Annotated in this window: 45 protein-coding genes (1 of these 45 cut by a window edge); 31 read left to right on the plus strand and 14 right to left on the minus strand. The window is 56.3% G+C overall.

Annotation, left to right across the window (positions count from 1 at the left end; all coding sequences use genetic code 11):
• Window positions 1-575: 575 nt before the first annotated feature.
• The 10 genes from J3348_RS04485 to J3348_RS04530 all read left to right on the plus strand — a co-directional run bounded on the left by J3348_RS04485 (window position 576) and on the right by J3348_RS04530 (window position 11526).
• Window positions 576-2042: an aminotransferase class I/II-fold pyridoxal phosphate-dependent enzyme gene (locus J3348_RS04485; RefSeq protein WP_097775018.1), complete on the plus strand. Its 1467-nt coding sequence runs from the start codon at window positions 576-578 to the stop codon at window positions 2040-2042.
• A gap of 13 nt (window positions 2043-2055) precedes the next feature.
• The gene (speE, locus tag J3348_RS04490; RefSeq protein WP_044953854.1) at window positions 2056-2913 is read left to right on the plus strand and encodes a polyamine aminopropyltransferase; all 858 of its coding nucleotides are present in this window, start codon (window positions 2056-2058) and stop codon (window positions 2911-2913) included.
• Complete coding sequence (speB, locus tag J3348_RS04495) at window positions 2913-3788, plus strand: agmatinase (RefSeq protein ID WP_005943304.1); 876 nt, start codon at window positions 2913-2915, stop codon at window positions 3786-3788. The genes speE and speB overlap by 1 nt, the downstream gene beginning before the upstream one ends.
• A 36-nt stretch (window positions 3789-3824) precedes the next feature.
• Entirely contained in the window at window positions 3825-5084 is a 1260-nt protein-coding gene (locus J3348_RS04500; protein WP_005943308.1) for a saccharopine dehydrogenase family protein, read from the plus strand.
• Complete coding sequence (locus J3348_RS04505; protein ID WP_207698412.1) at window positions 5084-6301, plus strand: carboxynorspermidine decarboxylase; 1218 nt, start codon at window positions 5084-5086, stop codon at window positions 6299-6301. Before J3348_RS04500 ends, J3348_RS04505 begins: the two co-directional genes overlap by 1 nt.
• A gap of 269 nt (window positions 6302-6570) precedes the next feature.
• Window positions 6571-7788, plus strand: coding sequence for an ABC transporter substrate-binding protein (locus tag J3348_RS04510; protein WP_207698413.1), 1218 nt, complete (start codon window positions 6571-6573; stop codon window positions 7786-7788).
• A 145-nt stretch (window positions 7789-7933) separates the two neighbouring features.
• Window positions 7934-8812 (plus strand): branched-chain amino acid ABC transporter permease, encoded by an 879-nt coding sequence (locus J3348_RS04515; protein ID WP_207698414.1) that lies wholly within the window; start codon window positions 7934-7936, stop codon window positions 8810-8812.
• Window positions 8813-8817: 5 nt separating this feature from the next.
• On the plus strand, window positions 8818-9972 hold the full coding sequence (locus J3348_RS04520) for a branched-chain amino acid ABC transporter permease (protein WP_242702876.1): 1155 nt from the start codon (window positions 8818-8820) through the stop codon (window positions 9970-9972).
• Window positions 9969-10811, plus strand: a complete 843-nt coding sequence (locus tag J3348_RS04525) for an ABC transporter ATP-binding protein (protein ID WP_207698416.1) — start codon at window positions 9969-9971, stop codon at window positions 10809-10811. Before J3348_RS04520 ends, J3348_RS04525 begins: the two co-directional genes overlap by 4 nt.
• Complete coding sequence (locus J3348_RS04530) at window positions 10804-11526, plus strand: ABC transporter ATP-binding protein (protein ID WP_097775012.1); 723 nt, start codon at window positions 10804-10806, stop codon at window positions 11524-11526. Before J3348_RS04525 ends, J3348_RS04530 begins: the two co-directional genes overlap by 8 nt.
• A 217-nt stretch (window positions 11527-11743) precedes the next feature.
• On the opposite strand, the gene J3348_RS04535 is transcribed toward J3348_RS04530, so the two are convergent.
• From J3348_RS04535 to J3348_RS04555, 5 genes are all read right to left on the minus strand, one after another.
• Complete coding sequence (locus tag J3348_RS04535; protein WP_005943328.1) at window positions 11744-12454, minus strand: response regulator transcription factor; 711 nt, start codon at window positions 12452-12454, stop codon at window positions 11744-11746.
• On the minus strand, window positions 12447-14330 hold the full coding sequence (locus tag J3348_RS04540) for a DUF4118 domain-containing protein (RefSeq protein ID WP_207698555.1): 1884 nt from the start codon (window positions 14328-14330) through the stop codon (window positions 12447-12449). Before J3348_RS04540 ends, J3348_RS04535 begins: the two co-directional genes overlap by 8 nt.
• 279 nt (window positions 14331-14609) lie before the next feature.
• Complete coding sequence (locus J3348_RS04545; protein WP_097779996.1) at window positions 14610-15257, minus strand: TrkA family potassium uptake protein; 648 nt, start codon at window positions 15255-15257, stop codon at window positions 14610-14612.
• 11 nt (window positions 15258-15268) lie between these two features.
• Window positions 15269-16606 (minus strand): potassium transporter TrkG, encoded by a 1338-nt coding sequence (locus J3348_RS04550; protein WP_207698417.1) that lies wholly within the window; start codon window positions 16604-16606, stop codon window positions 15269-15271.
• A 193-nt stretch (window positions 16607-16799) separates the two neighbouring features.
• On the minus strand, window positions 16800-17303 hold the full coding sequence (locus tag J3348_RS04555; RefSeq protein WP_207698418.1) for a CarD family transcriptional regulator: 504 nt from the start codon (window positions 17301-17303) through the stop codon (window positions 16800-16802).
• Between the two features lie 396 nt (window positions 17304-17699).
• Here J3348_RS04555 and J3348_RS04560 point away from each other — a divergent pair, with 396 nt between their 5' ends.
• Window positions 17700-19100 carry an MATE family efflux transporter gene (locus J3348_RS04560; RefSeq protein ID WP_207698419.1) on the plus strand — a complete coding sequence of 467 codons (1401 nt, stop codon included), beginning with the start codon at window positions 17700-17702 and terminating at the stop codon, window positions 19098-19100.
• Window positions 19101-19259: 159 nt separating this feature from the next.
• Here J3348_RS04560 and J3348_RS04565 read toward each other — a convergent pair whose 3' ends face one another.
• The 8 genes from J3348_RS04565 to J3348_RS04600 all read right to left on the minus strand — a co-directional run bounded on the left by J3348_RS04565 (window position 19260) and on the right by J3348_RS04600 (window position 32450).
• Window positions 19260-20921 (minus strand): recombinase family protein, encoded by a 1662-nt coding sequence (locus J3348_RS04565; protein ID WP_242702877.1) that lies wholly within the window; start codon window positions 20919-20921, stop codon window positions 19260-19262.
• Between the two features lie 395 nt (window positions 20922-21316).
• Window positions 21317-24331, minus strand: a complete 3015-nt coding sequence (locus tag J3348_RS04570) for a glycoside hydrolase family 2 TIM barrel-domain containing protein (RefSeq protein ID WP_207698420.1) — start codon at window positions 24329-24331, stop codon at window positions 21317-21319.
• A gap of 95 nt (window positions 24332-24426) precedes the next feature.
• Complete coding sequence (locus J3348_RS04575; protein WP_207698421.1) at window positions 24427-26115, minus strand: DUF2264 domain-containing protein; 1689 nt, start codon at window positions 26113-26115, stop codon at window positions 24427-24429.
• Window positions 26115-27275 (minus strand): glycoside hydrolase family 88 protein, encoded by a 1161-nt coding sequence (locus J3348_RS04580; protein ID WP_207698422.1) that lies wholly within the window; start codon window positions 27273-27275, stop codon window positions 26115-26117. Before J3348_RS04580 ends, J3348_RS04575 begins: the two co-directional genes overlap by 1 nt.
• 5 nt (window positions 27276-27280) lie before the next feature.
• Window positions 27281-29077, minus strand: a complete 1797-nt coding sequence (gene uidA / locus J3348_RS04585) for a beta-glucuronidase (protein ID WP_207698423.1) — start codon at window positions 29075-29077, stop codon at window positions 27281-27283.
• 73 nt (window positions 29078-29150) lie between these two features.
• Window positions 29151-30011 carry a carbohydrate ABC transporter permease gene (locus J3348_RS04590; RefSeq protein ID WP_015565856.1) on the minus strand — a complete coding sequence of 287 codons (861 nt, stop codon included), beginning with the start codon at window positions 30009-30011 and terminating at the stop codon, window positions 29151-29153.
• A gap of 16 nt (window positions 30012-30027) precedes the next feature.
• Window positions 30028-30954 carry a sugar ABC transporter permease gene (locus J3348_RS04595; protein ID WP_005943356.1) on the minus strand — a complete coding sequence of 309 codons (927 nt, stop codon included), beginning with the start codon at window positions 30952-30954 and terminating at the stop codon, window positions 30028-30030.
• Between the two features lie 176 nt (window positions 30955-31130).
• Window positions 31131-32450 carry a sugar ABC transporter substrate-binding protein gene (locus tag J3348_RS04600; RefSeq protein ID WP_044959464.1) on the minus strand — a complete coding sequence of 440 codons (1320 nt, stop codon included), beginning with the start codon at window positions 32448-32450 and terminating at the stop codon, window positions 31131-31133.
• A 344-nt stretch (window positions 32451-32794) separates the two neighbouring features.
• Here J3348_RS04600 and J3348_RS04605 point away from each other — a divergent pair, with 344 nt between their 5' ends.
• The 8 genes from J3348_RS04605 (at window position 32795) to J3348_RS04640 (ending at window position 43952) form a co-directional block, all read left to right on the plus strand.
• On the plus strand, window positions 32795-34612 hold the full coding sequence (locus J3348_RS04605; RefSeq protein ID WP_207698424.1) for a sensor histidine kinase: 1818 nt from the start codon (window positions 32795-32797) through the stop codon (window positions 34610-34612).
• Window positions 34587-35849: a response regulator gene (locus J3348_RS04610; RefSeq protein WP_015565852.1), complete on the plus strand. Its 1263-nt coding sequence runs from the start codon at window positions 34587-34589 to the stop codon at window positions 35847-35849. The genes J3348_RS04605 and J3348_RS04610 overlap by 26 nt, the downstream gene beginning before the upstream one ends.
• Before the next feature lie 14 nt (window positions 35850-35863).
• Window positions 35864-37660: a heparinase II/III family protein gene (locus J3348_RS04615; RefSeq protein ID WP_207698425.1), complete on the plus strand. Its 1797-nt coding sequence runs from the start codon at window positions 35864-35866 to the stop codon at window positions 37658-37660.
• An 11-nt stretch (window positions 37661-37671) separates the two neighbouring features.
• A complete protein-coding gene (locus J3348_RS04620) occupies window positions 37672-38466 on the plus strand; it encodes a hypothetical protein (RefSeq protein WP_015565850.1) in 795 nt (264 codons plus the stop codon).
• A gap of 1 nt (window position 38467) precedes the next feature.
• Window positions 38468-39871, plus strand: a complete 1404-nt coding sequence (locus J3348_RS04625) for a hypothetical protein (protein WP_015565849.1) — start codon at window positions 38468-38470, stop codon at window positions 39869-39871.
• Between the two features lie 1174 nt (window positions 39872-41045).
• The gene (locus J3348_RS04630) at window positions 41046-41480 is read left to right on the plus strand and encodes a plasmid mobilization relaxosome protein MobC (RefSeq protein ID WP_097779154.1); all 435 of its coding nucleotides are present in this window, start codon (window positions 41046-41048) and stop codon (window positions 41478-41480) included.
• On the plus strand, window positions 41452-43017 hold the full coding sequence (locus tag J3348_RS04635) for a relaxase/mobilization nuclease domain-containing protein (protein WP_207698426.1): 1566 nt from the start codon (window positions 41452-41454) through the stop codon (window positions 43015-43017). The genes J3348_RS04630 and J3348_RS04635 overlap by 29 nt, the downstream gene beginning before the upstream one ends.
• Complete coding sequence (locus J3348_RS04640; protein WP_005922692.1) at window positions 43014-43952, plus strand: hypothetical protein; 939 nt, start codon at window positions 43014-43016, stop codon at window positions 43950-43952. The genes J3348_RS04635 and J3348_RS04640 overlap by 4 nt, the downstream gene beginning before the upstream one ends.
• A 310-nt stretch (window positions 43953-44262) precedes the next feature.
• Here J3348_RS04640 and J3348_RS04645 read toward each other — a convergent pair whose 3' ends face one another.
• Window positions 44263-44514, minus strand: a complete 252-nt coding sequence (locus J3348_RS04645) for a DUF6061 family protein (RefSeq protein ID WP_005922694.1) — start codon at window positions 44512-44514, stop codon at window positions 44263-44265.
• Window positions 44515-44933: 419 nt separating this feature from the next.
• Between J3348_RS04645 and J3348_RS04650 the strand changes: the two genes are divergently transcribed.
• The 12 genes from J3348_RS04650 to J3348_RS04705 all read left to right on the plus strand — a co-directional run.
• Window positions 44934-45848 (plus strand): DUF6017 domain-containing protein, encoded by a 915-nt coding sequence (locus tag J3348_RS04650; protein ID WP_207698427.1) that lies wholly within the window; start codon window positions 44934-44936, stop codon window positions 45846-45848.
• A 100-nt stretch (window positions 45849-45948) separates the two neighbouring features.
• Window positions 45949-46419: a PcfB family protein gene (locus tag J3348_RS04655; protein WP_207698428.1), complete on the plus strand. Its 471-nt coding sequence runs from the start codon at window positions 45949-45951 to the stop codon at window positions 46417-46419.
• Window positions 46416-48224, plus strand: a complete 1809-nt coding sequence (locus tag J3348_RS04660) for a VirD4-like conjugal transfer protein, CD1115 family (protein ID WP_207698429.1) — start codon at window positions 46416-46418, stop codon at window positions 48222-48224. Before J3348_RS04655 ends, J3348_RS04660 begins: the two co-directional genes overlap by 4 nt.
• A gap of 62 nt (window positions 48225-48286) precedes the next feature.
• Entirely contained in the window at window positions 48287-48502 is a 216-nt protein-coding gene (locus J3348_RS04665; protein WP_005922889.1) for a Maff2 family mobile element protein, read from the plus strand.
• 103 nt (window positions 48503-48605) lie between these two features.
• Window positions 48606-49469, plus strand: coding sequence for a VirB6/TrbL-like conjugal transfer protein, CD1112 family (locus J3348_RS04670; protein WP_005927770.1), 864 nt, complete (start codon window positions 48606-48608; stop codon window positions 49467-49469).
• Window positions 49470-49484: 15 nt separating this feature from the next.
• Window positions 49485-49910 carry a PrgI family protein gene (locus J3348_RS04675; RefSeq protein WP_207698430.1) on the plus strand — a complete coding sequence of 142 codons (426 nt, stop codon included), beginning with the start codon at window positions 49485-49487 and terminating at the stop codon, window positions 49908-49910.
• On the plus strand, window positions 49837-52239 hold the full coding sequence (locus J3348_RS04680; RefSeq protein ID WP_207698431.1) for a VirB4-like conjugal transfer ATPase, CD1110 family: 2403 nt from the start codon (window positions 49837-49839) through the stop codon (window positions 52237-52239). Before J3348_RS04675 ends, J3348_RS04680 begins: the two co-directional genes overlap by 74 nt.
• A complete protein-coding gene (dcm, locus tag J3348_RS04685; RefSeq protein WP_207698432.1) occupies window positions 52236-53132 on the plus strand; it encodes a DNA (cytosine-5-)-methyltransferase in 897 nt (298 codons plus the stop codon). The genes J3348_RS04680 and dcm overlap by 4 nt, the downstream gene beginning before the upstream one ends.
• On the plus strand, window positions 53129-55114 hold the full coding sequence (locus J3348_RS04690; RefSeq protein WP_207698433.1) for a C40 family peptidase: 1986 nt from the start codon (window positions 53129-53131) through the stop codon (window positions 55112-55114). The genes dcm and J3348_RS04690 overlap by 4 nt, the downstream gene beginning before the upstream one ends.
• A gap of 18 nt (window positions 55115-55132) precedes the next feature.
• Window positions 55133-55384 carry a DUF4315 family protein gene (locus tag J3348_RS04695; protein WP_097769763.1) on the plus strand — a complete coding sequence of 84 codons (252 nt, stop codon included), beginning with the start codon at window positions 55133-55135 and terminating at the stop codon, window positions 55382-55384.
• Window positions 55374-56096: a DUF4366 domain-containing protein gene (locus J3348_RS04700; RefSeq protein WP_207698434.1), complete on the plus strand. Its 723-nt coding sequence runs from the start codon at window positions 55374-55376 to the stop codon at window positions 56094-56096. Before J3348_RS04695 ends, J3348_RS04700 begins: the two co-directional genes overlap by 11 nt.
• A protein-coding gene (locus J3348_RS04705) for a DNA topoisomerase 3 (RefSeq protein ID WP_207698435.1) crosses the window boundary here: on the plus strand, window positions 56093-57671 show its 5' portion. 500 nt of this gene lie beyond the right edge of the window; the window shows 1579 of its 2079 coding nt (coding positions 1-1579); it begins with the start codon at window positions 56093-56095; its stop codon lies beyond the right edge, outside the window. The genes J3348_RS04700 and J3348_RS04705 overlap by 4 nt, the downstream gene beginning before the upstream one ends.

Raw genomic sequence — 57671 nt, forward strand, 5'->3', positions numbered from 1 at the left:
ACAAGGATCAGCAGAACAATAAGAACCGTAGTAACCATCGTGTACTGTGCATCATAATATTTTGCAACGGTATTCAGGTTGGTACTCTGTGCATTGATTTTTTAAATTTTTCTTCAAAAAAATCATTGACAATGCTTTCTGTGCATGATAAAATCACATTTGATTTTGAGAGACAAAGCATGGCAGAGTCTTTTCAAAGCAATTTACCATGGACCGCCCAGCGGGGCTAAGGCCATACGGACAGCCGGGTCCACTGCCGACCGGCGGCACAGCCGCCATTATTGATTGAGTGTAGCAGCTCAAATTTTATAAGTTGGTTCCTTTACAACCATGAAATTGCGCAGTCAGTGTGCAGACTTGTGAAACGGTCAATAAAGAGCAGTAAAAGCAGAATTGCTATATAGACTCTCATAATCCCGTCTTTTTTGAATCATGCGAAGCGGCCTTTGTACTCTGGTGTTTCTTCCGGGGGTCTTTGGCGGCGCATTCAAATGCTTTTCAAAGCGCAAGTCTGCACTTTTTGTGCGGTACTTGCGCTTTTTTGTTTGCATCGGGATCAGGGACGGAGGAAAAACATGAGTGAGAACCGAACACGGTTCCGGCTGAACCAGAACCGTGCGCCCATCTATGAAGCGCTGGAACAGTTCCGCAAAATGCGGGTGGTGCCCTTTGATGTGCCCGGCCACAAGCGGGGCCGCGGCAACCCGGAGCTGACCGCCTTTCTGGGCCAGCAGTGCGTGGGTGTGGATGTGAACAGCATGAAGCCGCTGGATAATCTCTGCCACCCGGTATCGGTCATCCGGGAAGCAGAGGAGCTGGCCGCAGATGCCTTTGGCGCTGCCCACGCATTCCTCATGGTGGGCGGCACCACCAGCAGTGTGCAGAGCATGGTGCTTACCGCCTGCAAGCGCGGTGATGAGATCATTCTGCCCCGCAATGTGCACCGCAGTGTGCTGAACGCACTGGTACTGTGCGGCGCGGTGCCGGTGTATGTGAACCCCGAGGTGGATAAGCGCCTTGGCATCTCGCTGGGCATGAAGCGGGAACAGGTGGAAAAGGCCATTAAAGAGCATCCGAATGCTGTGGCTGTGCTGGTGAATAACCCCACCTACTACGGCATCTGCTCTGACCTGCGCGCCATCGTAAAAATGGCCCACGATGCCGGGATGCTCTGCCTTGCAGACGAAGCCCACGGCACCCACTTCTACTTTGGCGGCGGCCTGCCGGTGTCTGCCATGGCGGCAGGGGCTGATATGGCATCCGTCTCCATGCACAAGAGCGGCGGCAGTTTAACGCAGTCCAGCCTGCTGCTCATCGGCCCCAATGTGCACCCGGGCTATGTGCGGCAGATCATCAACCTGACCCAGACCACCTCCGGCAGCTACCTGCTCATGTCCAGTCTGGATATCTCCCGCCGCAACCTTGCGCAGCGCGGGCGGCAGGTATTCCACCAAGTGGCCGACATGGCCGAGTATGCCCGAGAGGAGATCAACGCCGTGGGCGGCTACTACGCCTTTGGCAAGGAGCTGTGCAACGGCGACTCCGTTTTTGACTTTGATACTACCAAGCTCAGCGTCCACACGCTGGATATCGGCCTTGCAGGCATTGAGGTGTACGACATCCTGCGCGATGAGTACGACATCCAGATCGAGTTCGGCGACATTGGCAACATTCTGGCCTACCTTTCCATCGGCGACCGCCCGCAGGAGGTGGAGCGTCTGGTCAGCGCGCTGGCCGAGATCAAGCGCCGCTACCAGACCGATGGCTCCGGCCTGCTGAGTCAGGAATACATCGACCCCGTTGTGGCTGCCAGCCCGCAGGAGGCGTTCTATGCCCCCAAAAAGAGCCTGCCGCTCCGGGAGACCGAGGGCATGGTGTGCAGCGAGTTCGTCATGTGCTACCCGCCGGGCATTCCCATTCTGGCCCCTGGCGAGCGCATCACCAAGGAAATTTTGAACTACATCGAGTACGCCAAGGCCAAGGGCTGCAGCATGACCGGCCCCGAGGACCCGGACATCGAGCGGCTGAACGTTCTGGCATAAGGAGGGAATGCAGATGGAATTTTGGTTTTCTGAGTTTCACACCCCGGACGTGAAGCACAGCATCCGGGTGAACAAACAGCTCTACTCCAAGCAGAGCGATTACCAGCGCATCGATATTTTTGAAACGCCGGAGTTTGGCCGGGTGCTCACATTGGACGGCAATGTGATGCTGACCGAGCGCGACGAATTCATCTATGACGAGATGATCGTGCATGTGCCCATGGCGGTGCACAAGCAGGCAAAAGACATCCTTGTCATCGGTGCCGGTGACGGCGGCGTGGTGCGGGAGCTGACCCGCTACGACCGGGTGGAGCGCATCGACCTTGTGGAGATGGACCCGCAGGTGGTGGAAGCCTGCCGCGCCTTCCTGCCCAGCAACGCCTGCCGCATGGATGACCGCCGGGTGCACATCTATTTTGAGAACGCCCTCAAGTATATCCGCCGCTGCGAGGAGGAGTACGACCTCATCATCGTGGACTCCTCCGATCCCTTCGGCCCATCCGAGGGTCTGTTCACCCGCGAGTTCTACGGCAGCTGCTTCAATGCCCTGAAAGCGGACGGCATCATGGTGAACCAGCAGGGCAGCCCCTTCTATGCCGAGGATGCCAGCGCCATGCAGCGCAGCCACAAGCGCATTGCGTCCACCTTCCCCATCAGCCGAGTGTATCAGGCACACATTCCCACCTTTGCGGCTGGGTACTGGCTGTTCGGCTTTGCCAGCAAAAAGTATCATCCCATCGATGATCTGGATGCAGACGCATGGAAGGCGCTGAACATGCGCACCCGCTATTACACCGCCCGGCTGCATGTCGGCGCATTTTACCTGCCGGCATTCCTTGAGGAAATGCTGCGGGAAGTGGAGGAACACTGATGCAACCCAACATTGAAAACTTCATCGGCTGTGACAGCAGCTACCGCGCCGCCAGCATCGTGCTGTACGGTGCGCCCTACGATTCCACCACCAGCTACCGCCCGGGCGCACGGTTCGGCCCGGCGGCCATCCGACACGAAAGCTATGGTCTGGAGACCTACAGCCCCTATCAGAATGCCGACCTGACCGATTTTGACATCTTCGACAGCGGTGATCTGGAGCTGTGCTTCGGCTCCAGCGAGAGTGCCCTTGCGGACATCGAAGCCCGCGCAGAGGAGATCCTGCAGGACGGCAAGTTCCCGTTGCTGCTGGGCGGTGAACATCTGGTGACGCTGGGTGCCGTGCGGGCTGCTGTGAAGAAATATCCGGATCTGCACATCGTGCACTTTGATGCCCACGCCGACCTGCGGGACGACTACCTTGGTGCAAAGCTGAGCCACGCCTGCGTGCTGCGCCGCTGCCATGAGCTGGTGGGCGACGGCCGCATCCATCAGTTCTGCATCCGCAGCGGCGACCGCGCCGAGTTCGAATTTGCAGCCCAGCACACCGAGATGCACAAATTCGATTTTACCGGCCTTGCCGAGCTGACGGAACAGCTGTGCGAGAGCAAGGTGCCCGTCTACCTGACCATCGACCTCGACTGTCTGGACCCCTCCTGCTTCCCCGGCACCGGCACGCCCGAAGCCGGCGGCGTGAGCTTTTTGCAGCTGCTGGATGCCATCCGCACCGTGACGAAAGCCAACATCGTAGCCGCAGACCTCAACGAGCTGGCTCCCACGCTGGATACCACCGGCGTTTCCACCGCCACCGCCTGCAAGGTGCTGCGCGAAACGCTGATCGCGCTGGACAAGGGCTGGCCCGGCTTTCAGGTCTGACCGAATTTGCACACATTGACATAAAGGAGAAAAATCATGAGCAAAGTTCTGATCATCGGCTGCGGCGGCGTGGCCTCCGTTGCCATCCACAAGTGCTGTCAGGTACCCGAGGTGTTCACCGAGATCTGCATCGCCAGCCGTACCAAGTCCAAGTGCGACAAGCTGGCTGCAGAACTGGCCCCCAAAACCGCTACCAAGATCACCACCGCACAGGTGGATGCCGACAAGGTGGACGAAGTGATCGCCCTCATCAAGGCTTATCAGCCCGACCTCGTGATGAACATTGCCCTGCCCTATCAGGACCTGACCATCATGGATGCCTGTCTTGCCTGCGGCGTAAACTACATGGACACCGCCAACTACGAGCCGGAGAACACCGACGACCCGGAGTGGCGTGCCATCTACGAGAAGCGCTGCAAGGAAGCAGGCTTCTCCGCCTACTTTGATTACAGCTGGCAGTGGGCCTACGCAAAGAAGTTTGAGGAAGCCGGCCTGACCGCCCTGCTGGGCAGCGGCTTCGACCCGGGCGTGACCCAGGCTTACTGCGCCTACGCCAAAAAGCACGAGTTCGACACCATTGACACCATTGATATTCTGGACTGCAACGGCGGCGACCACGGCTATGCCTTTGCCACCAACTTTAACCCGGAGATCAACCTGCGCGAGGTGTCCGCTCCCGGCAGCTACTGGGAGAACGGCCACTGGGTGGAGATCCCGGCTATGAGCATCAAGCGGGAATACAACTTCGATCAGGTGGGCGACAAGGATATGTACTTGCTGCACCACGAGGAGATCGAGTCCCTTGCCAAGAACATCCCGGAGGCAAAGCGCATCCGCTTCTTCATGACCTTTGGCCAGAGCTATCTCGACCACATGCGCTGTCTGGAGGATGTGGGCATGCTGTCCACCACCCCGGTCAACTTCAACGGGCAGGAGATCGTGCCCATCCAGTTCCTCAAGGCTCTGCTGCCGGACCCCGCCAGCCTTGGCCCCCGCACCAAGGGCAAGACCAACATCGGCTGCATCTTCACCGGCAAGAAGGACGGCAAGGAAAAGACCTACTACATCTACAACGTCTGCGACCATCAGGAGTGCTACAAGGAGGTGGGCAGTCAGGCCATCAGCTACACCACCGGCGTACCGGCCATGTGCGGCGCACTGATGCTGCTCACCGGCAAGTGGACCACCAAGGGCGTGCACACTGTGGAAGAGTTTGATCCGGACCCGTATCTGGACGCTCTGGACAAGTACGGCCTGCCCCGTTCCGAGAGCCACAGCCCGGCGCTGGTGGACTGATGCGGCTGGCCGATACCCGCCCGCCCTTTGCGGGCCTTGCAAACCTTTCTTGGGAAACGCTTGCCTCTCTGCCCACCCCCTGCTACCTGCTGGACGAAGGGCAGCTGCGCCGCAACGGCGAACTTCTGCTGGGGGTGCAGCAGCGCACCGGCTGCAAAATTCTGCTGGCGCAGAAGGCTTTTTCCAACTTTAATGTTTACCCGGTGCTGGCTCCTTATCTGGCGGGCACCGAGGCCAGCGGCCTGTACGAGAGCCGCCTTGGCAAAGAAGAGCTGCCGGAAAAAGAGAACCATGTGTTCTGCGCGGCCTACCGGGCAGACGAGTTCGCGGAGCTGCTGCAGTACGCCGACCACATCGTGTTCAATTCGCCCAGCCAGCTGGCAAAGTTCGGCCCGGCAGCAAAGGCGGCGGGCAAGAGCGTGGGCCTGCGGCTGAACCCGGAGTGCTCCACGCAGGAAGGCCATGCAATTTACGACCCCTGCGCCCCGGGCAGCCGCCTTGGCACCACCCGCGCCCAGTGGGATGCCGCCGTGCAAGCAGACCCGACCCTGCCCGAATTACTGGACGGACTGCACTTCCACACCCTGTGCGAGCAGGATGCCGATGCACTGGCCCTGACGCTGGCGGCGGTGGAAGCAAAGTTCGGGGGTCTTCTGCCCCGGATGAAGTGGCTCAACTTTGGCGGCGGGCACCATATCACCCGCCCCGGCTACCGCCTTGCCACGCTGGAACAGTGCATTACCAAAACACAGAAAAAGTACGGCGTGCAGGTGTATCTGGAACCGGGCGAAGCATGGGCGCTGAACGCCGGGTATCTTGTTACCACTGTGCTGGATACTTTGCAAAATGGCGAGACGAGCCTTGCCATTCTGGACATGTCTGCGGCCTGCCACACCCCGGATGTGATTGAGATGCCCTACCGCCCGCCGCTGCTGGATGCCGGGGACCCCGGCGAAAAGCCGTACCTCATCCGCCTTGGCGGCCCCACCTGCCTTGCCGGGGATGTGGTGGGCGACTACAGCTTTGCCTCCCCGCTCACCGAGGGGCAAAGGCTCATTTTCGGCGATATGGCCATCTACACCACCTGCAAGAACAACACCTTCAACGGGATGCCGCTGCCGCCCATCTGGGCAATGGACGAAAACGGCACCTGCCGGGAGCTGGTGAAGTTCGGCTACAGCGATTTCAAGATGCGGCTGGGACGTGCAGCGGATTAAAGTATGACCCTTTCGGCAAATCTGTATTCGGTCAAAAGACAGTCTGTATCAAAACCGCCCAAAATGCACGCTGTTCAAGTACAGTTTCTTTTTATCATCTGACGAAAATTTAAAAAAATTCAAATTCAGCCTAGACAAGTTCCTTTTCATGTGCTAAAACAATGCTAAGAAACCCGCAACGATGCAGGATCTGAGGATCACTGCGCCGTTGCGGGTTTTTCTTGTTTTATCTGGGAAAGTGTTAAGAAATAATAGAGGAGGCAATTCTTATGAAAGCATTCATTTCGCGTCGTGATTTCCTGAAAGCGGCAGGCATCACCGCCGCAGCAGCAGCTTTGGCAGGCTGCTCTTCTTCTGGCGGTTCCGCAAGCGGCTCTTCTGCAGGCGGCAAGACCATTAAGATCGGCGTGTTTGAACCGGCTTCCGGTGATAACGGCGCAGGCGGCAAGCAGGAAGTGCTGGGTGTCGAGTACGCCAACAGCCTTGCTCCCACCGTGGAGATCGGCGGTGAGACCTATAACGTGGAGCTGGTGGAAGTGGATAACCAGTCCAGCACCGATAAGGCCGTGACTGCTGCACAGGAGCTGGTCTCCAAAAAAGTCTCCATCGTGCTGGGCAGCTACGGCTCCGGTGTTTCCATTGCAGCCGCTCCCACCTTCCAGTCCGCTTCCATCCCGGCCATTGGCTGCTCCTGCACCAACCCCGCCGTGACTGAGGCCAACCCCTACTACTTCCGTGTCTGCTTTCTTGACCCGTTCCAGGGCTCGGTCATGGCAAACTTTGCAAAGGATGAGTTCAGTGCTGCCAACGCCTACGTGCTGAGCATGCTGGGCGAGGACTACGGCTCCGGTCTGGCCACCTACTTCGTCAACGCTTTTGAGGATCTGGGCGGCACTGTTACCAGCGAGCAGTTCCCCGAGGGCACCTCGGACTTCTCCGCCTACATCCAGAACGCCATCAACGCCGGTGCAGATGTGATCTTTGCTCCCTGCGCTACCACCTACGCAGCCCAGATCATCACACAGGCTGCTTCTGCAGGCTTTGACAAACCCATTACCGCAGGCGACACATGGGAGTCCAGCGTTATTCTGGATGCACAAAAGGGCACCAGCGTGCAGGTGTATTGCTCCACCTTCTTTGATGAGAACGATGATTCCGGCGCAGCCAAGGAGTTCGTGACCGGCTTTAAGGAGTGGCTGAACGCCGACAGCCAGAAGCTGACCAACAACGGCGGCAATGACATCGTGGCAGCTGTTTCTGCACTGGGCTACGACGGCTACATGGTGGCTCTGGAAGCCATCAAGGCAGCAGGCAGCACCGACGGCACCGCCATCCGCGATGCTCTGTACGGCGTAAACTACGACGGCGTGACCGGCAACATCACCTTTGATCAGACCACCGGTGATGCCAACAAGGATATGGCTTACATCAAGAAAGCTGCCGACGGCGCGTTTGAGTTCGTCAAGACTCAGAGCGTGGACGGCTGAACAAAATTTTAAACTCCCTCCGTCAACGAGGGAGCCTTTTTGTAGCTTTCCGGCAGGTTTGGCCCCCTCTGGGAGGGGGCTGTCACCGGAGGTGACTGGAGGAGTTTATTTTATTAAATGTTGTAAGAAATGGAGGGTCCCCCTTATGGCTGCAAAGTTTCTGCCCTATTTGCTGGCAGGTATCTCGGTGGGCGGCCAGTATGCATTGATCGCCATTGGCTACACGATGGTGTACGGCATCCTGCGCCTGATCAACTTTGCCCACGGCGATATCTTTACCGTAGCCGGTTTTCTGATGGTGTACGCTACTGCTTCCCTTCCGCTGACCATTTCCATCCCGCTGGTGGTGGTGGCAACGGTACTGCTGGGCATCGCAGTGGAAAAGATCGCCTACAAGCCCCTGCGCACTGCGCCGCGCATGTCGGTAATGATCTCCGCGATCGGTATGTCCTACCTTTTGCAGAACTCGATGTGGTATGTCACCGGCGGTCTGGCCAAGCAGTACCCTGCCCTGCCGTGGATCAGCGACACCGTCACGGTGCTGGGCTGCCAGACCAAGCGGGTGACGGTGGTAACGCCGTTCCTCGTCATTGTGCTGGTGGCAGCACTTGTTGCCCTGATCCAGAAGACCAAGATCGGCATGGCCATGCGCGCCGCTTCCCGCGATTTTGAGACCGCTCAGCTGATGGGCATCAAGATCAACAATGTCATCTCCTTTACCTTTGCGGTGGGCAGCTTTCTTGCGGCCATCGGCTCCATGATGTATTTTTCCAACTACACGGCAGTCACCCCCACTGTGGGTGCCATGCCCGGCCTGAAAGCCTTTGTGGCTGCGGTGTTCGGCGGCATCGGCTCCATTCCGGGTGCTGTCATCGGCGGCTTCATCATCGGCATCTGCGAAAGCCTTATTAAAGGTGCAGGCGCTACCACCTTCAGTGATGCGTTCACCTTTGCACTGCTGATCGTGGTGCTGGCCGTCAAGCCTACCGGCCTGTTCAGTGAAAACCTGACCGAGAAAGTGTGATGACCATGAAACAAGAGAAAAAACGCATCTATCTCCGGGCCGCACTGGCGCTGGCCGCTCTGCTGGTGGTGCTGCTGGCACTGGATAACCTGAGCTTTGTGCCCTCCATGCTGCTCACCGTGCTGCGCAAGGGTGCCATCTATGCACTGGTGGCTGTCTCCATGAACCTGCTGAACGGCTTTACCGGCCTGTTCAGTCTGGGTCAGGCAGGCTTTATGCTGCTGGGTGCCTACACCTACGCCATCCTCACCATTCCCGCCGCTTCGCAGAAGTCCATCTATCAGCGCTATGCAACCGGCGGCATCGGTTTCTCCATCCCGGAACTGCTCTCCAAACCTCTGGGCGGCTTCGGCCTGCTGCTGGGTGTTGTGTTCTGCCTGATCCTGGCCGGTTTTATCGCAGCGCTGTTCGCCTTCCTCATCGGCCTGCCGGTGCTGAAGCTGAAAAGCGACTATCTTGCCATTGCTACACTGGGCTTTGCCGAGATCATCCGTGCCGCCGTGGTTTACGAGGGCTTTGGCCCGCTGACCAACGGCTCCAACCTTCTGTACGGCTTTACCAGCTTTGCCAGCTTCAACCTTTCGCTGGGCGGCACGACCCTGCATCTGGAGACCGTGATGCCCTTCCTCTTCTCCGGCATCTGCATCGCCATCATTCTGCTGCTCATCAACTCCACCTATGGCCGTGCCTTCAAAGCCATCCGTGATGACGAGATCGCTGCCGAAGCCATGGGCATCAACCTTGCCAGCCACAAGCGCATGAGCTTTATCATCAGCAGCTTCTTTGCCGGTATCTCCGGCGCAATGCTTGCCATGTATCAGGCCAGCGTGCAGGCCACCACCTTCAAATCCAGCATGACCTACGAGATCCTGCTGATCGTGGTCATTGGCGGCATTGGCTCGGTGTCCGGTTCCATCATCGCGTCCTTCCTGTTCATCGCCAGCTCCGAGTGGCTGCTGCGCTTCCTCGACAACGAGACCTGGATCGGCGGCTTCCGTGTGCCGCTGCTGCGTTCCGGCTTCCGCATGGTGGTGTTCAGCATCATCATTATGGCGGTGGTGCTGTTCTTCCGCAAGGGCATCATGGGCGACCGTGAATTGTTCCAGAAAAAGCCCGCATCCACTGCAAAAACTGCCAAAAAGGAGGCGCGTTCCAAATGAGTGAAAACGTATTGACCATTGAAAACGCCACGATGCAGTTTGGCGGCGTGGTGGCTGTGGATAATCTGAACCTGAAGGTGGATAAAGATCAGATCGTCTCCCTCATCGGCCCCAACGGTGCCGGCAAGACCACCGCGTTCAACGTTGTCACCGGCGTGTATGCGCCCACCAACGGCGCGGTGTGGTTCGAGGGACGCAAGATCATTGAGAACACGCCCCACGGCAAGATGAAAAAGCTCTATAAGGGCCAGAACGCGAGCAAGTATTCCCACATGATCGCCCCCACGCCCGATAAGATCACCCAGATGGGTATTGCCCGCACCTTCCAGAATATCCGTCTATGGAAGAGCCAGACCGTGTTTGAGAACGTGCTCATCGCCAAGCACTGCCGCCGCTCGGCCAACCTGCTGAGCGCTACCTTCCGGCTGAATGCAGACGAGGAAAAGCGCCAGCGCGAGGAGTGCGAAAAGCTGCTGCATGTGCTGGGCCTTGAGGATGTGCGCAATGAACTGGCTACCGGCCTGCCCTACGGCCTGCAGCGCCGGGTTGAGATTGCCCGTGCGCTGGCAACTGAGCCAAAATTGCTGCTTCTGGATGAGCCTGCTGCCGGTATGAACCCGCAGGAGACCGAAGAACTGACCGCCTTTATTGACCGCATCCGCACCGATTTCAGACTGACCGTGTTCATGATCGAGCACCACATGGATCTGGTGATGGATATTTCCGACCGGGTCTATGTGCTGGACTTTGGCCGCTTGATCGCCGAGGGTACGCCCGCCGAGGTGCAGAACGACCCGCGGGTGATCGACGCTTATCTGGGGGTGGACGAAGATGCTTGAGATCAAGGATTTACATGTTTCCTATGGCGGCATTCAGGCCTTGCGCGGTGTGTCGCTGAACGTGCCGGACGGCAAGATCGTTACCCTGATCGGTGCCAACGGCGCAGGCAAGTCCACCCTGATGCGCACCATTTCCGGCCTTGTAAAGGCACAGAGCGGCTCCATTTTGTGGAACGGGCAGGAACTGCTGGGCAAGCCCATCGACCAGATTGTGGCCAGTGGCATTGCCATGTCGCCGGAGGGCCGCCGGGTGTTTGCCGACCTGACTGTGCTGGAAAATCTGAAGATCGGCGCATACCTGCGCAAGGATAAGGCCGAAACCGAGAAAGATCTTGAGTGGGTGTACAGTCTGTTCCCCCGTCTGAAGGAGCGCAGCTGGCAGAGCGCCGGCACCCTTTCCGGCGGCGAGCAGCAGATGCTGGCCGTGGGCCGCGCCCTGATGAGCAAGCCGAAGCTGCTCATGCTGGACGAGCCAAGCCTCGGCCTTGCACCCATCGTGGTGCGGGAGATTTTTGATATCATCCGCACCGTGAACCAGCAGGGCATCACCGTGCTGCTGAACGAGCAGAACGCCAACATGGCCCTGAAGGTGGCCGATTACGCCTATGTGCTGGAGACCGGCACCCTGACCCTTTCCGGCACGGGTGCTGAACTGCTGACCAATGAACAGGTCAAAGCCGCATACCTCGGCAAAAAGCGCGTTGACCGCACCTGAAACTTTATAAGAACCGCTAACGGCAGAGAGGGGCTGTTGCAAAACAGCTCCATGAAAAAATAACGCATAAAAATGCCTCAGTATGGCAGGCGGAACAGGCTCATCACACTGCCAACAAAGAAAAACAGGGCGTTCCCGACGGGGAACGCCCTGTTGTACATATCGCTTGTCTGTGGTCTTTTGCAGGGTGCGTCCGCAGGGCGCACCCTGTTTTTTTCTATGCTTCATCATTTTCTGCGCGCAGCATCCGGTATCCGACACCAACATGGGTCTGAATCAGATGCGGCGCATCCGGGTATCGTTCCAATTTTTTGCGCAGGGATGCCATGTAAACTCGCAAGGAAGCAATGTCATTTTCCTGCGTACTGCCCCATACTTTCTGCGTGAGGGAGGTATGCGTCAGCACCTTGCCCACATTATGCGCCAGCACACACAGCAGTTTGTACTCGATGGGGGTCAGATGCAATTCATTCTCACCCAGCCAGACGCACCCGGCCGAGAAGTCGATCTTCAAAGGACCATTGACAAAAACCGGACTGTTTATGCCGTCAGAAGCCAGCAGATTCAATCGGCGCTGCGTTACACGCAGTCTTGCCAGCAGCTCGTCCACGGAAAACGGCTTTGTCAGATAATCGTCTGCGCCGTTGTCCAGTGCCTCGATCTTATCAGAATCTTCGCTCCGGGCACTCAGGACAATGATGGGCAGGTTCGACCATGTGCGGACGCTGCGGATGACCTCGATGCCGTCTATATCGGGCAGCCCAAGATCCAGCAGCATGATGTCCGGATTGTGGCTGGTAGTCATCATGATCGCCGTTTCCCCATTGGAAGCAGTCAGATATTTATAGCCGTGGGTCTTCAGGGTCGTTGTGATCAGACACCGTACAGGAACATCATCCTCTACGACCAGAATGGACGGCTTATTCATGAATGTTCACCTCGCTTTGCGGCAATGCAAAGGAAAAGACACTGCCATTGGGAATGTTGTCACGCAGGGTCAATGTTCCGCCGTGAGCCGTCAAGATTGCACGGCAGAGGGGCAAGCCCAAGCCAAGGCTGCGGTGGCTGTCTGCGATGCGGCTCTGCCCGGTATAAAACATCTCGAACACCTGTGCTTTTGCGCGATCCGGAATACCGGGGCCGTTATCTGCCACTTCCACTACGACCTGATGGTCTTTCCGGTAAGCCGAAATCTGAATGACCGAGCCCACGGGGGTGTATTTGATGGCGTTATCCACCAGATTGACAACGACCTGCATGATCAGCCGTGCATCCACATTGACCAAGAGGATCTCGTCCCCATACTGTGTTGTGATGGTGTGTTCGCAGCTTTTCCGGTTGACATGATGCAGCGCTTCTTCGATCATTTCGTCCATCAGCTGCGGTGAGATCTGCAGATTCATCCGTCCATCTTCAATGCGGGTGATGGAAAGCAGATTTTCCACCAGACCGATCAGCCATTGTGCATCGTCAAAAATATCGGTGCAGATCTTGTTCCGGGTCTCTGTATCCAGCGTTTCTCCGTTGGAAAGCAGATTGCTGGCATTGCCGGAAATGGAGGTCAGCGGGGTGCGCAGGTCATGCGAGATCGTGCGCAGCAGGTTTGCCCGCAGCTCTTCATTTTTTGCCTGCACGGTTGCCTGCTCTTTTTCCAGCGCATTTCTGCGGTTTTCGATGGCCAGCGCACCTTCGCCCAGAATGGAAAGCAGCACACTGTTTTCAAAGGCATCCAGCGGTTTTTCGGACAGATCGATCCCGATCACTCCAAACACGCCGCCTCCGGTCCGAAGTGCAAGATAAAGTCCCTTTGCATCCGGGTAGCTATCCGTGCCTGCACCGGAACGCTTTTTGTTGGCAAACGTCCAGTTTGCTGCATCCCGTTCTTCCGGTGCAGAAAAGATGTTTTGCGCCGTTTCCCCGTCAACTCCAAAAACCTGTTCTGCCCCAAGACCTCCGTTTTGTTCCAGGTAGACGATCAGACTCCGGTTCAGCAGCTTCATCAGCTGGGAAGCTGTCAGCGAAAAGATTTCTTCTTCACTTTTGGCTTTCTGTAAAAGCTGATTCGTATCAAATAGTACTTTTGTCCGGAATGCTGCCTGCGCAGACATTTTTGCATGGTCTTTCAACCGTGTCGTCAACGTACAGGTAATAATTGCGGAGGTCAGCATCAGGGCAAACGTAACCTGATAACCGGGGTCATACGCATGGAATGTCAGGCGCGGTTCCGTCAGAAAAAAATTGTACAGCGCAACACTGGCAACAGAGCCCAGCACACCGCAGGTGTAACCGCTGGTACACAATGCGGTGAACAGCATTCCCAGCATATAGAGCATAATAATGTTATAACGCGCAAAGTCCAGCTGCAGGAAAAAGAAGCCGATGAGCGTGATGCAGCTCAGGATGCCTGCGGTGATCAGCAGATCACGGACAGACGGCAGAAGCGGACGGGTGAACAGCTTCCGTCCTGAACCGTAGCCGTTCTCTGCAGAAGCATCCGGGATGATATAAATATCCAGATTAGGCGCAGTCATCGTCAATTTTTCAGTCAGTGACGGTCCACTCCAGAAATGGCGGCGATGTACGCTGGAGCTCCCCAGTACGATTTTTGTAATGCCGGAGATGCGGGCAAACTCTGCGATCTGCTGCGGAATGTCATCCCCATAGATCGTAGAGATGTCGGCACCTGCCTGCTCTGCCATACGAATGTGCTGCTGCAAGCGCCGACAGTCTTCTTTTCCCATCTGATCCGAATCCGGAGTCCGGACATACAGAGCTGTAAAGGTCCCTCCAAACGCCTTTGCCATTGTTGCTGCCGTCCGCACGATCTTTGCATTGGAGGGAGAGGACGACAGACACGCCAGAATATGTTCAGTGGGTGGGTCGTTCTGATTCATAAAAATCACCTGCCTTGCCCACAGTATAGCACAATTTGATGGTCACGACCACCAGCCACGTCTTTTTCCTTCCTGTTGAAGGATCTCCTTCCGCATGTGATCCAGCGCATCTGCTGCCCAAAAACCACTCAACATGACTCCAAGAACCATCAGTAACAAAACGACATCCATATGATCCGTCCTATCTTTTCAGAGCCGGAAACACTTCTGGATCGATGCGTATTTTCCCAAAACCAGCATACTTTCGTCCCGGCACAGCTGCGTATCCGGCGTAATGCTCATATCGAGCTTTCCGTCTTTTTTCAGCGCAAGAATGTTGATGTTATACTTTTTTCGGATATTGATTTCACCGATCGTGCGATCCATCCATTCCGGCGGAATAGTCACTTCCATGATGGCATGGTCGTCCTGCAGCTCGATATAATCCAGAATGTGTTCAGAGCTGTATCGGATCGCTGCCCACTTTGCCAGCTGCTTTTCCGGGTAGACCACTTCATCCGCACCGTTGCGCAGCAGGAACTTGGCTTGTACATCCCGCTCTGCACGCGAGACCACAAGCTTTGCTCCCAGCTCCTTGAGCAGTGATGTTGTTTCCAACGAGCTTTGAAAATTGCCGCCGATGGTTACGATACACACATCAAAATTGCCAACACCAAGGGAGCGCAGAAAGTATTCGCTGGTGCTGTCACCAATCTGTGCATTCGTCACATAGGAAAGCACGGCGTTCACACGGTCTTCGTTGCTGTCGATCGCCATGACCTGATGACCCAGCTCATTCAGTTCCTGCGCAATATGGCGGCCAAAACGGCCAAGCCCAATCAAAAGAATCGATTTCATACTTGTCTCCTTTATCCGATTGCGATTTTCTCCTGCGGCAGACGAGAGTGGGCAGGGCTGCTGCCAAATGCCGCATAGATCAACGTCAATCCACCAACACGTCCCAAAAACATCAGTGCGATCAGCACCCCCTGCGAAAGGATGCCCAACTGCGGCGTGATGCCCAATGTCAGACCCACCGTTGCCACAGCCGAAGCAGTCTCATACAGACAGACTGACATCGGCAGCTGCTCGGCCGCAGCAATGACAAAGGCTCCGAGGAAGAACAGCGTCAAATACATCCCTGCGATCGTGGCAGCATTCTTGACCGCAGAACCATCTATGCGCCGCCCGAAAAATTCGGCATCTTCTCTGCGGCGGAAGGTCGCCCACATATTGGCCAGCAGAACGGCAAATGTTGTGGTTTTCATGCCGCCTGCCGTAGAGCCGGGCGAACCGCCTAACAGCATCAGAACCACCATCAATGCCTGTGAAGTGCTGCCCATCGCAGCAAGATCGGCGGTGTTAAAACCGGCAGTACGGGGGGTAACGGATTGAAACATCGACAATAAAATGCGCTGCCGGGCAGAGCCTGCCGTGAACTCGAAGCAATAAAAGTACAGCGTCGGCAGTACCAGAAGAAATGCCGTTGTGACAAGGATCACCTTGCTCTGCATCCGATAGCGGTGAAAATCAAGGCGATATGTACAAATATCCTCCCATGTCAGAAAGCCAAGTCCGCCAAAGACGATCAGGGCCGCGATCACTGTGGTAAGCAATGGGTTTCCTGCATACCGTGTCAGCGAAACAAATTTTGCCCCCTCTGTTCCCAGCAGGTCAAAGCCGGCATTGCAGAACGCCGAAATGGAATGAAACAACGCGTACCAGATCCCGCGCAAACCATAATCGGCGCAGAACGTCGGCAGCAACAGTGCAGCACCGACCAATTCAAACAGGGCGGTGATCCGCAGAATAAAGCCTGTCAGCCGCACGATGCCGCCCATCTGCGGGGCAGCAGTAGCTTCCTGCATCGTGCTGCGCTGCTTGAGGGAGATCTTTCGCCCGGAAAGCAGCGCAAAGGCAGCGCCCACTGTAATGACGCCCAATCCTCCGATCTGGATCAGAAGAAGGATCACGCTTTGCCCAAAAGCCGACCAGTAGCTGCCGGTATCCTGAACCACAAGTCCGGTCACACAAAGGGCAGAGGTGGAGGTAAACAGTGCCTCATGGAACGGTGTGACGCACCGCTGCTGTGCAGCGATCGGGAGCATCAGAAGCAATGCGCCCACCAGATCGACTGCCGCAAAGCCTGCAATAATAACCTGAAAAGAAGAAAAACGGTGCCGCTTGTAACGAGGATATTGAATCATAAAAGCTCCTTTACCTATCCGTGTGCATAAAGATTAGCATGGAATAGATAAAAGAGCCGTAAAGAAAATTGTAGAAGTATAAAGATTCCATTAAAATGGATCGATCAACACCAAATAATAAATGTAGGAGATTGAGCCGACCACGACAACATCCTTGAACTGAATATACGCACCAAAAAGTACCCATGCGGCTTCAGCGCAAAATCTCCAGCAGACGCCTGCCGGCTTCCTGCTGCGATTCCCCAAACGCCACCGCCAGCTCCTCCCGCAGGACGCGCTCTACCATCTGGTAGAAGTAGGTATCCATAGCGTTGATCTTCCGGCCACGGCTTTGCTGCTGGGTCTGTTTTTGTCCCAGCTCCTTGAACAGGGTCAGATACTGGTAAAAATCATTGGTGTGCAGCAGTGCCTGATAGTGTTCTGCCAGCGCCGTCTGAATTCCCGTAGGGATGGGCAGCGTCTCCGCTTTGATCCGTGCAAGATCGGCTGCTGCCTGCTGTGCCGGGGTCACCGGGCGCAGAACACCCTCTTTTGCCGTGGGGATATAGCTGCGGTCGTGGGAATCCGAAAAATAGGGCCGGAGGGTGTAATACTCTCTGGCGGGCTCATCGCAAAAGCGCCGCAGCCCGACCCCTTCCACCTCGTGCACTCCCAGATTTCCGTAGACCACCAGCGCTCCCGCCTGAAACCGTGACATGGTATTGCCTCTTTCCCTTGTATGAAAAGGCTGCAAAAACAGACTTTCCAGCGTAATTTTACTCTTTACTTTATTGTACCACGGTAGGTTGGCGGGCTTCAAAGGGTATCTTTCACAAAGTTTTCCTCGTGCAATCTGCGCAGAATGCCCAGTACAATTCTTGTGCAAAACTGCCTTTGCAAATTCCAGACAGGCAGGCTATAATGATTTCGTACAACGAGTAGCACTCATGCGTAAAACCGGTTGCATGAGGGCTGCCCGTTTTTTTATCGCAATTTTTTGCAGAAATGACTTACAAAACTGCATATTTGCGATATGCAGTTTGCGGATGTTGTCCGGGCATTGAAAGCGCAAACTGCAATGTTTGCCCCAAAATGGAAAGGTAAGGTGAATCCCATGGAAAGCTCCAATCAATTTCTCGGCACGGAGCGCATCAGCAAGCTGATGCAGAAGTATGCGATCCCGTGCATTATTTCGCTTCTGGTCGGCGCACTGTATAACATCGTGGACCAGATCTTTATTGCAAACGCCAGCTATCTTGGCTCTTATGGCAACGCCGCCAACACCGTTGTGTTCCCGCTTACGGTTGTGGCACTGGCTATTGCCGTGATGATCGGTGACGGCTGCTGCGCTTTTGTCAGTATCAGCCTTGGACAGAACGAGGTCCCCAAGGCAAAGCGGAGCGTCGGCAATGCGGTGGTGATGTGTCTGGTCAGCAGCATTGTGCTGGCTGCGCTCTATCTGATTTTTGCGGACAACATTCTCGCCATGTTTGGCGGAACGGTCAACGCCGAGACCTACCACCACTCCCAGGAGTATTTCTTTTATATCACGCTGGGCGTGCCCTTTTATATGTTTGGGCAGGCCATGAACCCCATCATCCGCGCGGATGGCAACCCACGGTTTGCCATGATCTCCACCCTTGCAGGTGCGGTGCTGAACATTATTCTGGACCCCGTTTTCATTTTCGGCTTGCGCTGGGGCATGATGGGCGCGGCGGTGGCTACTGTGATCGGTCAGCTGGTCACCGCAGCGCTGGCAGTGTGGTATCTGCTGCACATGAAGATCATCCGTCCTGAAAAGGGCGACTACCGGCTGAAAGGCTCCATCTGCGGCCGCACCCTGACCCTTGGCATGACCAGCTTTCTGTCCCAGATCAGCCTTGTGGCGGCTATGGCAGCCATCAACAACATGATCCGCAAATACGGCACACTGGACACCGTGTTCGGGCAGGAGCAATACGCCCAGATTCCCATGGCGGTGGTGGGCATCGTGATGAAGTTCTTCCAGATCGTCATCTCCATCGTGGTGGGCATGGCGGCCGGCTGCATCCCCATAGTGGGTTTCAACATGGGCGCAAAAAAGCCTGACCGTGTGAAGGAACTGTTCACAAAACTGCTGCTGGCAGAAGCGGCCGTGGGCGTTGTTGCGCTGGTGCTGGTGGAGGGCTTCCCGCGGCAGCTGATTGCCCTGTTCGGTGCTGCCAACGAGAGCGTCTACTACACAGACTTTGCCGTGAAGTCCTTCCGCATCTACCTGTGCATGATCATTCTGGCCTGTGTCAACAAGGCGTGCTTCATCTTTTTGCAGGCCATGGGCAAGGCAGTGGAATCCACCGCCCTGTCCATGGTGCGTGAGGTGGTGTTCGGCGTGGGCTTTGCCCTGCTGCTGCCTCGGTTCTTCGGGCTGGACGGCGTGCTGTACTCCATGCCCATGTCGGATATCCTCACCTTCCTGATTGCAGGCTATCTGATCTGCAAAACCTACCGTGAACTGAACCAGAAAGGAGAAGTCTAATGGAAAAACATATCATTACCATTGAAAGTCTTTCATAATTTCCGGCAGTCTCAGAGCCGATAGTGCAAAACGCCGCCCGCCTGCGTTCCGTTACGCAGGTCAGCGGCAGCCTCCCGGTAGACATTCCTACAGGTTGGGAACCGCAGCGGAATCTGGTGGTCAGGGCCTTACGGGTTGCGTTTGCTGATTTTTCTGCAGCCCCTTGGCAGGGCTTTGAAAAATCAGAACGCGGCCCCAACAACTCCTCCCTGTTTCAGCCGCTGGCTGCGGTCGTCGTCGTTGCTGTTCAAGTCCTCTTCCGCACCGAAAAAGAAAAACCAGTACACAATGTGTACTGGTTTTTCTTGGTGCAGTAAAGCAATCCAAATCCGAACCATTTCCCTTTGATGCGGCTTCTGCCGCTTCCCCAAAGGTGACGGTCTGTGTTCCTTCTTTATAGTTGAAGGTTATCAAAACCTTATCATCATACAGGTAAATCGCATTGATGAAGGTATCCACTAGTGCCTGCCGCTGGTCTTTCAGGCTCATGTCCAGCTTACGGAACCGCAGCAGCCAAAACCTGATAAATTCTTCGGTCACTTTCGGCTTCGCCAGCTTTTCTTCCGCAATGCGTGCTTCAAGCTCACGCTTGGTTTCTTCCAGCTGCTCCAACCGCTCCTTGGTGGAGCTGGTCAGGATACCGGCCTGAATCGCATTGAGCATATTCTGGATACCGGATTCTGCATCCCGGAGCTGCTTTTTATAAAGGGGAATGTTGGTATTCTCCTTGTTTTGCAGTTCCATCACCTTGGCGATGATGGATTCCATAGCGGCATCGTCTTTCACAAGCTGCATGGTCTGGTTGACCACCAGATCTTCCAGCCACTGTTTGCGGACGGTCTTTTTCTTGCAGCCCTTGTGCTTTTTGGCAGTGGCACATTTATAGTAGCGGTGGACTTCACCCGTCCGGCTTGTGCCGCTTTCGCCAAACATCAACGCCCCACAGTAGCCGCAGAACAGCTTGGTGGTGAGCAGGTAGTCATCCTCTGCCTTTCTACGGGCAGGGGCTTTTTTGTTTTTGGCGATCTTTTCCTGCACATCGTTGAAAAGCTCTGCGGACACAATGGAGGGAATCGCATCGGGAATCAAAACATCACGATATTTCAGCTCCCCGATGTAGCGGCGATTGTTCAGCATATGCTGAATGGTGTTGAAGGTCATCAGCCCGCCACGCTGGTTCTTGACGCCCTTTTCGTTCAGCCAATCCCGAATTTCCCGCATGGTCTGGCCATCGTTGTACCGCTGGAAGATTTCTGCCACAAAGGGAGCAGTCAACGGGTCGATTTCAAAGCGGTGGTCTGCGTTGATGATGTAGCCAAAGGGAATGGCACCGCCAGTGAACTTTCCCTTCAGTGCGTTTTCGGTCATGCCACGAATGACCTTTTCAGACAGGTCAGCGGAATAATACTCGGCATAACCTTCCAGCACCGATTCCAGAATGATGCCCTCCGGTCCCTCGGAGATGATCTCGGTGGCAGACATGAGCTTGACACCGTTCTTCTTCAGCTGGGTCTTGTACCGGGCACTGTCGTAGCGGTTCCGGGCAAAACGATCCAACTTCCAGACCAGCACGATGTCAAACAGCTTCTTGTCACTGTCCTTAATCATCTGCTGAAACTCCGGGCGGTTGTCCGTCTTGGCAGAGATAGCACGGTCAATGTAGTGCTTGACGATGGTGATGCCGTTCTTTTCCGCATAGGCAGTGCATTCACGAATCTGGCCTTCAATGGATTCTTCGCGCTGGTTATCCGATGAATAGCGGGCATAGATCACGGCGGTCATGGCAGGCACCTCACTTTACACATCATTGAACGGTGGAGTGTTCTTTTAAAGCAATGTTTCGTATAATGGATATACCACATTTTACAGATGATTGCAAGCTTTTTATACGCTTTTCACGAGATTCAGTAAAAAACATGAACTCCTATGAAAGCAAAATATTCACATTCCATGGTTCTATGAAGGTGCCCGGAGCAATTGTGTCATTTTGACACAATTCCTTATTTCTCCATAAACCATAAAAATTCAACTTTTTAATGCAGCAGCTACAACGTTGGATTGCATATCGCAAATATACTATTTGAATATTGCGCTGATTTTTGTCTTGTTACGGTTTCGCAATAAGACCAAAGTGGTGGGTATCACGATGATACCCACCACTTTAGCCAAGTAAATTTTTATTTTTGAATCGTAAAACGGAACGAGGTTCCCTTCTCCACCGCAAAGCAGGCGTCTGCATGGGGCTTTGCGCCCCAGCTGTTGTCGCCGCCCACGCCGCGCTGGAAAGCAGCGCAGCGGACGACCGTCTTATTGTCGTCCCGGGGCAGCTCGTAAAGGTGGCGGGCGTTTTCCAGTTCATGGGGCGTGTAGGGCAGCGCCGAGAAGGTCATGCCGTCCCCTGCAAAGCCGATGCCTATATTCAATCCGCTGCCGGTGACAGTTGCACTGTACACGCCGGTGCGGCTGCCGCACTCCTGCGGGTAGACCGGGGTGTTCTGGGCAAAATCCTGCCGGACGTTGTAGTTCCACGCACCCATCTTGCCGCCTGCAGTGCGGTCGGCGGTGGTCTCCCGGGGGCCAAGACCCAGATAGGAGACTTCCGTCAGCTCCCGACGCAGCGGGAAGAGCAGACCGAACTCCGGCAGCTCAGTGCGCGTGCCCTGCCATGTCATGGTGATATCACAGCGGCCTGCGCCGTCAATGGCAAAATCAATGGGCAGCGTCTGCCCATCTGGCAGGGTGTAGTTTGCGCGGGCGATGACGAAATCGCCCTTTGTTTCAGCGGTCAGGTTATCGCAGCGGGCGTAGAGACCGGCGGTTTTCCAGAAGGCAAATGTAAACGGCTCTGCACAGCCCTCGTCGTTGTTGGTGGGCGCACGCCAGAAATTGGGGCGCACGGTATCGTCCAGCAGCTGCACGCCGTTATAGCGGATGGACACCAGCCCCTTGCCTCGGCCAAAGATGTACTCGAAGCCCTCGCCCTTTACGCCGACGTTGCAGTCCATCTCCACCAGCTGCGGGGCGGGCAGGGTCAGCCGGGCGACGGCGTAGTTGTGCCATACCTGCCCCAAAGCGGCTTCATAGCCCGCCGGGATGCCGGGCAGTGCAGCCCGCTGGATGGCGGTAACGGTCATGCAGGCAAGCCCAGCCTCCGGTAAGGCAAAGGGAAACGGGATGTGCTCCGTCCCGCCCGGCTTGCAGTCTGCCCGCAGCACCGCCCGGCGCTCCGGCTTGCCGTTGACCGAGGACGCAAACACAAGGTCGTAGGCGTTCAGGTCGGTAAAGAGATTCCGGTTTTCAATCACGGCTTCCGTGTCGGTCAGGGTGATCTTCAGCGGTGCGTAGGCCGCCTTGACGGCGTCCATTTTGGGGGTGTTACGGCGGTCGGGCAGCACAAGGCCGTCCACGCAGAATTCCCGGTCGGTGGGGCGGTCGCCGAAGTCGCCGCCATAGGCAAAGCCGGGCTTGCCGTCCGGGCTTGTCACTGCAATGCCGTGGTCCATGTACTCCCAGATAAACCCGCCCTGATACAGGGGCTCTTCGTAGGCATACTCGGTGTAGTCGGTGATGCCGCCGCAGCTGTTACCCATGGCGTGGCTGTACTCGCACATGATAAAGGGCTTTTCCGGGTGCTCTGCCAGAAACTTTTTGATGTCTGCCACCGGGGTGTACATCTGGCTTTCCATATCGGAGGTGGCGGGGTACTCCCGGTTCCAGAAAATGCCCTCGTAGTGCACAAGGCGGCTGGGGTCGGTGTTGCGGAAATACTCGCTCATCTCCCACAGGGTCTTGCCGCCGTGGCTCTCGTTGCCGCAAGACCAAATGAGGATGGCCGGGTGGTTTTTGTCCCGTTCCAGCATGGCTTCGGCGCGGGCAAGCACATTTTCCCGCCACTCCGGGCGGGCACCGGGCAGCGTCCACTCGTCCGAGCCGTCCGCACCCAGCTTCTGCCATGTGCCGTGGGTCTCCAGATTGGTCTCCCCGATGACATACAGGCCGTATTCATCGCAGAGCTGCAAGAAATACGGGTCATCCGGGTAGTGGCTGGTGCGCACGGCGTTGACGTTATGGGCTTTCAGGTTCTTTACATCCCACAGCATCTCTTCCCGGCTGACGGTGCGGCCGGTGCGGCAGCTCCACTCATGGCGGTTGACGCCCTTGAACACGATACGCTTGCCGTTCAAAAGCATCTGGCGGTCTTTCCGTTCAAATTTGCGCAGACCGACTTTCATGCCAGTGCGCTCCACGAGAGCACCCTCGTTCAGCAGGGCAATTTCTGCCTCGTACAGGTTCGGCTGCTCGGCGCTCCACAGAGCGGGGTCAGTCACCGCAAAGGTGAAAGAAACATCCTGCACGTCCTCTTCCACGTCCGGGTCGGCCTCGCCCTTGCCGAACACCACACCGCTGTCGTATTCGGCGGGCTCGCCCACCTCGGCGGACTGCTCCTGCCCATTGAACACCACCGACACCGTTCCCGCGCCGCTGACCTTGCACTCAAAGGTGACGGCAGCGCTGGAAAAATCGTCCGCAAAGCTCTGTTTCACAAAGACGTCCTCAAGGTGAAGCTCCGGTTTTGTGAACAGTTCCACGGAGCGGAATAAGCCGCTCATGCGCCAGAAATCCTGATCTTCCAACCAGCTGCCGGAGGAGAAACGGTACACCTGTACCGTCAGGGTATTTTCGCCGGGGTGGACGGCAGCAGTCATGTCAAATTCCGCCGGGGTAAAGGTATCCTCGGTGTAGCCGATGTAAACGTCATTGCACCAGACGGCGGCGGCGCTGTCGGCACCGTTCAGGCGCAAATAGCAGCTGGCCCAGTTTTCCGGCAGGGTAAAGCTGCTCTGATACTCCCCGATGGGGTTATAATCCTGCGGAATCTGACCGGGGCGCAGCTTTTCGTGGCCGTCCCACGGGTACTGAGTGTTGACGTAATGGGGCGCGCCGTAGGGCTGACCGGGCTTTTGCAGGCTCTGCATCTGGATGAAGCCCGGCACGGTCAGAGTGTCCCAGTCCGTAAAGGGTGCAGTCAGGTTTTCCGCATAGCGGAAGTTCCACTCGCCGTCTAAGCTGATGGTCAGCGGCAGTTCGGGGCTTGTCTGGTCCGCAAAGTGGGCGTGGAAGGGCAGGCGGTTCTGCTGGAAAATTTCCGGGTCGGCCAGAAGCGCCGGGGGAATGGGATGATTCAAAGGCATAAATGTCACCTCGCAGCATTTTCTGCTTTTATTATAGCACAGGATATAAGAAAAACAGCCGCACAAAACGACTGTTTTTCTGGAAAGAAGCGGCATCAGTCTGCTTCGTCAAAGACCTCGGTGTCCAGTTCTGTGTGCCCCTTGGGGATGTGGTACTTCACGGCGGGCAGATGGACGTTGGTGAAGTACAAGCTGGTGTTAGGGTCGCAGCCGATGACCACTGCCTCTCCCCTGCCGCGCACGGTGCAGCGCAGGGTGTCGCAATGGGCTTCGGCGGTGTCATTTTCCACACTTTCGGCATAGCCCGGTGCAAAATTGGGCACGGCAAAACCGCAGTCGTAGGCTTCGCAGTCGAAACTGCTGTCAATCTCGTGATGGCGGCGGTGGCCGGTGGCAGTGGGGGTGATGGTGGTGGTGACCTCAATGCCGGGGAAGGGCGACCACTGCGCGGTCACAGCCCCGGCTTCAATTTCCCACGTTTTGCTCACCTTGCGCACAAACACGTTATCGTCCATGACAAAGGCCAGCATGCTGTCCGGCGCGGCCTGATTGAGCACCTCCCGGCTGCGGGAGGCGCAGAAGCCAAAGCGGGTATCGTAGGCAAATTTTGCGTACTTTTCCGGGAACTGTCCGTGGCCGTGGCCCTCGTTGACACCGGCGGCATAGGCCGTTACCCGCCCCGCCCGGCGCTGCACCAGCATATTGGCGTAGGGCATGGGCTTGAGCCGCTCCAATGCGGGCATAGGCGCGGCTTCGGCTGACCAGAAGGGGTGGTCGTCCGGCAAAGCAAGCAGCAAAAAGCTCTTCATGCCCCAGTAGGGGCTGCCGGGGGCGTTGTACCGCTCAGCCATGTACATCTGCGGGTAGCAGTAGCCGATGGTCAGGATGCCATCCCGGTCGAACATTTTCTGCCCCAGCCACCAGTTGAAGTTGCGGACGATGAGCCCTTTCATCACCGGCAGGGGCAGCGGCTCCAGCCCTGCCCAGATGCAGGCCGCCCAGAAGCTGTTCTGAGCAAAGCGGTAGGTCAGGCTGCGGCCAAAGGGCAGGGCTGCGCCGTTGGCATCGAACCAATAGACGAACTGCTGCGCGAACAGCTGGGCGCGCTGGCGGTAAAGGGCAGCACGCCGGGGGTCGATGTCTGCGGCAAATTTAGAGTAGAGCAGCCCATAATACTGGATGGCCCACGGGATGTAGTAATCCTTTTGTACGGAGGCGCCATCGGTGGACCAGCCGTCGCCGCTGTAATAGCTGTCAATTTTGCAAAGACCGTCCTCCAGCAGTTCCGGGCTGTAAGGCATCCCCACGCTTTTCAGGGCAAGGTTTACAAGGATGCGGAAAAACTGCCAGTTGCAATCCGGGATGGTGTGGGCGTTGATCTGCCCCAGCCATGCGGCAAGGTTCTGTTTTTCGGTGTCAGAAAGCGGCGTCCACAGCTTTTCCGGTGCGGTGAGGATGCCGCAGGCAATAGCCGCCATCTCCACATAACACTGGTCGTACTCCCCGGTGGTGCCCCAGTATTCGGGGTTTTCCGGGTCGGTGCCGGCGGCAAGACCCTTGCGGTAGATTTTTTCAAATTCCGGGTCGGAACCGCCGCCTACCCAGAAGGGCACCAGCGCCCACAGCGGGCGGCTGAAGGCTTCCAGCTCAATGGCATTTTGGTTGTAGGTCACGCCCGTCTCGCCCAGATGCAGCCGGGCGCAGCCTGCGGAATAATAAGGCTTGAGCGGGTCGAGAAATTTGTGCATCAGTGCGGTAAAATCCGCTTTGGTCTGCAAGTTCATCACCAATACATCTCCCAGTCTTTGGTCAGGCGGGTCAGCGCCTCCATGTAGAAATAATCGCCCCAGCTCGTGCATTCATCCACACCCTCCGGGGTGCAGGTATTGTAGGGGCTCTTTTTGCTGTAAGTGCCGTGCAGCAGCTGGCCGGAGCCGAGGGTGCCGGGCTTTACCGCGTAGTTTGCGGTGAGACTGGCCAGCATCTGCCGTGCCAGCGTGCGCCACTGGGCGGCTTCTGTTTCGTCCACATATTTTGCCGCTTCCAGCAGGCCGCAGGCCACGATGGCAGCGGAGGAGGAATCCCGGGGTTCGCCGCTTTCCGGGGCAAAGAGCATATCCCAGCAGGGGATCAGATCCTCCGGCAGGCGGGAAAGGTAGAACGCCAGCGCTTTGCGGAACACCTCGAGGAACTTTTCATCGTGGGTGTAGGTGTAGCCAATGGCGCTGCCGTACACGCCCCACGCCTGTCCCCGTGCCCAGAAGCTGTCGTCCTTATAGCCCTGACAGGTGCGGCCGCCCTTGGGGGTGCCGTCCGGGTTCATAAAGAAGGTGTGGTAGGTGCTGCCGTCCGGCCGGAAGGAGTTTGCCAGCGTGGTGGCGGTGTGGGCGGCGGCGATCTCGCGGTAGTGGTCACTGCCGGTCACCTGCGCCGCCCAGTACAGCAGCGGCACGTTGAGCATACAGTCGATGATATAGCGGTAGTTGCCGGGGTCGTCCATGGTGCCCCATGCCTGTAAGAAGCGGCCGCTGGGCTGGTAGCGGGTCAGCAGCTGGTCGGCGGCGGCAATGGCGGCGTTTTTGCCCTTTTCGCTGCCCACCAGCTTCCACGCTGCCACGCAGGTGGGGCTGTACAAAAAGCCCATATCGTGGTGGTCCACCTCCACCTTGCGGGCAATGCGGTCCGCAAAGCTGTCCACTTGAATGAGGGCGGCGGTCTTGAATTTTTCCTCCCCGGTGGCTTCGTAGGCCAGCCAGATCTCCCCCGGCCAGAAGCCGCAGGTCCACTGATTATTGGCGCAGCCGGGGTAGATATCGTTCACACTGGAATGGTTCTGGCACTGGTAGGTGTACAGGGGCAGATTGGTCTCCACCTGCCTGCAGGCATCGGCCAGTGCCTGCCGTGCTTCGGCGTCGGTCATAGCGTGGTTCTGGTAGGTTTTCATCTTGATTACTCCTTAAATCCAAAGTTTGGGATATCGTGCCAGCGCTGGCGCAGAAAGTGCATCCCCAGCTTGGGGCGGCGGTCCCGGGTGAACAGACCCTTTTTGTTGCCGTCCACCCGCATGGGGCCCTGCACGGTGTCGTAGTCTGCAAAGTTCCAGACAAATTCTCCCACAAACCACGGGCGCTTGTCAAACTCTGTATCCAGACGGCGGTAGAACTCCACCTGAAACTCCTCACTGAACATCTCGGCTCCGGCGGTGTGCAGACCTGCCACAGTGTCTGCACCGTACTCGCTCATCATCACGGGCTTGTGCTGCTCTGCCCAGAAATCCAACTCCTGATTCAGGCCATAGCAGGCGGCGTCCATGTCGCCGGAAAGGTTGTACCAGCCGTAGTAGCGGTTGATGCAGACGATATCCATGGTGCGGGTGGTGATATCTTTCGTATAGTCGTTCTGGCAGCAGACGAGGGTAACGGGGCGGTTCTGCGGGTCCAGCTGATGCGCCAGCTCATACAGCGGGTTCCAGTAATCGTAGGCATCCTGTGGGAAATGCTCCAAATCCGGTTCGTTGCCAAGGCTCCACAGCACCACGCAGGGGTGGTTTTTGTCCCGATGGATCATCTCGGCAAGCACCTGCCGGTGATGCTCCGCAAGGGGATATTCCTTGTAAGGATTTACCGCCGCCCCGCCGCCGATGCCCACCGCCGGGGTCTCGTCCATGACCAGAATGCCTTCCCGGTCGCACAGGTCGTAGAATTCCTCGGCGTAGGGGTAGTGGCTGGTGCGCACGGCATTGGCATTTGCCCAGTGGATCAGGTTCACGTCCTTCACGTTCAGTACCGGGTCAAAGCCCCGTCCATGGGCGGTAAAATCCTCGTGCTTGCAAAAGCCCTTGAAATAGAGCGGTTTTCCGTTCAAAAGCACCTGTGTGCCCCGCACCTCAATGCTGCGCACGCCAAAGGTCTGGTCGTAGACGTCTGCCCCGCAGGTGATGTGCAGGGTGTACAGGTAGGGCGTGCCGGGTCTGGGCTCCCAGAGATGCACCTCCGGGATGGTGATCGTGCCTTCTGCACCTTCGGCGCTTGCAACGGCGTTGCCGTCAGCGTCCAGCACCGTGACATGGACAGGCGCGCTGCCGGTGGTTTTGACCGCGTACTGCACCGTGCCGTCCACGGCGGGCACCACGGTCACATCCTCGATATACTCTTTGGGGGTGGTATAGAGCCACACCGGGCGGTGGATGCCCGCATAGTTGAAAAAGTCAAAATTCGGGCGGTTCTGGGGTGCGGCGGCGCGCTTGGCGGCTTCCACGCTGGGGATGCCCGCGTTGTCCGAGCCAAAGAAGGCCAGTTGTCCGTCCTCGTTGCCCACAGGCAGGGTGCTGTGGTTCACCCGGTTGTCGCAGGCTACGGTCAGCAGCGCCGTTTCGCCGGGGCGCAGCAGGGCGGTGACGTCTGCTTCAAAGGGGGTAAAGCCGCCCTTGTGCTGTGCAATGAGCTTGCCGTTCAGCCAGACCTTTGCGGTGTGGGTCACCGAGCCGAACCGCAGCACCACCCGCTGCCCAGCGCAGAAAGTGGGCAGCGTGACCTTGCGCTGATACCATGCCCAGCCGTAGTGGCGGCGCAGGGCGGTGGTCTGGTCGTTCTGGTCGTTGTAGCTGGCGGGCACGGCGATGGGCTGAGCATCCGGCAGGGGCTTTGCGGGATCGAACTGGTCTTCCACGCAGCTGCCCAGCGCAAACGCCCATGTGCCGTCAAGGCTCAGCTTCATGCGCGCTTCATTCTGTTCAGGATATAACATAACGCATTCCCTCTATTTCTGCAAAAAATGCGGGGCGCGGGTACTGCCCACGCCCCGCTTACGGGTGATTTGTTTAGCCCTTGATGCCGGTGGATGCCACGCCCTGCACAAAGTACTTTTGCAGGGAGAGGAACACGATCAGCACCGGGATCAGTGCCACCACAGAGGCCGCCATGATCAGGCCGTACTCTGCAGAATACTGGGTGATGAACATACGCAGACCAATCTGGATGGTCTTGAGTTCGGTCTTGGTCAAGTAGATCAGGGGGCCAAGGAAGTCGTTCCATGTGTTCACGAAGGTGAAGATGGTCAGGGTGGACAGGGCGGGCAGGCTGAGGGGCAGCATGATGTGCCACCAGATGCCGTACTCGCTCAGGCCATCAATGCGGGCAGCCTCACACAGCTCGGTGGGCACGCCCTCGTAGAACTGCTTCATCAGGAACACGCCGAAGGCGCTGAAGGCCTGCAGGCACATAATGGCCAGATGGGTGTTGTTCAAATGCCACGAGCTCATCATCATGAACTGGGGCACCATGTAGGCCTGCCAAGGCACTGCAATGGTGGCAATGTAGCCGAGGAAGAGCGCGTTTTTGCCCTTGAACTGCATCTTAGCAAAGGCGTAGGCTGCAAAGGAGGAAGTGAACAGCTGCAACAGGGTGACCACCACGGTGATCTTGACCGTGTTTTTCACAAAGGTCAGCAGCGGGATCTGGGTCCAGATGTCCACATAGTTCTGCCAGCGGGGATTTTTGGGGATCCACTGGATAGGGAAGCCGAACACGTCCTTATTCAGCTTAAAGGAGGAGGACAGCATCCACAAAAAGGGCAGCAGCATACAAGCTGTGATGACGATGAGGAAGAAATAGATCAGGAACTTGGAGACGAAATTGCGGCGCTTCTGAGAGGCCTCGGTCTTGATAATAGCAGCAGACATGGTTCTTCCTCCTTTCTCAGTTCTCGCCCTTGGAGCCGCGGAACTGGATGATGGTAACGATCAGCACCAGTACGAACAGCACCATGGAAATTGCACTTGCGTAGCCGTATTTCGGGGTATTGACGAAGGCCACATTATAGATGTAGTACACCAGCGTCATGGTAGCAGTGCCGGGGCCGCCCTGCGTGATCATGTACATCTGGTCGTAGACCTTGAAGCCGGAGATGGTGAGCATAATGACCACAAAGAAGGTGGTGGGGCGCAGCTGCGGCAGGGTGATGTGCCAGAACTGCTGCCAGCGGTTTGCACCGTCCAGCTCGGCGGCTTCGTTCAGGTCCGGGTTGCAGCCCTGCAGGCCTGCCAGATAGATGACCATGTAGTAGCCCATGTTCTTCCACACGCTGAACAGGATGACCGTGATCATAGCGGTGTCCTTACCGGCAGCCCAGCGGGGCAGGTTTTCCACCGCCACGCCAAAGAACTGGTTCAGGATCATGTTGATGGGGCCCATGGAGGGGTTGAAGATCATGTTCCACACCGCTGCCACCGCCACCAGCGAAGCAACGTAAGGGAAGAACGCCACGGTGCGGAAGAAGTTGCGCAGCTTCACGTTCTGGTTCAGCAGCACAGCCATGGCCAGCGAGCAGGCCAGCGTCAGCGGCACCGTGCCAATGACGTAGACGATGGTATTTTTCAGCGCCGCCTGAAAAATTTTATCGGTGGTAAAGAGTTTTACAAAGTTCTTCAGACCGATAAACTCGATGGCGTGGCGGCCGTCCCATGCGCAGAAAGCCAGCGCAATGGCAAACACCATGGGCACCAGCGTAAACACGCAGAAGCCAATGAAGTTTGGCGCAATGAAGGAATACGCGATCAGGGAATCGCGGGTCGATTTTTTTAGCACTTTACGGGGAGTTTTATTCTGGACAGCAGCACTCGCCATAAAAGAGCCTCCTTTCCCGGAAGTATAACAGTTTTTCCAAAAAATGAGCGGGGCGGGCGCTGTGCATACCCGCCCCGCTCGGACAGGGCTTTTTTCCGATGCTCGTCATCGGAAAATGAATGGGGATTGAAAACAATGAAGAAGGAGAACCGCAAACCATTGCGGAAAACGCTTTATCAGCCGAGAACTGCGGGAACCTGATCGTTCATGTTCTGGATGCCCTCGTCCACGGTCTCGCTCATGGTCATAATGGCATCGTGCTCGGCGTTCAGAATGGTCTCGATATCAGATGCGTACTGGGTGTAGGGCATCTCCAGATAAACGTTGCTGGTGGTCAGTGCATCCACAGAGTTGCTGTCCTCGGGGAAGCCTTCGGTGGACTTGATGATCTCGGCGGTAGCAGCGGAGCCGCAGGCCGGGAAGGTGCCGGTCTTGGCAATGGCCTGTGCGCCCTCTTCAGAGACACACCAGTTGATGAAGTCGGCAGCGGCCTCTGCCTTGGGAGAATCGGCGTTGATGGCCAGGCTGGTCACAGTGCCCAGCGTAGAACCAGCCTCTGCACCAGCGGGGTGCGGATACTTGACGATGCCCCAGTTGAACTTGGTCTCAGCATCCTTCATGTAAGCTTCCAGCGTGGAAATGAACCAGCTGCCCATGTTGACCATTGCGCACTGCTGGTTCTCAAAGGCTGCGGAGTAGTGCAGAGAAGAGGTCTTGAGGTAGCCGTAGTCCATGCAGATGCCGTCCTTCTGCTGGGCAATGACCATATCGTAGGTGGGCTTCATGAAGTCGTATTTGCCGTCGATGATGGTGTTCTTGCCGTCCAGAATGGAGAACAGAGAAGCGGCGGAGCGCCAGGTGTGGTAGTGGCAGCCATAGACCTTGGTGTCGCCGGAGCCGCTGGTCATCTTGCGTGCCAGAGCATCGTAATCTTCCATCGTCAGGTCATTGGAGGGATACTCCACACCGGCCTTATCGAACAGATCCTTGTTGTAGTACAGCACCCAGAAGTCGCTGCGGAAGGGCACGGCGTAGAAGTTGCCGTCGTCGGTGGTCAGCTGCTCGATGGTGCCGTTGAAATCGCCAGTGTCGCGGGTCAGTACCTCGTTCAGGGGCTTGAGGTAGTCCAAATTGATCAGGTTTGCGTAGCCGGGGATATCCTTGATGGTCACGATATCCAGATCGGCGCTGCCAGCCAGCTGGGTGGCCAGAACGGTCATGTAATCGCTGGAGCCCAGATCCACCATCTCGATGGTCACGTCCTTGTGGCTTGCCATGTAGCCGTCGGCCATGGCCTGCCAGTAGGGGGTGGACTCCTTATCCCACACCGACCACTGCAGGGTAACAGGGCCTGCGGCTGCGGATGCAGCGGTGGAGCCGGCAGTGGAGGAAGCAGCGGTGGAGCTTGCGGAAGAGCCGCCGCAGGCGCTCAGGGCAACAGCAGCGCCGCAGGCTGCGGCAGCGGTAAGGAACGAACGACGAGAGATCTTTTTCATAAGTGTGTCCTCCTTCAGGGCAGTGTGTGTATTTCGTGCAGCGTTCTCCCCCGTGCCGGGGAGCCGCTCGCTTTTGTTGACACTAGGATACCGCACAAACGCAAAAACCGGAATGGAAAAATTCCGGGAAGAGTTGCAGTTTTTCTGTATCTTTTAAAAAAAGATGCACTTTCTTACACTGGAGTCTGCACTTTCTTGTTCTCTTGCACAGTTTACATCCATGGCACAAGAAAAAAGCGTATAAAGTACACAATTTCCATGAAAAAAGTCGTTGACAAACCGCGCCGGAATCAGTACTGTATAAAGGAAAGAATGCAAAATATTACCGGAAAGGAGGCTCCGCTATGAAGAGCAGCCATCGTTTCCCGCTGCGGCGGCAGATCGTGTGGGGGATGCGCTTTTTTACCATCCTTACCTCGCTGGCTGTGGGCGCGGCGCTGTTCACCCTCTCCAACCAATATGTGCGCGCCAACTCCCTGCAGGCGGCAGAGTTCAACCTGCGGCTGGTGGCTACCTCCATCGAGACCAGTCTGGACAGCGCCGATGCTCTTTTGAACTGGGCTTCCATCGACAGCACCGTGCGGCGGTACATCTCGCAGGAAAATATCAACGGCACCCAGACCATTGCCGCCTACGAAGCCATGCAGGAAAAATACTATTCCAGCACCCTGTACAGCCATATCCTCCGCTTTTTTGTTACCAATGAGAACGACCGGCATTTGCAGTTCGGCCCGCTGAACGCCTCGGCGGCGCTCAACCGCACCAGCATAAAGCAGTTTCTCACCAAGGGTTACGGGATGCAGTTCACTACCGACCCGCTGCTGCCCGGCAGTCCGGGCTGCATCGCCCTCAGCCAGCCTGTCCGCTGCGGCAAGGGCACCTTGCACCGGGGCAGCACCTACCTTGCGCTGGATACTGCCATTATCACCGACCCGGCAGCAGGTTACAGCCTGACCGACGGCAGCGCGTTGTACTGGGAGATGGGCAGCCGCCTGTGGCAGATCGAAAACGGCAGCCTGACCGAGATTGAAAACCCGCTGCGGGAGGTGGACTATACCCTGCGCACCGGCAGCAATAACGGCGTGACAGAGCAGACCGCATGGCAGGGCAAGGTGCAGCTGGACGGCCAGAAGTATTATGTAGTCAAGGTAACGCTGAACGGCCGCAGCGCGGCGCTGGTACAGCTTTTGCCCGCAAATACCTTTTTGCTGCACTACGGCGTGTACCTGTGGCTGGTCGCCCTTGGCACTGCCATCATCTGGGGACTGAGCTTTTTGATGCAGCATTGGCTGGAGCAGGTCATCACCCGCCCGGTGGAGGCGCTGCAAAAGCGCATTGAGACCGTGGGCAGCGGCAACTTTGCCCCCGACCGCACGGTGGAGTGGAACAACGAGCTGGGCGACATCGGCCGGGGCATCAACCAGCTGGCTGAAAACGTGGACAGCCTGATGACCCGCTGGGTGGAGGACGAACGTCGCAAGCAGGAGCTGGAATACCGGATGCTGCAAAACGAGGTGAACCCGCACTTTATCTACAACACCCTCAACAGCATCCGCTGGATGGCTACCATCCAGCACGCGCCCGGCATTGCCGAGATGGTCACCGCCTTTGCACGGCTGACCAAAAGCATCTCCAAAGGCACCCAGAAGCTGGTGCCTTTGCAGGAGGAGCTGGCATTGCTCAACGATTACTTTACCATCCAGCAGTACCGCTACGGCGGCGACCTGGAGATTGAGGTCTCCCGCATTGAAAGCGAGACCCTTTGCCGGGACTGCATGATTCCCCGGTTCACCTTGCAGCCGCTGGTGGAAAACGCCATCTTCCACGGGCTGGAACCCAAGGGCGGCCACGGCAGCGTGCTGCTGGATATCTCCACCGACCCGGATACCGGGGACGTATTGCTGCGCATTACCGATGACGGCGTGGGCATGCCGCCGGAGCAGGTAGCTCACCTTCTGGACGAGCCCGCCGAGGGTGCCGAAAAGGCTGAAAAGTTCCGTCATGTCGGCCTGTGGAACGTGAACCGCCGCATCCGGTATTCCTTTGGCGAGGGTTACGGCCTGACCATTGAAAGTGAAGAGGACGTGGGCACCGAGGTCACCATCCGGCTGCCCTATCAACAGAAAGGAGACACCCATGCTGCGGATATTACTGGTGGATGATGAGCCGCTGGTGCTCATCGGCCTGCAGGGGATGCTGGAATGGGAAAAGCTGGGCTATACCGTCTGCGGCACCGCCCGCAACGGAAAGCTGGCGCTGGAACTCATTGAGCGGGAGAAGCCGGATATCGTCATTGCCGACGTAAAAATGCCGGTGATGGACGGGCTTACCCTTGCCCGCACCTGCCGGGAGCGCAACGCCCTGCCCGCCTTTATCATGCTGACCAGCTTTGAAGAATTTGATTACATCAAGCAGGCCATGGGTGCCGGAGTGGTGGATTATCTGGTCAAGCTGGACCTGACCCCCGAAAACCTGCAAACCGCCCTTGCCAAGGCCGCCGAAAAGGTAAAAAAGGAGCGTGCTTTGCTGGGCGAATTGTCAGCACAGGAAAATCTTGCCGAGAGTGTGCGCAGCTATCAGGAGCGTTTTTTCGTGCGGTTGTACGCCGGGCTGTTCCCGGACGAAGCCGCATTGGAGCAGCCTTTGCAGCACATGGAGCTGAACCTTGCAAGCGACGCCTACCTTGTAGCCAGCTGCGAGATCATCGCCAACACCGCCCTTACCCCCGCCCAGCAGCTGAAGCTGAGTTTTTCCTGCGGGCGGATGCTGGAGACCACCCTGCAAAACTACCTGCCCTGCTATGTGACCGGGGCGGATGCCATGCGCTGCAATGTGCTTTTCTGCCTGACCGATGCCCAGTGCCAAAAATACCGGACGGTACTGCGCCCGCTGCTGGAACGCGCCAGCCAAATTCTATACAACTATTTCACGGTACGGCTGCTCTGGGCGGTAGGACGCCCCACCGGCTCCCTGCTGGGGCTGGCGCGCCGCTGCCGGGAAAACGCCCACCTACAGCCCCTGCTCACGGTGGAGCAGCCCATCCAGTTCGTGGAGGTCAACGAGGGCGACGCCACCGCCGGGAAGATGCAGGTGGTGGCACAGGTGCAGGAGTATGTTAAGAATCATCTTTCGGAAAAACTGACGCTGGCCGATGTGGCGGCTGTATTCAATTTTTCGCCCAACTACCTCAGCCAGCTGTTCGGCAAATACGGCGACAGCGGCTTTGTGGAGTACATCACCGAGACCCGCATCGCTGCGGCAAAAGAGATGCTGGAACAGGGCGATTTGAAAGTATACGAGATCGCTGAGAAACTGGGGTACGAGAGCGCTTTCTATTTTTCCAAGGTATTCAAAAAGGTCACGGGGCTCAGCCCGCGGGAATACCAGCAAAGTATTTAAAATCGGAGGCTTTTATGATACAGGAACAGCTTGCTCATCTGCCGGAATTTCTTCCCGATTACCGGCCCTTTCCCCCTGTCAAAGAGCACACCGCATGGCAGGGGCTGCCCCTGCGGGCAAAGCAGCGCTTTTTGCAGGCGGGGGAAGCCGCGCTGCAAACGCCCATTGCGCCCCTGCCGCTCTCGCTCTGGCTGGATTTCACCCACACTGGGCGGCGCACCCCATGGGAGACGGCTTACTTTTCCCGCCGGGCGCGGCTGTGCGCGCTGGTAAGTGCCGAGTGTGTGGAGCACAAAGGGCGCTTTCTGGATGAAATTGCCGATACCGTATGGGCGATCTGCGAGGAAAGTGCATGGCAGCTGCCCGCCCACAACAGTTATGTGCGGGACACCCCGCAGCTGCCCCTGCCGGACACCACCCGCCCCATCGTGGATTTATTTGCCGCCGAGACCGGCGCGCTTCTGGCGCTGACCCGGTACTTACTGCCCGATGAGCTGGATACTGCCGCGCCGGGCATCACGGCGAGGATGGAGCGGGAGCTGGACGCCCGCATCCTGACGCCTTATTTTACAAGCCACTTCTGGTGGATGGGCAACGGCGAAGAGCCTATGTGTAACTGGACGAGCTGGTGCACTCAGAATGTGCTGCTCACCGTTTTTCTGCTGCCCACCACCCAGCAGCAGCGAAAAGCTGCCGTCAAGCAGGCAGCCTACAGCCTCGACTGCTTTTTGAAGGACTACGGCGCGGACGGCTGCTGCAACGAGGGTGCGCAGTATTATCGCCACGCCGGACTGACCCTGTGGGGCTGTCTTGAAATTTTATCCAACGTTGCGCCGGAGGCCTTCCGCCCGCTATTCAGAGAAACAAAGATCAAAAATATCGCGGAGTACATCTGCAATGTCCATGTGGAAGGACCTTACTATCTGAACTTTGGCGATTGCAGCCCCCTGGCCGGGCGCTGCGGTGCACGGGAATACCGCTTTGGACAGGCCGTAGGCAGCGATGCTTTGCAGGCCCTTGCGGCGGCAGATTTCCGCGCCGATGCCGACCCCGACCATTTGCAGAACCCGGACGGCAGCACCCACATCAACCTGTGGTACCGGCTGACCACCGCCTTTGCCGAGCAGGAACTGATGGAATACGCCGCAGTTCCCCAGCATCGTTCTGCAGTATGGTACCCCAGTGTAGGCATTTATGTCGCACGGCAGGGCAGCTGGGTGCTGGGTGCAAAGTTTGGCTCCAACGGCGACAGCCACAACCACAACGATACCGGCAGCATTACCGTGTACAAGGACGGAAGACCGTTTCTCATCGATATCGGAGTGGAGAGCTACACCAAAAAGACCTTCAGCCCTCAGCGGTATGAGATCTGGACGATGCAGAGCGCATGGCACAACCTGCCCACCTTTGACGGCGTGCAGCAGCTGCCCGGCGCGGAATACGCTGCCCGGGAGGTGTGCACCGAGGAAAATAGCATCACCGGCGAACTGGCGGGCGCGTACCCGCCCATCCCGGGGCTTACCACCTACCGCCGCAGCGTATCTGTCAGCGAACAGGGCATCACCCTGCGGGACGAAACAGACTATCCCGGCACAGTAGACCTGACCCTGCTCACCGAGAAGCAACCCGTCCCCACTGCGGACGGCTTTGCGGTGGGCACACTGGGCGGCATCCGCTTTGACCCGGACGCCGCAACGGCTGCTGTTACGGCGGTGCCTATCACCGACCCGCGCCTGCGCACCGCATGGCCGGAAACGATCTATAAGATCACCCTGCATTTCCAAAAAATGCTGAAGCTCGAACTGTACTAAGGAGAACTGCCATGGAAACCATCAAGCTGAAAATTCTGGACGAAGCCGGCCACACCCTGATGACCTGTGACGCTGACACCGCCGTATCCCTTGTTTACACCAACTGCTACAAGCCCGGCGACCGGGTGGCGCTGGAGATCGACCATCCCGGGCAGTACTGCGTCATCCAGTTCGAGGACACCATGCCCGAAGCCCTTGTGTATGTGGTCAAGCGGGAGATCAACTTCCACATTCCCTTCGGGGAGCAGGCCATCACCTACTCGCCCAAGAGCTTTGCGGGCAGCCGTCACGTTATCCGGGCACGGCTGGCACTGCCGGAAGAGATTGCCGCCCGGCGGAATCTGGCCTTCAACTGCTATGACGAGCATGGCGACACCGGTTTTTATCCCCACGCCAGCGCCAACGTAGAAACGCGCGGCGAGGCGGTGTTTGCCGCCCGCAACGCCATCGACGGCATTTTTGAGAACAGCGCCCACGGCGAGTATCCCTACCAGAGCTGGGGCATCAACCGCGACCCGAACGCAGCCCTGACGCTGGATTTTGGCCGGGAAGTACTGCTGGATGAGCTGCGCATCACCGAGCGGGCAGATTTCCCACACGACAACTACTGGGTAAAGGCCACGGTGGAATTTTCTGATGGCAGCCAGCTGGACATCCCGCTGGTGAAAAGCGCCAAACCCCAGAGCGTGGCCTTTGAGCCCAAGCGGGTGCGCAGCCTTGTGCTGAAGGATCTGATTCAGGCCGAGGGGACTTCCCCCTTCCCGGCGCTGACCCAAATCGAAGCCTTTGGCACCGAGGTGAAGTAAAATGAGCATCTACAATGCCCTTTATGGGCGGGACGGCCACGGCGTAGGCCCAAACGAGCCGGAGAAAAAAGGCTTTGCACGCTTTTGCCAGATGGTCGGCCGCGACCTCGGCCAGCTGCTGGGCACGAACCTGATGGTCTGCGTGCTCTGCCTGCCTGCCGCACTGGGGGTCTCGCTGGGCGTGACCCTGCTCTCCCTGCCGCTGACGGTGGTGTGCAGTGCGGTCACCGGTCTGCTGACCGGCCCTGCCATGGTGCTGCTGGCAGACTGCGCTCTGCGCAGCTTGCAGAACGACCCCTCCCAGTGGCTGCCCCGGGCAAAGCAGACCCTAGCCGCCCATTGGAAAGCCGCCTGCGGCTTTGGCTGCATTGGCACGCTGGTGCTGGGGCTGCTGTGCTTTGTATCGGCCTTTGTGTTTGAAGCCGCCGCGCAGCAGGGGTATTACCCCGGGCTTGCCATTCTCGTTTTTCTGGCGCTGGATTTTCTGGTGCTGGCGGTTCTGGCTACGCTTTGCGCTGCCGTTCTGCCGCTGCAACTGCCCGCCCCGGACAGCTTGCTGCGCCGGGCGGGCAGGCTGCTGGCTGTCGCCCCGGCGCGCTGCGTCCTGGCAGGCGTTCTCATGCTGGCGGGCATCGGCGGCATGATCTTGCTGTTCCCGGTCAGCGTGTTCTGGGCGGTGCTGTTCGGCTTCTGGCTGCCGGGGCTGGCAGCGATGCAGACCCTGTTCCCGGTTTTGCGGCAGGAATACGGCGTAGAGGTGCGCAGCATCCCGCGCCCGGCAGCGCCGGATAAGCCCCTGACCGCACAGGAGCAGAAAAAGCGCTCCCGCGCCAACTGGTGGTATTACAACTGGGGCATCGTGGCGGTGGCGGCAATGGTCATTGTGGGCGTAGCGTATGTGGCGCACGGCCTGCTGACTACCGTAGACCCGGACTACACCGTGGCGGTAGTCACGGCGGAGGCCCTGCCGGACGAGGCCGTGCAGCGCCTGCAGACTGCGCTGGCAGACTATGCGGAGGACGCCAACGGCGACGGGACTGTGGTGGTGCAGGTGAACAACTACACATGGAGCGCCGATGCCGCCCTGACCGACATGAACGGTCAGATGGCCGGTGCCACCCAGATGAACACCGACCTTGCCAACGGCGAGAGCAAAATCTGGATCTTGGATGACCCGGAGGGCTTCGAACAGGCCTATGGGGCACTGAGCGAAAAGCTGGGCGCGGAATGGCAGACAAAGCTTATCCCGTGGCGCAGCCAGCCCGCCCTTTCCGGGCTGGAACTGGGCAGCTACAACACTGCCGCCGATGGCAGCCAGACTGTTGATATCCAGAGCCGCTTTGCCGGGTACAGCGTGGCAGTGTTTGATGCTTCAGATGCGTTGTGGCAGGCGCTCAATTCGTAAACAGAAACGACCGTCCGTTCTCTTTTTGTTTATGTGGTATTCTATACACAGAAAAATAGACGGAGGCATACCGCCATGAATCCCCATACCACGCTGAATCTTGCCAAGATTGCTCTGTGCGCGGTGGAAACCGTACTGAGGAATACTTCGCCCGATGCAGAGGACTATCCCCCAGCCAGTTGAATAAAATAACAACGCTGCAAGTGCTTATCGTCAGGCTGTTACAGATGCAGCAGCATAAAACGGACATCTCTTCAATAAAAAAGTCAAGTAGACTTCAATTTGAGCCAAATAGTAAGACTTCTTATGCTTTACCGTCATAAATTTTTCAAAATCATCTTGACGCACCTTGCGAAACATGATATTCTCTGTCACAAATCTCACTGATTTTGTGGATTGGTTTGAAACCATCCACAAGATGTGGTCGTGTTCATTTTGAACACAGCCACAGAAAGTGGTTGGTTATCACCGTGAGACCCACCACTTCCGTGAGGAAAAGTCCACGAAGAATTTACCGCCCCGCAACACACCCGATTCATTTTGCCGCCGATTCACCCGACAAAATCCATCGCTGCGCTGCATGGGCGGTATTTTTCTTTTTCACAAATAAAATCTTATGTAGTTGTTCAATCTTCCAAAATTTGTTTTTTGTTGTTGACTGTACAACTGTAAAGTGTTATTCTTGCGCTTGAAAGAAGCAGAACGTAGTGTCCGCACTGCGCTCAGCTTTCTTCATATTGTACCTTGAATCTTGCATAAGCCGTCTGAACGTGATACCGTGCCATGACCTCACACCTTCCGTGAGCGAGCCGGACAACGCCGCTGCACAAACAGAGGCAGGAACTTCGTTCGGAGCAAACGGTGACTCCCTTACATGAGCAGCACCACCTCTACTTATTTTTTGCGCCTTAACAATTCGGAAACAATTACCCGGAAACGATTTTGAGCGCAGCGGTAGAGGGCAAGAACCGTCCCGTGGCCACAAATTTTCAATTCTTGAAAATCTTGTGCTCCACCGGGACTTCACATCTGCAACTCTTGCGAGTTTTGATGTGATCTTGTTGGGGCGTGCCTGCCCCAAACCCTGCTCATATTCGCACCTTTCGGTGCGAAAGAACGGCGTGTCGTGCTTACATAGCTCCACCGAGGAGCCAGCAAGACGACAGGAGGTTCAATGAACAAAACGAATGTCAAAGCGAATCCCAGCACGACCCACCGCCACGACACGCCGAACAACAAAACGCACATCATCAAGTTCCGTGTGACGGAAACTGAAAAGATGGAACTCCAATGCACAGCAAAACTCCTTCATCTCTCCCTGTCCACCCTCATCCGCCGTGCGCTGCACAATGCGAAGATCGAGCGCACCGTTGTCGTTGCCGGCGGCGGAGAAGAAACCCTCGCTGCCGTTTCTACTCTGCTTGCCCAGTGCAGCAGGGTGGGCGGCAACCTGAACCAACTCGCACGACACTTCAACTCCGGCGGAGCCGACACCGAACAGCTCCGGGCGAAACTTCTGGACGAACTTGCAGACCTGACCACCTTCCGGCTCAACGCCGAGAAAGTTCTGGGTGAACTGTATGGCAACGCTGAAGCATATCGCCTCTAAAAACTCGGACTACTCCGCTGCCGAAACCTATCTGGTTTACCAGCACGATGAATTTTCCGGCAAGAAGATTCTGGACGAACAGGGCAGACCCAAGCTGCGGGAATCGTACATTCTGGATACCCTTGAATGCGGCGAAGCCTCGTTTGCAACGGCCTGTCTGCTGGCAAATCGGAAGTACGACAAGAACAACAACCCGGATGATATCAAGAGCCACCAGTATATCATCAGCTTCGACCCACGGGATGCAGTCGAAAATGGACTGACGATGGAAAAGGCACAGGCCCTCGGCCTGAACTTCTGTAAAGAGAACTTTCCCGGCCATCCTGCTATCGTCTGCACCCACCCGGACGGACACAACCATTCGGGAAATATCCATGTCCACATCGTGATCGGTAGCGTCCGGACACAAGAAGTGGAGCGCAAGCCCTATATGCAGAAGCCCCGTGACTGGCGTGAGGGCATGAAGCATTCCAGCACAGCCCAGACCATGCGGCACTTGCGTGTCGCGGTCATGGAAATGTGTCAGGATGCCAAGCTGTACCAGATCGACCTGCTCAGCTCGAAAAAGCGTGTGAGTGAGCGCGAGTACTGGATGAAACGGCGCGGTCAGATGAAACTCGACCGTGAAAACGCAGCCCTGCTTGCCGCCGGACAGCAGCCCACACAAACGGAGTTTGAAACCGCAAAGGAGACTTTGCGGAAACAGATCTCGGATGTGCTGGACAATGCAGTGAGCTTTGAAGATTTCTCGGACAGGCTCTTGCAGCGGTACGGCATCACGGTCAAGGAAAGCCGTGGGCGGCTCAGCTACCTGCCAGCCGGAAGAAAGAAGTTTATCCGGGCACACAGCCTCGGTGACAAGTTTGAGAAAGAACTCGTGCTTGCCACCTTGAAAGAAAATGCCAAGAGCCAGCCCATTATCCTCCACAGCAATCTTGAGGAAGAACCCGACCGAATCAAGAAGCTGGTGGACATTCAGGCGAAGCTGAAGCAGGGCAAGGGCATCGGCTATGAGCGTTGGGCGAAGAAGCACAACCTCAAAGCCATGGCGCAGACCTTGATTCTTTTGCAGGAGAAAGGTCTGCTCAACGAGGACGCACTCAACCAGAGAATCGCAGAGCTTGACACCAAGTTCCATGAATCGCTGGCCGTAGTGAAAGACCTCGAAACCCGCATGGCAGACAATCAGAAGCTGCGCAGCCACGCTGCTGACTACAAGCAGTACCGACCGCTTGCACAGAAGCTGAAAACTGTCAAACACCCAGCAGTCTTTGAAGAACAGCATCGTGCAGAGCTGACAGCATACCGGACAGCAGCAGCCTATCTCAAGGCAAACAACATCACCAGCCTGTCCAGTCCGAACAAGCTGGAAGCGGAATACTGCGCTCTTGCTTCTGAAAAGGCCCAGTTCTATGAGCAGTACAGGGAAGCCAAGTCTGAACTGCTCAAGCTGAAAGATGCAAAACAGAATGTTGCCCTGTTCTTCCGGGAGGAAAAGCAGACGCAACATCATGAGAGAGAAGGAGTGTGCGTATGATCAATCTGAAAATCGACCCGGAGTTCCAGAATCAGATCCCACCGCTGACGGACGATGAGTACAAGCAGCTTGAAGAAAATATCCTCAAGGAAGGCAAGCTTCTCTCTCCTTTGATCGTTTGGAACAACACCCTTGTTGACGGACACAACCGTTATGCCATCCTCCAGAAGCACCCGGAGATTTGCTTTTCCACCATGCCGCTCCGATTTGAAAGCAGAGAAGAAGTCCTCGCATGGATCTGCAAGAATCAGTTGGGGCGGCGTAACCTCACCCCGGAGCAGAAGCTGTTCCTCATCGGGAAGCAATATGAAGCGGAAAAATCCTCTCATGGCGAAGCCCGCAAAGAATCGCATGATGAAAATGGCCGATTTCACCGGAGTTCTCAAACTGATAACTCCGGTGAAGCCATGAAAACCTGCGAACGAATCGCAGAGGAAAATGGTGTAAGCAAGGCAACTGTACTTCGCGCATCGAAGTACATGAAAGGTGTTGAAATTGCTGAATCCCTGATTCCCGGTATGCGGGAGAAGATTCTGAACAAACAGGTAAAAGTCAGCAAGGCTGATATGCACCGCCTTGCACGAGCCAACTATGATGCCCGCGCACAGACCTTGCAGGAAATCCTGCACCCGGAACTGAAAGTTGAACCGAAACCGGATGCCGATGGCATCATCCGGGAACCGGGAAAGGCACCTGTATTGCCGTTTCAGAAAATCGAATCGGTTTACGACAGCGATGCTTACCCGGAAGAAGTGCGGCATGATTATGTCGCACTGGAACACGTTACAACACGTTTCCGCACAGAGTTTGACTATCTTCTGAGAACTATGCCAGACACAGCACAGCGAGAAGTCATTCTCGAAATCATCCACAAGCACAAGGAGTACCTTGCTTCGCTGGAATCTGCGCTCGCAGAGGATGAGCAGACAGCATAACAACAGGCACATTGTATGCTGTCAACAGAAATCCAAAGGAGTGTGCGTTTGAACAAAAAGAAAAAGTCCACAAATATTTCCCCTTACCCCGATGAAGCCATCGAACGACTGGCACGGGCATTCTATCCGGCGATCCTTGCCTGCTGGAACAGCGAGGAAGGTCAACGGGAATTTGCTGCATGGCAGGCGGAACAGGCTCATATCGCAACCAAAGAAAAACAGGAAGTTCCCGTCGGGGAACTCCCTGCCTTACTTATCGTGTGTGGATTTTTGCAGGGTGCGTCCGGCAGGGCGCACCCTGTTTTTGCGTTCAGTCCTCTAATCCGTGACTTCCAGCCGCATTTCTCAGATACTCCTCTGGCTCACCGTTCAAAATTAGCTCTGCATACGCCAGCGGGTCATTGTAGATGAGGTAGTCCAGTTCAGACCTCTGCGCCATGGTAACATCCAGTGCATCCTCGACACCGGTGCAGTTGATGGAAATTTTGCGCCCATCCCGGAGCAGCAGCTCCACACAGCCGGTGCCCATGTTAAACTGACAGGCTCTTGCATCGTACTTCATAATCTTGCGTCCCTTCTGCCTTACGGCACTCTTACTGTTGTGACCTTCGTGATACGGTCTTTCTTCTGATAAGGTTTTGGACACACAGCCGTAAGGGAAGAGCCATTGTTCTCGTTTCCGAAGAAAACAAAAAATCCGAGCCCTTCTCCTATCGAGAAAAGGTTCGGATTTTCATGGTTTGGTGCGAGTAGTGATACAGCATTTTTCGAAAACCATCGTAGTACAATTTGTTTTTGAGGCCGTCGGATAGCAACTTGCTTGTGTCGCACCCCGATGGGTAGCTGTATTGAAAAAACAGTTGCCTTTTATATACCACACAACCTAAAAATTATCAAGTACGCGCAGCGTTCACTTCTCCCATCACCGGGAGCAAATGGACGCTGCTTTTTTTGTTTGCAACGAAAGGAGGTATCCGTGAAATGGCAGTATTTCGGGTAGAAAAGAACAGCGGCTATACGGTCATGTCGAACCATCACCTGCGGAACCGGGCCTTGTCCCTGAAAGCCAAAGGCTTACTCTCCCAAATGCTCTCCCTGCCGGAAGATTGGGACTACACCCTGCAAGGGCTGGCCCGTATCAACCGGGAAAGCATCGACGCGATACGGCAGGCCATCCGGGAACTGGAACAGGCGGGCTACATCCAGCGTTCCAGAGAACGGGACGAGAAAGGGCGGCTGCGTGGTGCAGACTATGTGATTTTCGAGCTGCCGCAGCCCGTTCCTGCATCGGTTTCACCTACATTGGAAAATCCAACGTTGGAGAATCCCACGCAGGAAAACCCTACGTTGGAAAATCCAATGCAATTAAATAAAGATAAACTAATTACAGAAAAACAAAAGAAAGAGGGATTAAATACCGATTCCATTCCTATCCATTCCCCAAACCCCTTGCCTTTGGACGAGGACGAGACAGCGGCATCGCTGCCGGAACGGACAGGAAGCCGAAAGGAAGCGGCCTATCAAATCTACCGGGATCTGATTTTGGAGAACATCGAGTATGACACCCTCACCCAGAATCCCCGGATAGACCGGGAACAGCTGGACGAGATCGTGGACATCCTGCTGGAAACGGTCTGCACCAACCGCAAGTCCATCCGGGTTGCCGGGGACGATTACCCGGCAGAGTTGGTCAAGGCCAAGTTCCTGAAACTGGACAGCCATCACATCGAGTTCGTCATGGACTGCTTGCGAGATAACACCACCAAAGTCCGCAACATCAAGCAATACCTGCGGGCCATGCTTTTTAATGCGCCCAGCACCATCAACAGCTACTATGCGTCCCTTGTGGCGCACGATATGGCGCAGCCCGATTGGGGCCGCCCGCCCAACAACTGACCGAAAGGAGCGTCCACCCATGAGAACCCTTTACCTGCGGCGGCTGGTGGTTCCACCCTAGCTGCCGCTCTGAATTTTCTGCAACAAGGAGGGATTCATATTGCAGGAAGAAGTCACCCAGAAAACCATTGCCCTGTCCATGAAAACAGGCAAACTCACCGCCCAAGCGTTGCAAGCTGCGCTGAAAAAATATTTGCAACACCGGGCCAAGGGGCCAAAGCTGCACCACGGCAAGCAAAGCCTGAAACAGCTGAAAGCCCACGGCGCAGCCCTGACCAACATTGAAGTCACGGAGGCGAACGTCGGGGCGTTTAAGCCCTGTGCCAAGAAGTACGGTGTGGACTTCACCTTGCGCAAGGACAAGACCACCCAGCCGCCCCACTACATCGTGATCTTCAAGGCCAAGGATGCGGACAATCTGGAACAGGCGTTCCGGGAGTTCACGGCCAAAACGCTCACCAAGGAGCAGCGGCCCTCTATCCGCAAGGTGCTGGCAGCAGCCAAGCAGAAAGCCGCCCAGCAGCCGAAACGCGCCAAAGAAAAAATCAAGCAAAGGGGGCTGGAACGATGAAGCCTGAACTAAAAAAGCTGCTGGTGCTGAATCTGCCGTATCTGCTGTTCGTGTACCTGTTCGCCAAATGCGGGCAGGCGTACCGTCTGGCTGCGGGCGCGGATGCTTCGGCCAAGCTGCTGCACCTAACGAGCGGCATCTCCGCCGCCTTTGCAAACCCGCTACCCAGCCTGCATCCGTTTGACCTGTGCGTGGGCGTTGCCGGGGCGGTGGCTGTCCGGCTCATCGTGTACAGCAAAGGCAAGAACGCCAAGAAATACCGCAAGGGTGAAGAATACGGCTCTGCCCGATGGGGCACCGCCAAAGACATTGCCCCGTACATCGACCCCAAGTTTGAAAACAACATCCTGCTGACCCAGACCGAACGCCTGACCATGACCGGGCGGCCCAAAGACCCCAAAACAGCCCGGAACAAAAATGTGCTTGTGATCGGCGGCTCCGGCAGCGGCAAGACCCGCTTCTATGTGAAGCCCAACCTCATGCAATGTTTCCCCACTTCCGATTATCCCACCTCATTCGTGGTCACAGACCCAAAAGGCACACTGGTTCTGGAAACGGGCCAAATGTTCCAGCGGGCAGGCTACCGGGTGAAAATCCTGAACACGATAAACTTTTCCAAGTCCATGAAGTACAACCCCTTTGTTTGCATCCACTCGGAAAAGGACGTGCTGAAGCTGGTAAATACGCTTATTGCCAACACCAAAGGCGAGGGTGAAAAATCAGCAGAAGATTTTTGGGTGAAGTCGGAACGGCTGTTCTACACCGCGCTTATCGGCTACATCTGGTACGAGGCCCCGGCAGAGGAAATGAACTTCACCACCCTGCTGGAAATGATAAATGCCAGTGAAGCCCGCGAGGATGACCCGGACTTCCAAAGCCCGGTGGACCTCATGTTTGAACGGCTGGAACAGAAAGACCCGAACCACTTTGCTGTCCGACAGTACAAAAAGTTTTTGCTGTCGGCGGGCAAGACCCGTTCCTCCATCCTGATAAGCTGCGGTGCCCGTTTAGCCCCGTTTGACATCCGGGAAGTGCGGGAACTGATGGAGGACGATGAAATGGAGCTGGACACCATTGGAGATGAAAAGACCGTACTGTTCCTGATTATGAGTGACACGGACACCACCTTCAACTTCATTCTCGCCATGCTCCAAAGCCAGCTTATCAACCTGCTGTGTGACCGTGCGGATGATAAATACGGTGGTCGGCTGCCCGTCCATGTACGGCTGATTCTGGACGAGTTCGCCAACATCGGGCAGATTCCCAACTTCGACAAGTTGATTGCCACCATCCGCAGCCGGGAAATCTCGGCATCCATCATCTTGCAGAGCCAGTCGCAGCTGAAAGCTATCTACAAGGATGCGGCCGAAATCATTTCGGACAACTGCGATTCTGTTCTCTTTTTGAGTGGGCGGGGCAAGAATGCCAAAGAGATCTCCGATGCGCTGGGGAAAGAAACCATCGACAGTTTCAACACCAGCGAGAACCGGGGCTCTCAAACCTCCCACGGACTGAACTATCAAAAATTAGGAAAGGCGTTGATGTCAGAGGACGAAATCGCAATCATGGACGGCGGCAAATGTATTTTGCAGCTGCGGGGCGTGAGGCCGTTCTTCTCGGAGAAGTTCGACATCACCAAGCACCCGCACTACAAATACCTTGCGGACGCGGACAAGAAAAACACCTTTGATGTGGACAGGTTCTTATCCACCCTGCGCCGGAAACGGCAGCAGGTAGTCGCACAGGACGAAAGCTTTGACCTGTATGAAATCGACCTGTCGGATGAAGATGCAGCCGCCGAATGAGGCGGCATTTTTTGAAAAAATTTTTGAGTGCCGCAGAACAAGCGGCAGAAAGTGAGGACCTTATGGAATTTTTCAACAGCGCAGTCGATACTTTGCAGACGATCGTGGTCGGTCTGGGCGGTGCCCTGTGTGTCTGGGGCGGCATCAACCTGTTGGAGGGCTATGGACAGGATAACCCCGGCAGCAAGAGCCAGGGCGTCAAGCAGCTGGTCGCGGGCGGCGGCGTTGCCCTGATCGGCGTAACCCTTGTCCCGCTGCTGTCCGGGCTGCTGGGCTAAGCCCTGCGTCGCTGCCCACAATTTTCCGAACAACGAATACTTAAAATCCTACTCCGCGCTCTCCCTCTCACATGGGAGGGCGCGGGAAAGGAGGTATCTTTGCTTGATTAGTGAGATCATCGAGAAATGGATAAAAGGCATTTTGATAGATGGCATCACGGGCAACCTCTCCGGCCTATTCGATAACGTGAACGCCAAGGTGGGCGAAATCGCTTCGGATGTCGGCTCTACCCCGCAGGCGTGGAACAGCGGCATTTTCAATATGCTGCGCAGTCTTTCCGAAACGGTGGTGCTGCCCATTGCAGCGGCTATCCTTGCCCTTGTGATGTGCCATGAGCTTATCCAGATGATTACCGAAAAGAACAATATGCACGACTTCGACACCTCCATGTTCTTCCGCTGGATTTTCAAGTCTGCATTTGCCATCCTCATTGTCAGCAATACATGGAATATCGTCATGGGCGTGTTCGATGCCACCCAGAGCGTTGTCAACCAAAGTTCCGGCGTTATCATCGGTGAAACATCCATCCACTTTGACCGCCTGATACCCGGACTGGAATTTCAGCTGGAAAGCATGACCATTGGCAGTCTGCTCAGCCTGTGGTTCCAGACCCTTGTGGTGGGCCTGACCATGAACATCCTGTCTATCTGTATTTTCCTTGTGACCTACGGCCGCATGATCGAGATTTATGTTGTGACCGCACTGGGGCCTATCCCGCTGGCGACCATGGGCAGCAGCGAGTGGCGCAGCACCGGGCAGAACTACTTGAAGTCTTTGCTGGCACTGGGTTTCCAAGCGTTCCTGATTATGATTGTCGTGGGCATTTACGCGGTGCTGATACGCAACATTTCGGGCGCTGCGGACATTGCCGGGGCCATCTGGGGCTGCATGGGCTATACCGTTCTGCTCTGCTTCTGTCTGTTCAAGACCGGCAGCATCAGCAAGTCGGTGTTCGGTGCCCATTGAGAAAGGAGCGTTTGAATGGCGTATGTGACCGTTCCCAAAGATTTGACCCATGTAAAATCCAAAGTCTTATTCGGGCTGACCAAGCGGCAGCTGGTCTGCTTCGGCGGTGCGCTCCTCACGGGCGGGCCGCTTTATTTTTTGGCCCGGAACTATCTTTCCAACAGTGCAGCGGCCCTGCTGATGATTTTTGCCATGATGCCGGGGCTGCTGTTCGCTCTGTTCGAGCGGCACGGCCAGCCCCTTGAAGTAGTGATTCAGCAAATGATTCAGTGCTGCTTTATCCGTCCCAAGGAAAGGCCCTATCAGACCAACAATGCTTACGCCGCCCTTGTGCGGCAATACCAAATGGAACAGGAGGTAAAGGCCATTGTCCAGAAAAACGATACCCCGCGAAACCGAAAAGCCCAAAAAGCTCACCCGCGCCCAGAAAAAAGAAATTGATGCCGTTATCCGCAAGTACAAGGGTGACGGCAAGCCCCGCACGGCACAGGCCACCATCCCGTATGAGGCCATCTACCCGGACGGTGTGTGCCGCATTGACCGACGCACATTCTCCAAGTGCATTGCCTTTGAGGACATCAGTTATCAGCTGGCCCAGCCGGAAACAAGAACCGCCATCTTTGAACACCTGTGCGACCTGTACAACTATGTGGATGCTTCCATCCATGTGCAGCTTTCGTTTTTGAATCGCAAGGTTGACCCGGTGCAGTACGCAAAAAGTTTTGAGATCGCACCGCAGGGGGATGATTTTGACGACATCCGCGCCGAGTACACCGCCATCCTGCAAAAGCAGCTTGCCAGCGGCAACAACGGCATTGTGAAAACCAAGTACCTGACGTTCACCATCGAGGCCGACAGCCTGAAAACGGCGCGGGCACGGCTGACCCGCATTGGCCTTGATCTGCTGGGCTACTTCAAGACCATGGGCTGCGTGGCACACGTCATGGATGGGCAGGAGCGTTTGGAGGTGCTGCACGGCATCTTCCACCCGGACGGCGAACCGTTCCGCTTTGACTGGGACTGGCTGGCACCCTCCGGCCTGTCTACCAAGGATTTTGTGGCCCCGTCCTCCCTCTGCTTCGGCACGGCCAAGACTTTTGGACTGGGCGGCAAATATGGAGCTGTGAGCTTTTTACAAATCCTTGCGCCGGAACTTTCGGATGAAATGCTGGCCGATTTTCTCAAAACGGAAAGCGGCATTCTCGTCAATCTCCATGTGCAGGCCATCGACCAGACCGAGGCCATCAAAACCATCAAGCGGAAGATCACAGACCTTGATGCTATGAAGATTCAGGAGCAGAAAAAAGCTGTTCGTTCCGGGTACGACATGGATATCCTCCCCAGCGACCTTGCCACCTACGGCGAGGATGCCAAAAAGCTGCTGAACAAATTGCAGACCCGGAACGAACGGCTTTTCATGCTGACTTTTTTAGTTCTGAACGTGGCCGATACCAAGCAGAAGTTGGGCAACGATGTGTTCCAAGCGGCGGGCGTGGCGCAGAAGTACAACTGCTCTCTTGTCCGGCTGGACTACCAGCAGGAACAGGGCCTTGTGTCCAGCCTTCCGCTGGGTATCAACCAGATAAAGATTCAGCGCAGCCTTACCACCTCCAACGTGGCGGTGTTCGTGCCCTTTGTCACGCAGGAGCTTTTCCAGAGCGGTGCGGCCATGTACTACGGCATCAACGCAAAATCCCACAACATGATCATGCTGGACCGCAAGCAGGCCCGGTGTCCCAACGGCCTAAAGCTGGGCACGCCCGGCAGCGGCAAATCCATGAGCTGCAAGTCCGAAATCGTCAGTGTATTTTTAACGACCGCTGACGATATTTTTATTTCAGACCCAGAGGCCGAGTATTATCCGCTGGTCAAGCGGCTGCATGGGCAGGTCATCAAACTTTCGCCCACCAGCAAGGACTATGTGAATCCTCTGGACATCAACCTGAACTATTCCGAAGAAGATAGCCCGCTGGCCTTGAAGTCGGATTTTGTGCTGTCGTTCTGTGAGCTGGTTATGGGCGGCAAAACAGGTCTGGAAGCGATTGAACGCACCGTGATAGACCGTGCTGTGAAAGCCATCTACCGCCCCTATCTGGCGAATCCCTGCCCGGAGAATATGCCGATTTTGTCTGACCTTCACCAAGCCCTGCTCGACCAGCACTTGCCGGAAGCGGACCGGGTGGCGCAGGCATTGGACTTGTATGTGTCCGGCTCGCTGAATGTTTTTAATCACAAAACGAATGTAGACATCCACAACCGACTTGTGGCCTTTGACATCAAAGAGTTAGGCAAGCAGTTAAAAAAATTGGGGATGCTCATTATCCAAGACCAGATATGGGGCCGCGTCACCCAGAACCGCAGCCAAGGCCGGGCCACATGGTATTTTGCAGACGAGTTCCACCTTTTGCTGAAAGAGGAACAGACCGCCGCGTACAGTGCCGAGATTTGGAAGCGCTTCCGCAAATGGGGCGGCGTGCCCACAGGTGCCACCCAAAATGTGAAGGACCTTCTTTCTTCCCCGGAGATTGAGAACATTCTGGAAAACAGCGACTTCATCACGCTGCTGAATCAGGCATCCGGCGACCGCAAAATCCTTTCGGAACGGCTGAACCTCTCCGCAGACCAGCAGAAGTACATCGACAATTCGGAACCGGGCGAAGGACTGCTGATTTTTGAAAACGTGGTGCTTCCGTTTTCCAACCCCATCCCGAAAAACACACAGCTCTATAAGATCATGACCACCCGGCTCAGCGAGGTGGTGGAGCTATGAGCTTAACACATTTCAGCTTGTTTTCCGGCATCGGCGGCATCGACCTTGCCGCGGAAGCAGCGGGTTTCACCTCTGTCTGTCAATGCGAGTGGGCGGCATTTCCCGCCGCTGTGCTGGCAAGCCACTGGCCGGAAGTGCCCCGTTTTCAGGACATCACCACTGTAACAAAGGAGGCTTTCTTTGAAAAAACAGGACTTCGCACCGTCACCCTCATTTCAGGTGGCTTCCCGTGCCAGCCGTTCTCCACCGCAGGGCGGCAGCGCGGCTTCCACGATGAACGCTACCTGTGGCCCGAAATGCTGCGGGTCATCCGGGAATTGCAGCCCCGTTGGGTGCTTGGAGAAAATGTTGCTGGCTTCCTCCGTATGGGGCTCGACAAAACGCTCATTGACTTGGAGCAGGCAGGTTACGATGTTCGGGTTTTCGTATTACCTGCTGCTGCCGTTGGCGCGTGGCACGAACGGAAACGGGTATTCATCATCGGCTCCGCTGCTTCCCACACCCCTTGCCAGCGACACCGGGGATGTGGGCAAGGGGTTGGACATCCAAATCTCTGCGAACGGCAGCTATCGCAAGATGAACAAGGATGGCAAAGCATGGACGGCGCGGCTCTCTCATGTGGTCTACCGCATGACCCCAACCACGCTGGAAAGGCCCTACCTCAACCCGGACTGGGTAGAGTGGCTGATGGGTTTCCCGCGCAAATGGACGGACATTCCCTTTGGGCCGAAGAACCCGCCGACATCCCGCGCCTGACCGAAGAGGTGCCGAACCGCAGCAAGCGGATGAAAACACTGGGCAATGCAGTTTCGCCGCCGCAGGTGTTCCCGATTCTCAAATACATTGCGGACATTGAAACGGGCCGCTGTCCGATGGGAGGTGAAGAACCTTGAAAGAATTGCAGGCAAAAGCCAAAGTCACCCAGACCATGACCCGTGACGGTCTGGTGGTAGAAAATCAGGCGGACGGTACTGTGGAGAATGTTTCCTGCCGGGAAGCGGAACAGGATTATTCCACGGATGCCGAGGGCAAGGCCGAAAAAATTCTGGAACGGGCCGAGGACATCAAGGACGGGCATAAAAATAAAAAGAAAGCGAAAAAGGCAGCAGAAACAGCGGCCACCGCCAAAAGTGAAGATGGTCTGCACCGTTCCGCTGCCCGTTTGGAATTGACCGAGGACGAACGGGCAGACCCGGAGTTGCAGCCGTACATCCACAAGGCGGAAGCAAAGGCCGACAAGCTGGATGCGGCCCGCGCCGCTCTGCCGAAGAAGCGTGTCCCGGTCAAGGAAAAAGTTTACGATGCAGCCAGCGGCAAGGCAAAATCCACCCTGCGGTTTGAGCAGCAGGACAAAGGCCCGCCCAGCCTGAAACCAAACCCGGCCAGCCGCCTGCTGTCGGAAGCATTGCTGTTCGCTCACGGAAAAATCCACGAGGTCGAACACGAAAATGTGGGCGTGGAGGGCGGCCACAAAGGTGAAGAACTGGTGGAGCGTCAGACCGCCAAAGCCATCCGCAGCGGCATCCGGCACCACAAGATGAAGCCCTACAAGGCCGTGGAAAAGGCAGAGCGTCAGCTCATGTCTGCCAATGCAGAATACTTTTACCAGAAATCTTTGCGGGACAATCCGCAGATCGCGCAGTCCGCCAGCAATCCCATTTCCCGGATGTGGCAGAAACAGCGTATCAAGCAACAGTACGCCAAAGCTGCACGGCAGGCCGGACAAGCCGCCGCACAGGGTGCAGCCACTACCGCAGAAAATGGTTTCCGGGTAACAAAGTTTGCAGCCGAGAGCGGCGAACGGGTGGCCGAATTTGCTGCCCAGAACTGGAAAACCATTCTGATCGTGGCGGTGTTCGGTCTGCTGGCTCTGCTCTTGATAACGGGCTTGCAGTCCTGCACGGTGATGGCGGGCACCGCTGGGACCGGCGTGACGGCATCTTCTTATTTTTCCAAGGACAAGGATATGCTGGGTGCAGAGAAGGCTTATGCCAAGCTGGAACAAAAGCTGCAACGGTATCTCGACACCTACGAGGCCACCCACAACTATGACGAGTATCATTTTTATCTGGATGAAATCGAGCATGACCCCTATGTGCTGATCTCGATTTTGTCCGCGCTGCATGACGGCGTGTTCACACTGGCCGAGGTGCAGGGCGAACTTGAAATGCTCTTTGAAAAGCAATACATCCTGACCGAGACCGTGACCATGCAGATACGCTACCGTACAAAAATGATGGTCATTATTGGCCCGTATGGTGTGCCGCAAGTTATCACTTACCAAGAACCGTATGAATACTACATCTGCACGGTCAAGCTGAAGAACAAGGATTTATCCCACCTGCCCGTGGAAGTACTGACCGAAGAACAGCTTAGTGCCTATTCCCTCTATATGCGCACGCTGGGCAACCGGCCGGATTTGTTTGGCAAAGCGCAGTACCCCAATGCGTCCACCATCAAGCAGCCCACCTACTACGATATTCCCCCGGAAGCACTAAAGGATGATAGGTTTGCCGCCATGATGGAGGAAGCCACGAAGTACATCGGCTACCCGTATGTGTGGGGCGGCAGTTCGCCCAGCACCAGCTTTGATTGCAGCGGCTACATTTCGTGGGTGCTGAATCACTCCGGCTGGAACGTGGGCCGCCAGACCGCACAGGGCCTTTACAACCTCTGTACTCCTGTTTCGACGGCGCAGGTCAAACCGGGCGACCTTGTGTTTTTCAAGGGAACCTACGATACCCCCGGCGTGAGCCATTGCGGTATCTATGTAGGCAATTCCATCATGCTGCACTGCGGCGACCCTATCTCTTACACAAACCTCAACTCAAAATATTGGCAGGAACATTTTTACAGCTATGGGCGTTTACCGTGACGCCAGAAAGGATTTTGTATGGCAAAAAGACTTTCCCGCATTGAGCGCGATATTGAACGGCTCAAAGAAAAAATCAGCGAATACCAGCAGCAGTTGAAAGAACTGGAAGCTGAAAAGACCGAACAGGAAAATTTGCAGATCATTCAGCTGGTGCGCAGCATGAACATGAAGCCGGACGAGTTCGCGGCCTTCCTGCGCAGCGGTGCGCTGAATGCTGCACCCACTGTCACCCCGTACCACAAACAGGAGGATGCCGCCGATGAAACCTGACAACTGGAACCGCTTCGCTGCCGGACTGCTGGCTATCCTGCTCTGCCTCTGCTCATTTTCCATGCCCGCTTTTGCAAGCGGCTCTGACCCTGCCCCGGAACCACTGCCGGAAATCACCGAAGAAGAACCCACCACGGGCGGCATGGAGCCGGAGGGCGTGTCCATCACGCCCAAGGGCAACGCAACACTGGTGGATGATTTTTACGGCGACAAGCAGCTTATCACTGTGACCACCAAGGCCGGGAATTATTTTTACATCCTCATTGACCGTGCCAACGAGGACAAGGAAACGTCCGTTCACTTCCTGAACCAAGTGGACGATGCCGACTTGCTGGCTCTGCTGGATGAAGAACCGCAGGCCGCCGAAGTCTGTACCTGCACTGTGAAATGTGAGGCCGGGAACGTCAACGAAAACTGCCCCTTGTGTGAAAAGAGCCTGCGGAACTGCACGGCCCCGGAAGCGGCGAAAACCGACACTGAAACGCCGCAGGAAAAACCCAAGTCCAGCATGGGCAGTCTGATGATCTTGCTGGTGCTGGCTCTGGCGGGCGGCGGTGCGGCACTCTATTATTTCAAGTTCCGCAAGCCCAAGGCCGATACCACCGGGCACGATGATCTGGACGAGTACGATTTTGGCGAGGACGAGGATGCAGACGAGGAACCGGCTGAAATCGAGATTCATTCGGAGGACGGACAGGAGGATGAAACATGAGTTTTCAGCTGGTGATTGCCGAAAAGCCCAGTGTAGCCCGCAGCATCGCCGCCGTGATCGGGGCCACTGAAAAGCAAAACGGCTATTGGCAGGGCGGTGGGTATCTGGTCAGCTGGTGCATCGGGCATCTGGTGTCCTTTGCCGAGGCTGGCCAGTACGACGAAAAATACTGCAAATGGCGGTATGAGGATTTGCCCATCCTGCCCCAGCCGTGGCAGTTCATTGTCCCGGACGAGAAGAAACAGCAGTTTGAAGTTCTGCGTGCCCTGCTCAACCGCCCGGATGTGGACAGTGTGACTGCCGCAACCGACGCAGGCCGGGAGGGAGAACTGATCATCCGCTTTGTCTACCAAATGGCCGGCTGCACGAAACCCGTAAAGCGGCTCTGGATTTCCAGCATGGAGGATGCCGCTATTCGGGAGGGCTTTGCAAACCTGCGCCCGGATTCGGATTATGATGCTCTGTATCAATCGGCCCTCTGCCGTGCAAAGGCGGATTGGCTGGTGGGTATCAATGCAACGCGACTGTTTTCGGTGCTGTATCACAAAACCCTGACGGTAGGCCGGGTGCAGACCCCGACACTGAAAATGCTGGTGGACCGGGATGCAAAAATTCTGCGCTTCCAAAAAGAAAAGTATTACACGGTCGGCATCCAGTCCGGCAGCTTGAAAGCGGACAGTGGGCGCATTGCGGATGCAGAAACCGCAAATTCTCTCAAAGAAAAATGCACAGGCACAACTACCGTTTGTACTTCTGTCAAACGGGAGAAAAAGACAGAACAGCCGCCCAAGCTCTATGACCTGACCACCTTGCAGCGGGAGGCAAACCGCTTGTTCGGATTTACGGCAAAGCAGACCCTTGATTATGCCCAGCAGCTTTACGAAAAGAAACTGCTGACCTATCCCCGCACCGACAGCCAATATCTGACCGAGGATATGGGCCAGACAGCACAACATCTTGTGTCTGACCTGCTGGGGCTGCTGCCCTTTGCCCAAGGACTTGACTTGACCCCGGAAGTGGGCCGGATTCTGAACAGCAAAAAGGTATCGGACCACCACGCCATCATTCCCACTGCTGAATTTGTAAAACAGGGCTTCGCTGGTCTTGCCGAGAGTGAATGCAAGCTGATGAACCTTGTCTGCTCCAAACTGCTCTGCGCGATAGCCGCGCCCCATGAGTACGAAACCGTGACTGCGGTGTTCTCCTGCGCCGGGAACGAGTTCACCGCCAAGGGAAAGACGGTGCTTGTCCCCGGTTGGAAAGAAATCGACCAACGGTTCCGCTCCACCATGAAAGCAGACGGCGAAGAAGAAGCGGAAAGCCTGAACACCCTGCCAGAACTGGCCGAGGGGCAGAGTTTCCGCGTAACTTCTACCGTATCGGAACACTTCACATCCCCGCCGAAAGCCTACACCGAAGATACGCTCCTATCAGCAATGGAGCGGGCCGGGGCCGAGGATATGCCGGAGGAAGTGGAACGCAAGGGGCTGGGCACACCCGCCACCCGCGCCGCGATTCTGGAAAAATTGGTGCAAATGGGCTTTGTGCAGCGCAAGGGCAAACAGCTTGTCCCCA

The sequence above is a fragment of the Faecalibacterium sp. Marseille-Q4896 genome (assembly GCF_017377615.1).
Classification (GTDB): Bacteria; Bacillota; Clostridia; order Oscillospirales; family Ruminococcaceae; genus Faecalibacterium; species Faecalibacterium taiwanense.

Coding starts and splice junctions, on each gene's coding strand:
- uidA (WP_207698423.1), bottom strand. CDS start 29,077: ATGTTATATCCTGAACAGAATGAAGCGCGCATGAAGCTGAGCCTTGAC.
- J3348_RS04635 (WP_207698426.1), top strand. CDS start 41,452: ATGGCAACGCTGAAGCATATCGCCTCTAAAAACTCGGACTACTCCGCT.
- speE (WP_044953854.1), top strand. CDS start 2,056: ATGGAATTTTGGTTTTCTGAGTTTCACACCCCGGACGTGAAGCACAGC.
- speB (WP_005943304.1), top strand. CDS start 2,913: ATGCAACCCAACATTGAAAACTTCATCGGCTGTGACAGCAGCTACCGC.
- J3348_RS04505 (WP_207698412.1), top strand. CDS start 5,084: ATGCGGCTGGCCGATACCCGCCCGCCCTTTGCGGGCCTTGCAAACCTT.
- J3348_RS04665 (WP_005922889.1), top strand. CDS start 48,287: ATGGAATTTTTCAACAGCGCAGTCGATACTTTGCAGACGATCGTGGTC.
- J3348_RS04525 (WP_207698416.1), top strand. CDS start 9,969: ATGAGTGAAAACGTATTGACCATTGAAAACGCCACGATGCAGTTTGGC.
- J3348_RS04590 (WP_015565856.1), bottom strand. CDS start 30,011: ATGTCTGCTGCTATTATCAAGACCGAGGCCTCTCAGAAGCGCCGCAAT.
- J3348_RS04660 (WP_207698429.1), top strand. CDS start 46,416: ATGAAGCCTGAACTAAAAAAGCTGCTGGTGCTGAATCTGCCGTATCTG.
- J3348_RS04595 (WP_005943356.1), bottom strand. CDS start 30,954: ATGGCGAGTGCTGCTGTCCAGAATAAAACTCCCCGTAAAGTGCTAAAA.
- J3348_RS04500 (WP_005943308.1), top strand. CDS start 3,825: ATGAGCAAAGTTCTGATCATCGGCTGCGGCGGCGTGGCCTCCGTTGCC.
- J3348_RS04510 (WP_207698413.1), top strand. CDS start 6,571: ATGAAAGCATTCATTTCGCGTCGTGATTTCCTGAAAGCGGCAGGCATC.
- J3348_RS04485 (WP_097775018.1), top strand. CDS start 576: ATGAGTGAGAACCGAACACGGTTCCGGCTGAACCAGAACCGTGCGCCC.
- J3348_RS04610 (WP_015565852.1), top strand. CDS start 34,587: ATGCTGCGGATATTACTGGTGGATGATGAGCCGCTGGTGCTCATCGGC.
- J3348_RS04545 (WP_097779996.1), bottom strand. CDS start 15,257: ATGAAATCGATTCTTTTGATTGGGCTTGGCCGTTTTGGCCGCCATATT.
- J3348_RS04700 (WP_207698434.1), top strand. CDS start 55,374: ATGAAACCTGACAACTGGAACCGCTTCGCTGCCGGACTGCTGGCTATC.
- J3348_RS04515 (WP_207698414.1), top strand. CDS start 7,934: ATGGCTGCAAAGTTTCTGCCCTATTTGCTGGCAGGTATCTCGGTGGGC.
- J3348_RS04580 (WP_207698422.1), bottom strand. CDS start 27,275: ATGAAAACCTACCAGAACCACGCTATGACCGACGCCGAAGCACGGCAG.
- J3348_RS04550 (WP_207698417.1), bottom strand. CDS start 16,606: ATGATTCAATATCCTCGTTACAAGCGGCACCGTTTTTCTTCTTTTCAG.
- dcm (WP_207698432.1), top strand. CDS start 52,236: ATGAGCTTAACACATTTCAGCTTGTTTTCCGGCATCGGCGGCATCGAC.
- J3348_RS04605 (WP_207698424.1), top strand. CDS start 32,795: ATGAAGAGCAGCCATCGTTTCCCGCTGCGGCGGCAGATCGTGTGGGGG.
- J3348_RS04555 (WP_207698418.1), bottom strand. CDS start 17,303: ATGTCACGGTTTCAGGCGGGAGCGCTGGTGGTCTACGGAAATCTGGGA.
- J3348_RS04625 (WP_015565849.1), top strand. CDS start 38,468: ATGAGCATCTACAATGCCCTTTATGGGCGGGACGGCCACGGCGTAGGC.
- J3348_RS04600 (WP_044959464.1), bottom strand. CDS start 32,450: ATGAAAAAGATCTCTCGTCGTTCGTTCCTTACCGCTGCCGCAGCCTGC.
- J3348_RS04570 (WP_207698420.1), bottom strand. CDS start 24,331: ATGCCTTTGAATCATCCCATTCCCCCGGCGCTTCTGGCCGACCCGGAA.
- J3348_RS04645 (WP_005922694.1), bottom strand. CDS start 44,514: ATGAAGTACGATGCAAGAGCCTGTCAGTTTAACATGGGCACCGGCTGT.
- J3348_RS04695 (WP_097769763.1), top strand. CDS start 55,133: ATGGCAAAAAGACTTTCCCGCATTGAGCGCGATATTGAACGGCTCAAA.
- J3348_RS04615 (WP_207698425.1), top strand. CDS start 35,864: ATGATACAGGAACAGCTTGCTCATCTGCCGGAATTTCTTCCCGATTAC.
- J3348_RS04675 (WP_207698430.1), top strand. CDS start 49,485: ATGGCGTATGTGACCGTTCCCAAAGATTTGACCCATGTAAAATCCAAA.
- J3348_RS04535 (WP_005943328.1), bottom strand. CDS start 12,454: ATGAATAAGCCGTCCATTCTGGTCGTAGAGGATGATGTTCCTGTACGG.
- J3348_RS04575 (WP_207698421.1), bottom strand. CDS start 26,115: ATGAACTTGCAGACCAAAGCGGATTTTACCGCACTGATGCACAAATTT.
- J3348_RS04640 (WP_005922692.1), top strand. CDS start 43,014: ATGATCAATCTGAAAATCGACCCGGAGTTCCAGAATCAGATCCCACCG.
- J3348_RS04530 (WP_097775012.1), top strand. CDS start 10,804: ATGCTTGAGATCAAGGATTTACATGTTTCCTATGGCGGCATTCAGGCC.
- J3348_RS04565 (WP_242702877.1), bottom strand. CDS start 20,921: ATGACCGCCGTGATCTATGCCCGCTATTCATCGGATAACCAGCGCGAA.
- J3348_RS04560 (WP_207698419.1), top strand. CDS start 17,700: ATGGAAAGCTCCAATCAATTTCTCGGCACGGAGCGCATCAGCAAGCTG.
- J3348_RS04630 (WP_097779154.1), top strand. CDS start 41,046: ATGAACAAAACGAATGTCAAAGCGAATCCCAGCACGACCCACCGCCAC.
- J3348_RS04540 (WP_207698555.1), bottom strand. CDS start 14,330: ATGGCAAAGGCGTTTGGAGGGACCTTTACAGCTCTGTATGTCCGGACT.
- J3348_RS04520 (WP_242702876.1), top strand. CDS start 8,818: ATGAAACAAGAGAAAAAACGCATCTATCTCCGGGCCGCACTGGCGCTG.
- J3348_RS04650 (WP_207698427.1), top strand. CDS start 44,934: ATGGCAGTATTTCGGGTAGAAAAGAACAGCGGCTATACGGTCATGTCG.
- J3348_RS04620 (WP_015565850.1), top strand. CDS start 37,672: ATGGAAACCATCAAGCTGAAAATTCTGGACGAAGCCGGCCACACCCTG.